Genomic DNA, 57671 nt, shown 5'->3' with positions numbered 1-57671 from the left:
CCGCATCTCACGGGCGATAACGCTGCCTGCGCGACGGATGACATCACGGTCGAAGGTGGCGGCCATGCCCAAGCCCGTGGGAAAGACGGTGGTGCCGATGGCCATGTGGCCGTGAGGAGCCTCCTCGGCGAGGAAGAGAGGAATGCCGAGACGCGTATGCTCCACAACATAGCGTTGCAGGGCATTGCCACAGAGGGCAGCAAGACGAGGGTTGAGACCGTTGCCCAGGGTCTTGCGCGTCCACGGGTCGGCGCGGTAAGTGGCCCACAACATGCCGATATGACTGTCAGCGACGGCTTGCTTGAACGATGCCGACGGCTCTACCTTCCGGCGGTTGAGAATGTCATAATAGTCCCAGGCAAGCACACAGCGCAGCTGTCCGATCTTCTCTTGCAGCGTCATGCGGCCCAAGAGATCGCTCACACGATCCGATACAGGCAGTGAGGCATCGCGATAAGGCAGTACACCCCTGGCCTGCACAGCGCAGAGGCCAACGAAAAGAGAAAGGGTGAGAAAAAGAGTTTTTCTATACACAATATTTGATTATTTTGAGTTTTAGTTGCAGAAGCGCAAGCGTAAGCATAGGTTTCGGTTCGCAAACTTACACAAAATATCCAAGACGACATGCCGGTTGTCCTAAAAAAATGCGCCCATACCGTATTTTTTCTGGCGAAAAACGGCTCCGATGATATTCCCTCAAGACTGTTTTTGGCGACAATCACGCAAATTAATTTTCGGTTTCAAAGGAAAAGGTATGGAAAGAATTTGTAATTTTGCATTTCAAAGAAGAGCGTGATGCAGTTAAGATTATTCCATTATAAGATACTCATTATTTCCGCCCTATTGCTTTTAACGGCACTGGTATGGCTTGTCGTTCGGGCCATGCCTGCTTCCGAGACCGACCTTCGCCGCAGCGCGTGCCTTGTCGACGGACGTGTCGACGTGTGCCTTGTCAGCGGGAGGGACACAGTGGCACTCAACAGCGATTCCGTCCGGCAACAGGGCGTATGGATCAACCGTCACTGGTGGTGGGCGAGCTGTGACGGCCGCGTGCTCACCATCGGCCCCACGTCGACGCTGCATGCCGACTCGGTGCCGGCAGTGTGCGATTCCCTCGTCAGCCTCTTAGCCCGCAAAGAAACCGAGCGCAAGGAGCTCATCTATTATCTCCGCTCCCACGGCATTGTCGACGAGGGCTACACACAGATCGCCGCCTACGCCAGCCGTCAGAGCCGGATGACCGACTCGTTGAAACAAGTCGTCGGTGAGCTGCGCCACATCTGCCGGACCGACAGCGCCGGACATCTCCATCCGGCCAGGCAGAGCCGGCTGATGCTCCGCGCCACCTACCACGTGAGTTGGTACAACGGCAGCAACCGCCGGCACAGCGTAGCATGCGCACCGGTAGTGGTGCCACTCTCCGGCAAGGCACAGACATTCATCATCCATACCCGCCGGTTGACAAAGCCCTGGGGCGTCTACGCCGTGCGAAACGTGCCCTGGGGAGCCACCGAGCACCGCAAGATCGTCACCGTACGGCTCTGTCCGGAGGACACCACACTGCGCTATCACGCTGTCATCGCCGCCGGCAACTATTGGCAGGGCCACGAGCACGACGTGCCAAGCCTCTTTGCCGTCGATGGCGCGCCGGTCTTCACCAAGCACGGACGCTTCATCGGAATCATCCATGGAAAGGAGGTGCTGCAATGAACCGCCTATTCGCTAAAGAAAGAAAAATACAAGAGAGAGAGCATCGCAATGAGCATAATAGTAATCATAACTCTCAACCCTCAACTCTCAACCCTCAACGGACCATATTCCTCAGCATTATCATTCTGTGCCTCACGGCTTGCACCATCCACACCAATGAGATCCACACCGTGCGTGGCAAGGGTGGCATCGTCTACCATGGACAGCTCGTCAAGGGCAAGCGCGAGGGCCTCGGCGTGCTCAGCTTAGGCGACAGCATACTCTACAGCGGACGCTGGCACAACGGCATGCGGCAGGGACGCGGCACCGTGAGAGATAGCGAGGGGCGACTTGTCATCGGACAATGGGATCACGACACCCTCGTCACGGCAATGCGACGCGACTCGGCAGGCATCTACCACGGCGAGATGGACCGTCAGTTCCGCGCACACGGCTACGGCCATTACATCGACACCCTCAACACCTATTATGAAGGACAATGGAAAGACGGGCACCGCACGGGCTTTGGCTTCTCGTCGCAGCACCGCTACTTCCGCGTAGGCGAGTGGTTGCGCGACACCTACAGGGGAGAGCGCCTCAACTATACCTCGGAGCGCGTCTACGGCATCGACCTGTCCAAGCACCAGCATGTACAAGGACGCAAGCGGTACTCCGTCGACTGGGACCGCCTGCGCATCACCCACCTCGGCTCACTGTCGAAGAAGAACGTGAGCGGACACGTCGACTACGAGGTCTCGTTCATCTTCATCAAGTCTACCGAGGGCGCGTCACTCCTGAATCCTTACTATGCTTCCGACTATGCGGCGGCACGCAGCCACGGCTACCCCGTGGGCTCTTACCACTATTTCACGCATCGCACCTCCGGTGCACAGCAGGCCTGGCACTTCCTGAGCCACAGCCACTTCAAGAAAGGAGACCTGCCGCCAGTACTCGACTTGGAGCCACTGCCCTCACAGGTGATAAAGATGGGCGGAGCAAGAGCTATGTGGAGCCGTGTGAGAAACTGGTTGCAGATTGTTGAGAAGGAGACAGGCATGCGACCTATCCTCTACATCAGTCAGACCTTCATAAACCGGTGGCTCGACTATGCGCCCGACATCAAGCAGACCTATCCCGTGTGGATAGCGCGCTACGGCGAGTACAAGCCGGACGTGAAGCTGTGGATATGGCAGCTCGCGCCTGACGGAAAGGTGCGCGGCATTGCACCGCACACCGATATCAATGTCTTCAACGGCTACAGAAACGAGTTCCGGCGGTGGCTCGCAAGAGTGACGAAAAAATAACAGCCTGCACACGAAACCCGACACAGGCCTCCCTCAAATTTATATGCTTACGCCGCCATAGTGCGTCGACGGGAAAATGCTATCGCGTCTACAGTGTAAAGGCATTGCGATTCAAGTGTAATGGCATTGCGATTCAAGTGTAAAGGCGATGCGATTCAAGTGTAATGGCATTGCGATTCAAGTGTAATGGACGTGCGATTCAAGTGTAATCATGTTGCCATCTCACTGAAAAGGCAAGTACAATCCAGACGATACCGTGTGGAAATTCTTCCGAAGAGGAGTCGTGACGCTTACAGTGCAGGGTAGGGCCCTGTGCCCTACCACAAATGATGTCCCGACCGATGATAAAGCGGTCGAACGTTATTTTAGGTGGCCCACAGGGGGCCCTGTGCCCTACCACAAATGATGTCCCAACCGATGATAAAGCGGTCGAACGTTATTTTAGGTGGCCCACAGGGGGCCCTGTGCCCTACCACAAATGATGTCCCGACCGATGATAAAGCGGTCGAACATTATTTTAGGTGGCCCACAGGGGGCCACCCTGCTGGGATGTTGGCACTTTTTGCCAAATGGGAAAAGACATGTCGCGAATTTTAACGGCGGCGAAAGGGTCCGCAAGAACCCTTTCGCCGCCGTTTCCTTTTTTGCATAGACAGTGATGACCGCTGCCGTAATCTCTCTTCTCAAAGAGCACCCTTTGCTTCAGATACGCTCTATCTGTCTCACGCCTTTCACCGCCTTGAGCTTCTTGACAAGCTGGTTGAGACGCGCGGTATCCTCGACCTGAATGGTGAGGTTGCCCGAGAAGAGGCCGTCATGAGAGTCGATATTGATAGACCGCATGACGATCTTCTCGTCTTTGGAGATGATGTTGGTAATGTTCGACACGATGCCGATGTCGTCGTGTCCCACCACGTGCAGGGTGATGGCGTATTTCGACGAGCCTTTACCGGCCCACCGTGCCTTGACGATGCGGTAGCCAAAACGTCGCCGCATCTCTGGTGCATTGGGGCAGTCGGAGCGGTGGATCTTGATGCCGCCACCGGCCGTCACGAAGCCGAAGATCGGATCGCCATAGATAGGATGGCAGCAAGGTGCAAGCTGGTAATCGATGCCCCTGAGGTTCTGGTCGATGGTGAGCACGTCGTCGCTCTCGCGCGTCAGCTCCTCCTCCGGACTCTCATAGTTGAACAGCTCGGCTGATACCGTCTCCTTATCCTTGTTCTCGGTGTGGTCGCGCGTCTCTATGTATCTGGCGATGATGTCGTTGGGATCGAGCTTGCCGTCAGCCACCTGCTTGTAGAAGTCAGACACCTCCTTGAATCCCATCTTCTTCACCAAGTGTGCCATGACGCTCTCCTCCACTTCGATATGCCGGTTCTTGAAGCGCCGTTCCAGAAGCTCCTTGGCATAGAGCCCGTCTTTCTGCTGTGTCTCCTTGAGGGCCAGACGAATCTTCGACTTGGCCTTGGGTGTGACGGCAATGGTAAGCCAGTCGCGCTTGGGCTTCTGGCTGCTCTGGGTGAGCACCTCCACGGTGTCGCCGGAGCGCAGCTCCTGCCGCATGGGGACAGCCTTGCCGTTGACGCGGCCGCCCACGCAGGTGTTACCGATATTGGAGTGGATGCGGTAGGCGAAGTCAAGCACCGTGGACCGCGCAGGAAACTTGAACAGGTCGCCGCGTGGCGTGAAGACATAGATGTCGTCGGGCTGCAGCGACATCTTGAACTGGTCCATCACCTGCAGGTTGTCGCCTGCCTCTAATGCCGTACGGATGTTGGCAAGCCACTCGTCCATCTGCCCTCCGCTCTTGATGCCTTTGTAGCGCCAGTGGGCAGCGAGACCGTGCTCGGCGATGTCGTCCATGCGCTCGGTGCGGATCTGCACCTCCACCCATTTGTTCTCAGGACCTAACACGGTGATGTGCAGGCTCTCGTAGCCATTCGACTTCGGCACCGACAGCCAGTCACGCAGCCGCTTGGGGTTGGGCTGATACATGTCGGTGACAATAGAGTAGACCTGCCAGCACTGCTGCTTCTCCTTCTCCAAGGGCGCGTCGAGGATGATGCGGATGGCGAAGAGGTCGTAGATACCCTCGAAACCGCACTGTTGCTTCTTCATCTTCTGCCAGATGGAATGGATTGACTTCGTGCGGCCTTTCATGTGGAACCTCAGCCCTGCCCGCTCCAGACGCTCATGGATAGGCCCGATGAAGCGGTCAATGTAGGCGTCACGGCTCGCCTTAGTGGCGTTGAGCTTGTCCTTGATCATGTAGTAGGCGTCATGCTCTAAGTATTTGAGTGAGAGGTCTTCCAACTCTGACTTCAGGGTGTAGAGGCCGAGCTTGTGAGCCAGAGGGGCATAGAGATACGATGCTTCCTCAGCCACCTCGTGCTGTGCCGCCCTGTCGGGCGTGTCGCGGATGAGGCGCATCACGCACACACGGTCGGCGATCATGATGAGGATGACACGCATGTCCTCGGCAAACGACAGCAGCAGGTTGCGGAAGTTATCGCTCTCGATGACCGGATTCTTGTCGTAGAGATGCTGTAACTTATAGAGTCCATGCACGATATGCTCCACGGTCTCGCCGTATTTACACTGTATCTCTCCGAAGTCGTCGAAGCGGCATCCCCAGAGCAGTGTGGCGATGACAGAATCACGGTTTAGTCCTATCTCGTCCACACAGATGTGCGCCGTCTCCAAAGCGGTGACGATGGGGTTCAGGCCAAAGACATCACGCCTGACGCGGCCATCGGCTATGGCGGCGCCGAGACTTGTCTGGAGCATCATCCTATCGGATTGCGTCATGGCGTCACCCACCTTCTCTATAAGGTAGCGGCGAAGTTGCCACGCCTCATGGAGCTCTTCACGGGAAAAAACAAAAGGCATCTCTTCCATCTCTATCTGATTAAATAATGTCCGGCCGACGGGTCACTTCCTGCAGTGCAGGGTAGGGCCCTGTGCCCTACCTCAAATAACGTTCGACCGATAACACAATGATTGAGGACATGATCTGTGGTGGCCCACAGGGGGCCACCCTGCACATATGTCCGGCCGACGGGTCACTTCCTGCAGTGCAGGGTAGGGCCCTGTGCCCTACCTCAAATAACGTTCGACCGATAACACAATGATTGGGACATGATTTGTGGTGGCCCACAGGGGGCCACCCTGCACATATGTCCGGCCGACGATATGTTCGGTCGACGATATGTTCGGCCGACGATATGTCCGGCCGACGATATGTTCGGCCGACGACGTCCCTGCACATTGTCCTTACTCGGCCAGACACCCGTCCAGCTCCGCCTCGATGGCCTTGCGGTCGAGTCTCTGTCCGATGAACACGATCTTCTGCATGCGGTCACCCACCACGGGATCCCAGTCCTTCTTCACGTCAGGGTTCTTCTCAAGGAAATCCTGAAGCTCACCGGCGGGCATCGTGGCATACCACTGACCCGCGTTGGTAATATTAAACTGCTTACCCGACTGCTCGAAGAGATAACAAGTCTCTTTTTCGTCGGCGAAATAGCACATGCCCTTGGCACGGATCACGCCCTTGGGCCACTTCGTGGAGACAAACTCATCGAAGTCACCTAAGTTCATCGGTTGGCGGCGTTTCCACACGAAGGTCTCGATGCCGTACTCTAACGCCTCGCCACTCTCCGCGTTCTCCAACTCATCGTCATCGTCTTCCATGGCCTCAATCCAGCGCGCCGACGTGGCCACCTTGTCAAAATTGAACAAGTGGGTGTTGAGAATCTTGTCGAAGTCCACGTCGCCGTAGTTGCATTCGTAAATCTCAGCCTTGGGCTGGATGGCCTTGATGACGGCCCTGAGGTGCTTCAGCTCGTCGGGCGAGATCTCCGCGGCCTTGTTGATCAGGATGATGTTGCAGAACTCTATCTGCTGGATGACGAGGCTCGCTAAGTCGTCCTCGCCCATGTCGGGCTTCTTCAGGGCGTCGCCCAGACCGAACTCGTCGCGCATGCGCAGGGCGTCGACCACGGTGACGATGGCGTCGAGACGGGCCACGCCGTTCTTCATGATCTCCCCCGGAATCATCTGCGGATAGGTGGAGATGGTCTGCGCGATGGGCGCAGGCTCGCAGATGCCCGAAGCCTCAATGACGATATAGTCGAACTTCTTCTGGTTGATGATGTCGTTGAGCTGTTGCACGAGGTCCATCTTCAGCGTACAGCAGATACATCCATTCTGCAGTGCCACAAGAGAGTCGTCGCCCTGGCCCACTACGCCGCCGCCCTGGATGAGCGAGGCGTCGATGTTCACCTCTCCGATATCGTTGACGATGACGGCGAAACGGATGCCTTTCTCATTCTTCAGTATCCGGTTGAGAAGCGTGGTCTTGCCGCTGCCTAAATAACCCGTGAGCAGCAAAACGGGAGTTTCCTTATTCTCCATTTTATGATTCACTTATCGTTGTATGTGATGCAAAAGTACAAAATAAGTGCCAAAGATGGTGATAAACGCCGTAAGTTTCATTATTTTTAGGTAATGTGGCCGCCACCTGTTCGATCACCGGACGAATCGTCACAGTGCAGGGTGGCCCCCCCGTGGGCCACCACGAAGAATGTCCCAACCCTTGTTCCATCGGCCGAACATTGTTTGAGGTGGCCCACAGGGGGCCACCCTGCACCACCACCCTTGAATGCGTGTTCACGAAAGCATTAAAAAAGCATAAAACAGGCTGTCATGACGTCCCGTTTCCTTTGTCTTTCAGTGGAAAGGCATTACTTTTGCAGGTAACAAGATAAACAATTGTTTTAACACACATAAATCATTTACACAATGAAGATTTCAAAGATTCACGCACGTGAGATTCTGGATTCCCGTGGCAATCCTACAGTAGAGGTTGAAGTAACACTGGAGAACGGCGTTATGGGCCGTGCCAGTGTCCCGTCAGGTGCCAGCACCGGTGAGAACGAGGCCCTCGAGCTTCGCGACGGCGACAAGAAGCGCTTCGGCGGAAAGGGAGTGCTGAAAGCTGTGGCCAACGTCAACGACGTCATCGCACCCGCTCTCGTGGGCTGGGATGTCTTCGACCAGCGCGGCCTCGACTACAAGATGCTGGAGCTCGACGGCACTCCTACCAAGAGCACGCTCGGCGCCAACGCTATCTTAGGCGTGTCTCTCGCTGCTGCTCACACGGCTGCCGAGGCACTGCACATGCCTCTGTACCGCTACATCGGCGGCTGCAACAGCTATACACTCCCCGTGCCGATGATGAACATCATCAACGGCGGCGCTCACTCTTCCGCTCCCATCGCCTTCCAGGAATTCATGATCCAGCCACGCTCTGCCAAGAGCGAGAAGGAGGCTATCCGCTGCGGCGCTGAGGTCTTCCACGCATTAGGCAAGCTGCTCAAGGGCCGCGGCCTCTCCACAGCCGTAGGCGACGAGGGCGGCTACGCTCCCGCACTCAACGGCATCGACGACGCTCTCGAGAGTATCTGCCAGGCTGTCAAGGACGCCGGCTATGAGCCAGGCAAGGACGTCACCATCGCAATGGACTGCGCTTCCTCTGAGTTCGCTTATCAGAAGAACGGCAAGTGGTTCTACAACTACAAGCAGCTCACCAACGGCATGCCGAAGGATCCTAACGGCAAGGAGCTCGATGACGAGGGCCAGATCGCTTACCTCGAGGAGCTCTGCAACAAGTATCCTATCGCTTCCATCGAGGACGGACTCGACGAGAACGACTGGGAAGGCTGGCAGAAACTCACCGCAAAGCTCGGCGACCGCATACAGCTCGTGGGCGATGACCTCTTCGTCACCAACACGAAGTTCCTGGAGAAGGGCATCAAGATGCACGTGGCCAACGCCATCCTCATCAAGGTCAACCAGATCGGTTCACTCACCGAGACCCTCGAAGCCATTGAGATGGCCCACCGTCACGGTTACAACACCGTCACCTCTCACCGTTCGGGAGAGACAGAAGACACCACCATCTCCGACATTGCCGTGGCTACCAACAGCGGACAGATCAAGACCGGTTCGATGAGCCGCACCGACCGTATGGCAAAGTACAACCAGCTCATCCGCATCGAGGAAGAACTGGGCTCGGAGGCTCGTTACGGTTATCACCGTTTGGACCGCAACCTCTAATCCTCAGACATTGAGAATTCATCCATAGACGATCCCGTACCGGCATGCCGATGCGGGATCGTCGTGTGCAGGGTGGCCCCCCGTGGGCCACCTAATATTATGTTCGACATTATTAGAATGATGAAATGATAGAAAAAGCTTATCCTGTGGGCCACCTAATATTATGTTCGACCGATTTATTATATCGGTTGGGGCATTGCTTGTGGTGGCCCACAGGGGGCCACCCTGCACGGAACGGACTGCTTTCCGTCGTGGTGCAAATGAAAAAAACGGGAGAAAACATACACATATTGGCGTTTTTACACTAACTTTGCCAATAGAAACACCTTATCGCGACGGCATCTTCCCGACATCTCCGCCGGTGAACGGCCCCGCAACCATGAAATTATATACTATTATATACTATTTATTATGAGAAAACTGCCACTTTCAATGAACGTCAGACACCTGTTCGCAATGGCCTTGTGCGCGCTGAGCCTGAACGCGACGGCGCAGCAGCACGTCGAAGTCAAGGTCGCCGGCGGCCTGCTTTCCGGCATCGACTCCTCAGGAGTCAAGGTCTTCAAAGGCGTACCCTTTGCCGCGCCACCCGTGGGCCCGCTGCGCTGGCGGGAGCCTCAGCCCGTGACCCCATGGCAGGGCGTGCGCCCGGCCACCGAGTTCGGTCCCAATCCCATGCAGGAACGACTCTTCGGCGACATGAATTTCGGCACGTCGAAGATGAGTGAGGACTGTCTCTACCTCAACATCTGGACCCCCGCGCGGACAATGAACGAGCGGCTGCCCGTACTCATCTATTTCAATGGCGGCGGCTGGATGGCCGGGAGCGGCAGTGAGCCACGCTATGCCGGACAGGCCATGGCACGCAAGGGCGTCATCGCCATCACGGCCAACTACCGCGAGGGCATCTTCGGATTCTTCACCCTGCCCGCCCTGTCAAAGGAGAGCGCGTGGCACGGCAGCGGCAACTACGGACTCATGGACCAGGCAGCGGCCATCCAGTGGGTGAAGGACAACATCACGGCCTTTGGCGGCGACCCCTCGCAGATCACCATCGCGGGCGAGTCGGCCGGCTCATTCTCGATAAGTGCACTCATGGCCTCGCCCCTGAGCAAGGACCTCTTCGCCCGCGCCATCGGTTCCAGCGGCTCCGTCCTCGGCTTTAGCGACCTGCCGACACTCAAGGAAGCGGAAGCCAACGGCACACAGATGATGAAGAAAGCCGGCGTCAAGTCACTCAAAGAGCTGCGCGCCATGCCGGCAGAGGAGCTCATGCGCCGCGTCCACATGACCGGCATGCCCATGCCGTGTATCGACGGACGATTCTTCACCGAACAGCCCGCGCGTGTCTTCGCCGAAGGACGACAGGCCCGCGTGCCACTGCTCTTAGGCGGCAACAATCAGGAGATGACACTCAACGTCAACACCATAGAGAAGGCCAAAGACATGGCACGCAAGGCCTACGGAGCCGCCACCGACGACATCTTCCCCCTCTACGGCATCCACACCGACGCTGACCTGCAGGGGCGCCCAGGCATAGACCTGGCCTCCGACCTGTTCCTTGACTTCGCCACCTGGCGCTGGGGCTACGAGCACGCCCTCACCGGCACGCAGCCCGTCTACCGCTACCGCTATTGTCACCCGCGGCCGGCCATGGCCGTGAAAGGCAAGGTGGCCGGCCTGGCCGGCGGCGTGGAAGATGCCAAAGACGGACAGGCAGCCACACCGCGCGACAAAGGCGCCGTGCACGCTGCCGACATCGAGTACGCCATGGGCACGCTGCCCACCAACCGCGTCTACGACTGGCAGCCGGAAGACTACTGGATATCGGACATCTTTTCCAACTATTACGCTAACTTCATCCGCACGGGCAATCCCAATGGCCTCGGCCTCACACCGTGGCCTGCCATCAACGACGCCGTCAAAGGCCATGCCGTGGAGCCCATCCTGCAGATCGACATCAACACGCGCGTGGAGAGAGAAGCACAGCGTGAGGCACGCAACAGGCTGATCCGCGAAAAGGTGTGTCCGCAGCAGAAGTAGCGGCTGCGTCCCTACCCCATCATTATCCATTTCCGTGTACGCCGTAATCGCATCGCCTTTACGGTGCAGACGCATCGCGTGTACGGTGCAATCGCATCGCGTGTACGGCGTAATCGCGTCGCGTGTACGATGAAAACCATGCAGGGTCAGTTTTGTGCCCGGCCCCCAGAAAAATGTCCCAACCATTGATTCATCGGTTGGGACATCGTTTCATTGGTCAAACATCATTTGAGGTGGCCCCCGTGGGCCATAACATTTCGCACAGTGCAGGGTAGGGCCCTGTGCCCTACCTCAAACAATGTCCCAACCGATGAAACAATGTTCGACCGATGAAACAATGTTCGACCGATGAAACAATGTTCGACCGATTTTTTAAACATGGTTGGGACATTTTTTGAGGTGGCCCACGGGGGGCCACCCTGCACTATATATGTCTTTCTGTCAAAAAAACATGTTCTTCTATCATTTACGCTTCTTTTTTTTGTCATTGTCATTGAAATGAAGTACTTTTGCAGAAAACCAATGACAGATGGCGCTTAGAGATGACACCGACATCGTGGACATGCTGCGGGAAGGACAGGAAGAAGGCTACCGGTACCTGTTCCAGCGCCATTACGCTCCCCTGTGCGCCATTGCCTATGAATATGTTCGTGACGACTTTGTGGCCGAGACCATCGTTGCCGACGTATTCTTTCATGTCTGGCAGATCCGCCAGCGTCTCATCGTGCACACTTCCCTAAGGAATTATCTGGCCGTCGGCGTGCGCCGTCACTGCCTCGACTGATTGAGAGAACAACAGCGACGGCGACTGGTGCCCGCCACAGAAGCCACGGCCGAGCAGGCTGCCGACGACAGCTATCCCCTGGCGCGACTGCTCGACGGAGAGTTGGAAGAGGTGGTCAGGAAGGCCGTCGACACCCTGCCCTGCGACTTCCGCCGTGTCTTCGCCATGAGCCGCTACGACGGAAAGAAGAACAACGAGATAGCCCAAGAGCTCGGCATCTCGGTCAATACTGTGAAGTATCACCTTAAGAATGCCCTGCGACTGCTGCGCGCCAACCTGCAACAATACTTGGAGGCACTCTTCTTTTTATTCATCTCGCAACAATAATCTTTTTTTTTCACTATCCACCCGCGCGCGCTTTTACGTCCTCTTGATGTAAAAGCTCCATGATGAAGAACACACACAAAGAAATCACCGAACTTATCTTCCGCTGTCTGATCGGCGGAGCCCCGCCGTCAGACTGGGAGGCCCTACGCCGCTGGATCTCGTTATCAGCCGACAACGCCCGTCACTTCCGGCAACTACAGGACTTGTGGACTTCTTCCGAGGCCGTCGGGTCGTTGTCGCGCTTCGATGGCACAGCGGCGTTTGAGAACTTCCGCTCGCGTGTGGCGGCTGATGGTGGCTTCTGTCCCGACGAAGAGTTGACTGCGGCCGAGAGTGTCGCCGTGGATCCTGCTGCGGACAGCGATCCGGCACTCCCCCCGCGGCGGTCGTGGCTGAGCATGCCCGTGTGGATGCGCTGGGCGGCCGTCATTCTCATCATCGCCGGCGGCTGCTGGCAGTTCTACCGCCACGGTCAGCAGAGCGTGGAGCGGCAGTTGGCACGCATCAGTGTGGAAGCACCCGACGGCTCTCGCACCGTCACCACCCTGCCCGACGGCACCCGCATCACGCTCAACGCCGGCAGCCGCATCACCTATTCACAAAGCTTCGGCCTCAACGACCGCGACGTCGTCCTCAGCGGCGAGGCTTACTTTGAGGTGGCACATCACACCGGCAAGCCTTTCAGCGTCACCACGCCCAGCATGAGCGTCAGGGACATCGGCACGAAGTTCAGTCTGGCCGACTATCCCAATGCCGACGAGGCCGAGGTGGCACTCATCGAGGGCAGCGTGGAACTGGGCAACCGCATCGCCAGCGGCAGTGTCGTGATGCGGAAAGGACAACACGCCGTCATCTCAAAGCACGACGGACACCTCACCATCACCGACGACGCCACCAACAACGACGTGGCGTGGACACAACACGAACTGGTGCTCGACGGAAAGTCCATCTACGCCATCGCACATGAGCTGGAGCGCGACTACAGCGTCACCGTCACCGTGAAGAACGGACAACTCGCCACACTCCATTTCTATGGCCGCTTCGACACACGCCTGCAGTCGCTCACCGACGTGCTCAACGCCCTCAAGACCACCGGAAAGCTCAACTACAACCTGACCGGAAGAAAGGTGACACTCTACTAAAACAACATACCAACAACTATTTCAATTCCTAACAAACACCTATTATGAACAAGAAAAAAGTCTTTCTTGCGGCATTGATCTTATCCGGTAACTTAGGGATCTTTGCCCAAAGCCTGACCCTGCGGCTCAGTCACGTCACGGTCAGCAAAGCCATGACAGAGCTGAGAAAGCAGTCAGGCTACTCCTTCGTCTTCGAAGGCGGCGATGTCGATACCCGCCGCCGCGTGACTGTCGATGCGAAGAGCGTGCGTCAGGCCGCCGACCAGATCCTCGCGTCACAGGACGTGAGCTACACCATTCAGGGCAAGAGCATCATCGTCACCGGCCGCCGTGCCCAAGCCTCCGAATCGCCTCAGCGTACCGAACGTCGCGAGACCGGTACCCGCACCATCCGTGGCCGCGTCACCGACGAAAACGGCGAGCCCGTCATTGGGGCCAGCGTGCGCGACTCTCAGAATCTTTCGAATGGGACCGTTACCGATGTCGACGGAAATTACAAAATCAATTTAAATGACGACAGCAACATCATAGTCTCATATATTGGCTTCGACAGTCAAACTCTGCATATCGATGGTTCCAGTAATCTCAATGTGCGTCTCCGTGAAACCCAAAAAGATCTGAATGAAATTGTAGTCATCGGATATGGTACACAACGTAAGAGTGACCTCACGGGCTCTGTGGTATCGATTAGTGAGGGAAAATTCTCTGAGGGTGTCAATACAAATGCCTTCCAGATGATAAACGGCAAAGCAGCTGGCGTAAATGTCAGTCAAGTGAGCTCAGAACCAGGAGCATCGACAAAAATTCAAATTCGGGGAGCAGGCTCCATTAATAGTAGCAATGCTGCTCTCGTCGTCGTTGATGGTCTTCCTGGCGTCGATCCGTCCTCCCTTAATCCAAATGATGTAAAGTCTATTGAAATACTAAAGGACGCGTCAGCCGCCGCCATATATGGTACACGCGCCGCCAACGGTGTAGTACTCATTACCACTAAGAATGGTAATACCAACCAACCATTACGAGTTACATTCGCAGCAGAAGTAGCATTACAGTCTGTGGCAAAGAAGATAGATATGCTCAACGCCAAGGAGTACATGCAAACTCTTAACACTTTACGCGCAGAAGCAAAGAATCCTGAAGGTCCTATATTCACCCAAGAGCAGATAGAGGCTGCTGGAAATGGAACTAACTGGCAGGACGAGATATTCCGCAGTGACGCACCAGTACAGACCTATCGTGTTGGATTCTCAGGAGGAGGGACAAAACATAACTTTTATGTCGGTCTAAGCGTGATGGACCATAAAGGTCTCGTTAAAAAAACCGATTTGACAAAGTATAATGTACGCGCCAACTTCAATGCTAACCCAACAAATTTCTTACGAATTAAGTTCAACATCAACTACACCCGCAATGATGGCAATTCCATCTATATCGGCAATGGAGTCAACGAGAATGCCGGCGTCATCAATTCAGCTATACAATTTGATCCCACAATGCCGACAGGAATAGATCCAACGACAGGCCGTTATTATGCCAATCCCTACATTTCACTCGACAATCCTTTAGCATTACTCAACGGTATTGACCAAGACAAGCACTCAAATAATCTCTATGGCACTTTAGCTCTTGAGCTGGAACCTATGAAAGACCTTGTGCTCACTGGCAGAATTGGAGCCGACCTCAACTCGTACATGAATAATTTTTACCGGTCACGCATTACGAAGCTCGGGCAGGCCAATGGTGGTATAGCAGAGAAAAACAGTGGAGAAGACACGCAGTGGCTCGCAGAGTTTATGTTGAATTATAAACATACCTTTGCACAAGTGCATAACTTCTCAGCTATGGTGGGCACTACTTTTGAACAGTTCAAACAAGACTATATAACGGGTGATGCCACAGGATTTCTTTCGGATGTATTGAAATATAACAACATGCATAGCGGTGACAACGACAATGGCGACGACGTGTATTCATCCAATAGCCGTAACAGGCTTAATGGCTTTCTTGGCCGCATCAACTACTCTTTTTTAGACCGCTACCTTCTCACAGCCTCCTTCCGCTACGATGGCTCATCACGCTTCTCCAATGACAACAAATATGCTTTTTTCCCTTCTGTTGCGGCAGCTTGGCGCATCTCAGAAGAGCCATGGATGAAAAATATAAACGTCCTCAATCAACTGAAGTTGCGTCTTGGATACGGACAACTTGGCAACCAAGGCATAGACAACTATGCAACACGCCAAACACTCGTTGCAGGTGGATCGGCCGTATTCGGCGACAAGCTTGAACAGGGAGTGGTAGCAGCAAGGCTCCCCAATAGAAACTTGAAATGGGAGACAACGGAAGAATACAATATTGGTTTTGACTTTGGCTTCCTGAAGAACCGCATATCGGGAAGTATCGACTACTATGTACGTAATACCAGAGACCAACTCTTCAACAAGCCATTACCTTCTTCCATTGGCTTCAGTAATATCATGGTCAATGCAGGCAAGGTCAGGAACTCGGGTATAGACTTGGTACTTAATTCGGTTAATATAGACAACAAAGACCTGCAATGGGAAACAGCTCTCAATGTCTCATATCTGAAGAATAAAGTTATCAAACTTCCCGACTATATACCACAACTCATCACCGGCTCAATGGCGTCATTTGTCTCTGACTTTAACATAACACGTGTCGGTGATCCTATCTATTCCTTCTATGGTTACAAAGTCGACGGAATCTTCCAGCAAGATGATGACGTGGCTAAGTCAGGGCAACCCAATGCCAAGCCTGGCGATCTGAAATTCCACGACGAGTCAGGAGACGGGAAGATTACATCCGATGACCGTACGATTCTTGGCAAGCCTTTTCCTGATGTAACATTCGGTCTTACCAATACACTTCGCTGGAAAGGATTTACGCTGTCGGTGTTCTTACAAGGTGTTTTTGGAATCAGTATGCTTGATATCAATGTTATGGAATCATTCTATCCTACCAATGAATACCGCAACAGAATAGCAAAATACTACCGACATCGCTGGACGGCCGATAACCCCAGCAACGAATACCCCAGCGGCGTGAATTCCACAGACTATGGCGGGCAGTTTTGTGTAAATTCTAAGACCGTAGTCGATGCTTCTTTCCTCAGAGTGAAAAACATCAGCTTGAGTTACGACATCCCGTTAAGAAGCCACAAGATTTTCCAAGGCTTACAAGCTTATGCCGCTATTGACAACCTCGTTACATTTACCAGTTACGACGGCTATGACCCAGATGCCAGTGCGACAGGAGCCAACGCTGTATCAAAAGTGGCCTACAACAGCTATCCCTTAGCACGCACTGTCAGATTGGGAGTAAACCTAACATTTTAAACATCAAGGATACTATGAAATACTATAAAGCAAAGAACCTGCCGATCATCCTTATGGCGCTTATCATGCTGACCGGCTGCAATAATTTCCTGGAAGAAAAAGTATATACAGAGTATGATCCTTCCGCCCTGCTCTCTGATGAGTCAGGGGTCAGCGCACTGCTTGCCGGAGCTTATGCGAGGTCGCGTATTGTTCAGTATGACAGTCGTAACTACACATACCTGTTCAATGAATTCTGTACTGACGTTGCTTTTGAGAGCGGGGGCGGCCTTGAGCGCAACGCCTCGCCATTCATTAACTTTACGTGGGACGTGAGCGATCCGCTGCTTAACAGCTTCTGGGTAAAAATGTATGCAGCCATATCAAGTGCTAACTCTGTACTCAATGTGACATCCGGACTCAGTGGCTTGTCTGAGGAAAAGATTAATTCCATCCGTGGAGAAGCAAAGTTCATTCGTGCGGCTTCATATTATTTCCTCTATAATTTGTTTGGCACAGTGCCAATCATTGAAATACCTCAAGATGCTTCACCTGACTCTATTGAGCAAATCGGCAAGAATACCCCGCGTGCCACACAACAGGAGATGGTAAACTACATGGTAGAAGATCTCACCTTTGCTTCCCAAAATCTGCCTGTTGAAGAGAATCCTATAGGCAAGGCGACAAAAGGCAGTGCACTGGCTGTACTGACAAAGTTATACATGCATGAAAAAGATTGGAAAAATGCAGCTGCTACTGCGAAGCAAATCATGGATTTACATTATTACTCGTTGTATGACAACTATGCTGACATGTTCTCCATCGAAGGCGAGAACAACAAGGAGTACATTTATCGTGCACCGTGCATAGCGCAAAATGGTTATTCGAATAACTATATGGCTCACACTTTCCCACCAAGCTACCCCGTACAAAGCAACTGGGACAACTTTGGCGCACAGTTCCGTACATACACAACTTTCTATGATACTTTTAGTGCTAATGATGCCCGTCTGAAATGCTTCGTTACCCACTACACCAACCAATCTGGGCAAGAAGTTGAACTGTTGCGTGATGCAAATGGCAAGCCGCTGAATAATGTACGGAGCTTCAAGTACCGCCCTGACCCGAATGCTAAAGGGGAAAACATGGGCAATGACATCGTTTATATCCGGTTGGCAGATATTTTACTTTGCCGCGCAGAGGCACTGAATGAAATGAATGGTCCCAATAATGAAAGCATACAACTGATCAACCAGATTAGGCAACGGGCAAAGACTGATGAAGTGCAACTCTCTGATTTTACCTCAAAGGAATCCTTACGCGACTTCATCTTAGCTGAACGCGGGCGTGAGTTCTTCTCCGAGGGTCTGCGACGTGAAGATCTCATCCGGCATGGAAAGTTCATCTCAAATGCAAAGAAAAGAGGGAAAAAAGCAGAAGAGTACCAGGTAATCTATCCGATACCTCTCAGGCAACTTGAAGCTAATAAACAATTGAAGCAAAATCCAGGGTACGATAATGCAAAGTAATAAATAATGAATACAACTAATAATATTCCATTGATATGTGCATCGCTGTTAATGCCCATAGGAGCAGTAGCAGCGTCGCAAAACAATCGTCCGTCTGAAAATTGCACAAGACCCAATATCATTCTTTTCATGGTCGATGATATGGGTTGGCAGGACACTTCCGTTCCCTTTTGGACGGAACGTACACGCCAAAACCGCATCTATGAGACGCCAAATATGGAGCGACTGGCAGCCCAAGGCATGATATTCACGCAAGCCTATGCTTCCCCTATATCGTCTCCAAGCAGATGTAGCTTGATGACAGGAGCAAATGCAGCGCGTCATAGAGTAACCAACTGGACTCTTGAGAAAGATAAGACAACGGACGGGGAGGACAATGCCTGCACCCTTCCACAATGGAACTACAACGGCATTTGCCAGACACCCGGCACGGACCATACGTTTGTAGCCACCTCTTTTGTAGAACTGCTGCGACGGGCCGGGTACCATACCATTCATTGCGGCAAAGCACATTGGGGAGCCATTGACACGCCGGGGGAGAACCCAATACACTTCGGCTTTGAAGTGAATATCGCTGGACACGCTGCCGGCGGACCAGCGACTTATTTAAGTGAACGCAACTACGGCCATACACGTGACGGCAAACCAACATCAAAATTTGCCATACCTGGCCTCAATGAATATTGGGGTACCGGTACTTTCTTGACCGAAGCACTTACCAGGCAGGCTCTCAATGCACTCGACAAAGCCAAGGCTTATGGCAGTCCTTTCTACCTATATATGTCACACTATGCCGTACACATACCCGTCGACCGCGACCCACGCTATTTTGCCAAGTATGTGCGCAAGGGCCTTTCCGATAAGGAGGCGGCGTATGCTTCACTCGTGGAAGGCATGGACCACAGCCTGGGAGAAATTCTTGATTGGCTTGACAAAAACGGAGAGACAGACAACACGGTCTTCATCTTCATGAGCGACAATGGCGGTTACGCAACAGGAAAACAGTGGCGTGATGAACCTCTATACACTCAGAACGCACCGCTGCGATGTGGCAAGGGATCATTACTTGAGGGAGGTATACGAGAACCTATGATTGTACGTTGGCCGAAACTAATAAAAAGTGGCACACGTTGTAATGACTACTTAATCATTGAGGACTTCTATCCCACAATACTCGAAATAGCTGGTATTCGCGATTATAAGGTACCACAGACCATTGACGGAGTGAGCTTCATGCCCATGCTAAAGGGCTGTAGAAATACATCTATAGACCGCGCACTGATATGGAACTTCCCTAATGTATGGGGAGAAAGTGGGCCGGGTATTGATCTGGACTGTGCCATTCGAAAAGGCGAGTATAAACTCATTTATTACTATAAAACAGGACGGAAGGAACTTTACAATATCAAGTCTGACATAGGCGAGCAGCACGACTTATCTTCTTCCCAAACCAATTTAGTAGCGAAATTGTCAAAAGAGTTAGGTACCTATCTACGCCATGTAGATGCTCAACGACCTACATTCCGAACGACAGGGAAGCCTTGTCCTTGGCCTGATGAAGTGAAGTAATCTGTGGGGGATACCTGCCTTGCCACATTATTTTCCCCCATTTATTTGCCCGTTTCCATGAAATGATGTATTTTTGCAGCATGAAACGGGATAAATGACACAGAGGGAAGACAAGGAAAAACAGAAGGTCAGCCATGAAACCATGGGTAAGTTCTTCTATGACTTGGAAAAAGCTGTCTTCATCATCACGGTGGCCTTTCATGCTTGGCTACACACGAAGAGTGGTAACCGATGGGTAGATAATTTATAATAAAACCACATATTATGGGACTTTTAACAGGAAAGACGGCGCTCATCACGGGAGCCGCACGCGGCATTGGCAAGGCCATTGCCATGAAGTTTGCCAAGGAAGGCGCCAACATCGCCTTCACTGACTTGTTTATCGATGAGGAGCACGGCGGCCTGGCCACCGAGCGTGAGATCCAGGCTCTCGGTGTGAAAGCCAAGGGCTACGCCAGCAACGCCGCCGACTTCGCGCAGACGGCTGACGTGGTGGCAAAGGTGAAAGAGGAGTTTGGAACCATCGACATCCTCGTCAACAACGCCGGCATCACCAAAGACGGCCTCATGCTCCGCATGACCGAGCAGCAGTGGGACGCTGTCATCGCCGTGAACCTGAAGTCGGCCTTCAACTTCATCCACGCCTGCGTGCCAGTGATGATGCGCCAGCGCGGTGGCTCCATCATCAACATGTCGAGCGTGGTCGGCGTGCACGGCAATGCCGGGCAATGCAACTATGCCGCCTCCAAGGCCGGACTCATCGCCCTGGCCAAGAGCATCTCGCAGGAGATGGGCTCCAAGGGCATCCGCGCCAATGCCATCGCGCCGGGATTCATCGACACAGCCATGACCGAAGCGCTGCCCGAGGACATCCGCAAGGCTTGGATCAAGAACATCCCCCTGCGCCGCGCAGGAACAGTGGACGACATTGCCAATACAGCCCTCTACCTCGCTTCTGACCTCTCGAGCTACATCTCCGGTCAGGTCATCCAAGTCGACGGCGGCATGAATATGTAATGAAGCCGCTTTACGAAGACAACCACATCATCATCGTCTACAAGGAGAGTGGGGAGATCGTGCAGGGCGACAAGACCGGCGACCGCCCGCTCTCGGAGACGGTGAAGGACTATATCAAGGCGAAGTACCACAAACAGGGCAACGTGTTTCTTGGCGTGGCACATCGCCTTGACCGTCCTGTGGCGGGGCTTGTAGTCTTCGCCCGCACGTCGAAGGCACTGTCGCGACTGAACGACATGTTCCGCAAGGGCGAGGTGCACAAGACCTACTGGGCCATCACGCACGACCTGCCGCCTGAGCCTGAGAGCACGCTGACCCACTGGCTCACGCGCAATGAGAAACAAAACAAGAGCTATGCCTCGGACCATGAGGTACAGGGAAGCAAGAAAGCCGTGCTGCACTACCGCGTCATTGCCCACTCCGACAACTACCATCTTCTTGAGATACGGCTTATGACGGGCCGCCATCACCAGATCCGCTGCCAGCTTGCTGCCATGGGCTGTCCTATCAAAGGCGACCTGAAATACGGCGCGCGCCGTTCCAATGCCGACGGCAGCATCTCGCTTCTCTCGCACGAAATGGAGCTGACGCATCCCATCTCTAAGAAGACCATCCATGTCGTCTCGCCGTTACCCGACGACAAGTTGTGGAAAAACTTAGGGGGAGGATAAGACCACTTCCACGCGTATCCTCACCCAAAGCCCAATGCCTATCTCTGCGCATGAATTTCACATCCCAGATGCGATACAATCCTCAGACATGTACCGACGAGAAGTACTATCGCCTGAAAGAATCCGACCGCGACACAAACGGCAGGGTATGCAGCCGTATACCTCTAAACGTGAGATTCACCACTTTATCAACCTATTTCAGAAACTGGTATTGCCCATTTTCAGCATTTCTATCGTCTTGTTGATGTAGTCCTTGTATTCTTTCAGGGTCATGACGTCGCCCTCGGTAGGTTCTGTGAAGGTACCAGTCACAGACTCGGTGAGTCGGTTAGCAGATTTTCCTGATCGATATAGCTGCTGATGCCGAGCCTAGTATAATAGTTGTCATTCAGACGACAAAGCACGAATCGATACTACACGTATCCCTGTTCACAGGGAAGATAAGGGCTAGCTTGCTAGAACCAACTTTCAGTTCACCTTTCCAATTTCCGATGACTGGTTGGGTGAATAAACTTAGTTGAAACAGGCAAACAAGTAGCAACAAGAAAACGTTTTTCTTCACAATATGATGTTATTTACAGAACTTCTGACCGCATATATTACATTGATAGTATTGGCGGGCTTGTTTGGGTAAGACCATCAATACTCCACACAATAGCACAAAGGGAGAAATGATTAAACTATATAGTCTCATCGTTGACAAGACTTCTACAAAATTAGGCAGAATAATTCCGATACACCCCATGGCAATAAAGAAAGCACCGATGAAAATAGAAAATTTTGATCGTTTGTCTTCATCAACGTACAAGGCTCTGACCTTTTCACTTCCACAATAAGGACAACAAGGCAACATCTCGAATCGAGATTTGTTAATCTCCTTAAGAATGGATCGGCTTTGTTCAAGATCTTTTTGGAATACCTTCACCTCGATCCCGGGATTAGGACCATAAGCTCCATATACGGGGTCGTTGAGTTCGTCGTGAAGTGATGAGACTATACCTTTACTTGCTAATCTCGACACAATCTCATCAGCTAAAATGCTATTATCACATCTCGTTAAAGTAACGATATCTTCGTTTTTATTCATACTAAAATTAAGAGTAATGGTTAAATGACAAGAAGAGAACTTTTGGATACCCGTTGAAAAGTATTTCCAATTTATATCTTTTTAATTATATATTAAATTGTTCGTGGACTTTAAAAGCTTATTCATAGGTTGATTCGCTTAGTATTATGAATGAGAACTTGATAACGTATTTATATTTCTATATGCTATTTGCGATAAGGTTCTAGAAGTGGGGTTGCTATGTATTGTGTCGCATATCGGCAAACACCTGGAATCTCTACGACCATTCGCTGTTGATAAGCACTTTTTCCATTGTTATATGAGTATTGAAGTATGTACATAAGAAAAGGACACCCCTGCTTTAACCATTACAGTCTCTGGGAACGGATCAAAGGTAAATTTAATCCTAGAAGGAATAACCGCCTTGTCGGTCTGTGCATCTAACGATGTCTTCATATTGGTTCTTGGTCGTGTGCTCCACACGGAAGCAATTTAGTGACTCATAACCAACTGCAAAAATAAGAAATTGTTTTTTTAAAAAAAGAAAAAAATATATTTTAACTAAAGCTTAACATATTACGCGAATATTTGCAACTGAGCCGAACAACGAGCTGTTCTCTGCATCATGGGATTTTCTGATTATTGACGAAGCGCATGAGGGAATTCAGACAGAACTGGGCAAGGCGGTCATTGAGGAACTGACGAAACCAGGCACAAAGGTTCTTCAGCTCTCCGGGACGCCCTTCAATCTTCTTGACGAGCACTCCGAAGACGAAATCTTCACCTGGGATTATGTGATGGAGCAGCGGGCAAAGGCTGATATGACCTGAACACCAAGGTCGTCTATCCTCATTCGTTCCGGCACCGCTATCTATGCCAAGAACTTTCTGGAGAAGTTCAACGACATATCGCTGCTGGCCGATCTGATGGGGCATGAGAGCATCGAAACCACCCGCATCTATCTGCACCGCACAGCCACTGAGCACAGCAAGAGATAGTTGACAAAATAATCACATGGTAAAGCAAACGATCCTTCACTTCCTCTCATATTTAGTTATCTTTAACAGCTCTTTTCGTGTGAGCTCGCGTCTTTTGTATTATTTTTGTAAACTGAAAGGAAAACCAAAATAAAATCTTACAAAAACATACCATCATTATGAAAAAATCATTTCTTTTCTCCCTCCTCATGCTGTGGGTCATGGCAGCCGGCGCGGCACCGAAAGCCGATTACGGGCAGGTGGTGCCTGTGCCCGACAAGATCGTTTACAATGCCAAGGGCGGCAACTACGTGCTCTCGGCCACCACGGTCATCGCCTACCCTGCCCATGACGCCGCCATGGAGCGCGACGCCGCTTTCCTGGCACAGTATGTGAAGGACATGACACGCCTCGACCTGCCCACCGTGCCCGTGAAGAGCAAGGGCAAGGGCGGCATCACGCTCACCCTTGACCGTAAGGCCCGGCTCGCCCCCGAGGCCTACGTCATCACCGTGGACCACCGCGGCGTCACCGTCACCGGAGCCACCCCCGCCGGCGTCTTCTACGGCATCCAGACCCTGCGCAAGGCGCTGCCCGTGCTCAGTGAGGCGCAGAGCGTGGAGCTGCCCGCCGCACGCCTCGAAGCCCAGCCACGCTTCGGCTACCGCGGACTCATGCTCGACTGCTCGCGGCATTTCTTCCCCGTGAAGTTCGTTAAGCAGTACATCGACCTGCTGGCGCTGCACGGCATGAACCGTTTCCACTGGCATCTCTCCGACGACCAGGGCTGGCGGTTCCCCGTGCCGGGCTATCCGCGCCTGACCGAGGTAGGCTCCAAACGCGCGCAGACCGTGATGGGGCACAACAGCGAGGTGCTCGACGGCACTCCTTACGGCGGATACTATACCGACGAGGAGATCCGCGACATCGTGAAGTATGCTGCCGACCGATACATCACCATCGTACCCGAGGTGGACATGCCCGGACACATGATGGCGGCACTGGCGGCCTATCCGGAGCTCGGATGCACCGGCGGACCCTACAAGACCGGTGAGTACTGGGGCGTGTACCCCGACATCCTCTGCGCGGGCAACGAGAAGACCTACGCCTTCGTCAAGGCTGTCCTCGACCACGTGTGCGACCTCTTCCCCTCCAAATACATCCACATCGGCGGCGACGAGAGCCCCCGCGTGCGCTGGGAGCACTGCCCCCGTTGCCAGACCATGATAGCCCGGCAGGGTCTCAAGGACCGCGACGGACACGCGAAGGAGGCGCTGCTGCAGGGTTATTTCGCACACCGCGTGCAGCAATATCTCGAGATCAAAGGCCGCCACATCATCGGATGGGACGAGCTCCTGGAGTGTGACGTCGACACCTCGGCCACCATCATGTCGTGGCGCGGAGCCGAGCCCGGAGCAAAAGGTGCCACAATGGGTCACGACATCATCATGTCTCCCAGCAACGCGCTCTACTTCGACTACTATCAGTCGAAAGACCAGGGCTCTGAGCCGCCAGCCATCGGCGGGTTCTCCGACGTGGCCAACGTCTACAACATGGAGCCCGTTCCCGCTGAGCTCACCCCGCAGGCCAAGGCACACATCAAGGGCGTGCAGGCCAACCTCTGGACGGAATACATATCCAACCCCAACCAGGCCGAATACATGATTCTGCCGCGCATGGCCGCGCTGGCCGAGGTGCAGTGGCTGCAGCCCGCCGAGAAGGACTTCGGTGCCTTCCGCAAGCGCGTCAGCTCTCTCCGCCACATCTACGACCTCTACGGCTATACCTACGCCCATCATCTCTGGCCCGAGGAGTTCCGCAAAGGAGCCCGGCAGTACTGAGGTCCGGCCGCAGCAAGCGGCGCCAACCCCTACCCCATTACACATTATGGGGAAACATCTCACCCCGTTACAGTGCAGGGGCCGTGCCCTGTGCCGGCCCACAAATAATGCCCGACCGATAAAAACAATGGTTGGGACATGATTTGTGGTGGCCCACAGGGGGCCACCCTGCACTGTACCCAAAACAATGTCCGACCCAATAAAAAAAACGTGGTTGAGTACATCGGTTACAACCAGCCCACAAACAATGCCCGACCGACGGGCCACTTCCCGCAGTGCAGGGTAGGGCCCTGTGCCCTACCTTAAACAATGTTCGACCGATGAAAACAATGGTTGGGACATGATTTGTGGTGGCCCACGGGGGGCCACCCTGCACTATCTCAGCACCTTCAGGACGGACTGCGGCGGCAGGGCATCGGAGGTCTTCTCGGTGTATTCGGCGAGCTTAAGTGTTGCGGCGAGCGGGGTGTGCGCCACATTGTCGCCCACGAGGAAGGTGTAGACACCCGCCTCGGCAAGCCAACGGCAGCCCTTGGTGTCGTAGGACGCCAGGTCGCGCACGGGAACGCTGATGGTAAGCGTCTCGCTCTCGCCGGGCTGCAGCAGGCGTGTCTTGGCAAAGCCCTTGAGCTCCTTGCGTGGTTTCTCCAGCACGCCCTTCGGCGCCGCTACATAGAGCTGTGCCACCTGCTTGCCAGCCACGCGGCCCGTGTTCTTGACACTGACGCTGACCACCACGTTGCTGCCCACGCGCTTGGCGGTGAGACGGCTGAAGCCGAACGTGGTGTAGCTCAGGCCGAAGCCGAAAGGATAGGCGGGCTTACGGCCGAAGGTGTCGTAATAGCGGTAGCCCACGTAGATATCCTCGCTGTGGTTGGTGTAGTTGACGCCTTTGAGGTTTCCGGCGGCAAACTTATCGGTGAGGGCGTAGTAGTCGGGCTGCGCGGGGAAATCGGCGGTCGAGGCGTCGTCGCTGATGGCCACGGGCCATGTGACGGTAAGATGCCCGCTGGGATTGACCTTTCCCGTGAGCACGTCGGCGACGCTGTTGCCGCCCTCCTCACCGGGCTGCCAGGCCACAAGAATGGCATCGGCTCTGTCGCGCCACGAGGCTGTCTCGATGGACGCGCCGCTGTTGATGATGACGATGACAGGCTTGCCGACACGGTGGAAGTGGTCGCTGACGCGGTTGATCATGTCGCGCTCACGGTCACTCAGGGCAAACTCGGAGGCCGGACGGTCCATGCCCTCGCCGGCCTGACGGGCTATCGTGATGATGGCGGCGTCGGCCAGCGGCTCCTCGTGCGCGATGAGACGGTCGGTGATGTCTATCTCGTCGAGCTTAGGCTGGCCCTGGTCGAGAAACCACATCTCAGGATTCTTGTCGGCCTTGAGCTTAGCGGCAGCATAGCTGACATATTTGCGGTAGATGTCGGTGAGCATGGGCGTGGTGGCTATGCCGGCATTCTTGAGTCCCTGCACCATGTCGACGACGTAAGGCACATTGACACAGCCCGAACCGAGGCCGCCACTGAAGAAGTCGTAGCTGTTGACGCCGAAGAGCGCCACCGTCTTGAGCGCGCTCACGGGCAGCACGCCGTCGTTTTTAAGCAGCACCATGCCCTCGGCCGAAGCCTGCCGCGTGATCTGCGCGTGCGCATGGAGGTCGGGCTTGTTGCTGTAAGCGTACTTGCGGAAGGCGGGCGACTTGACGATGTACTCCAGCATCTCTCGGACGTTGCGGTCGAGGTCTTCCTGCTTGATGGTGCCGTTGTTCACGCCGTCCATGATGTCCTTCACCTGATCAGGGTATCCGGGCATGAGGAGGTTGTCGCCGGCATGGATTTCCGACGCTGTCGTCAGTCCGTCGCGCTTGCCAATCCAGTCGGTCATCACGATGCCCTTATATCCCCAGTCCTGCCGCAGCACCTTGGTGAGCAGGTCGTAGTTGCCCTGGTCGAAGGTGCCGTTGATCTTGTTGTAAGCCGCCATGAGGGTCCATGGCTGCGCCTCACGCACGGCGCGCTCGAAGCCGCGGAGATAGATCTCGCGCAGGGCACGCTGCGACACACGCTCGTCAACACGCGTCCGGTCGCCCTCCTGCGAGTTGACAGCGAAGTGCTTCGGACTCGTGCCCACTCCCTGGCTCTGGATGCCGCGTATCATAGCCGCGCCGATGACGCCGGTGAGCAGCGGGTCCTCGCTGTAGTACTCGAAGTTGCGCCCGCCCAAGGGGTTGCGCTGGATGTTGAGCCCCGGCCCGAGGATGACGTCGCAGCCGTACTCTAAGGTCTCTTTGCCCATGGCCTGCCCCACGCTGTAGACCAGCTGCGGGTTCCATGTGGCGGCCAGACAAGTGCCCACGGGGAAGCCTGTGGCGTAGAACGTGGCCGTGGAGCCCTCGCGGCGGGCGTCGATGTGAACGCCGGCGGGACCGTCGGTGAGCACTGTGGCCGGGATGCCAAGGCGTGGAATGGCCACCGTTTGTCCGGCGGCGCCGGCGACGAGACGTGACTGGTGACCGAGCATGGCGCCTGATCCCACAAAACTTGCGTGGCCGTCGCCAACGAGTAACTGTGCCTTCTCTTCCAAAGTCATGGCGCGGAGCACCGCGTCGATGTTGTCGGCACGCAGCTGCGGCGCTGTCTGTGCCGTGCCTGCCGCGGCGATAGTGAACGCCGCCGCAAGGGTTCTGATACGATTGTGTAGCATGATGATTGTTGTTATGATCCATTGCAAAATTAAGAAAAAGAAATGATACCTGCCCTACTCCACCGACACAATCATGCGAAAAAGGAAAAATAGTATTAGCTTTGGATAATTTTTGCATAGGCATTGTCAAGGAATGCACCTACTCTTTGCAGGCATTAGCAAAGAGACGAAACTATGATGCAAGAGCAACGTTACGGTCATTTCGACGACGCGCACCGCGAATATGTCATCACCCCACCCCACTCAACCCATCACCCTACCCCATTCAACCCATCACCCCACCCCATTCAACCCATCACCCCCCATTCACCCATTCCCTTTCCTTGCCTGCATCCTTGCCCGATACATCTCTTCCCTGATGCCGCCGTTTTTGAGAAACTGGGCCTTCATCCACTCGATGAGACCGCGCAAGAGCACATCCTCCTGATGGATGAGCGTGATGGCGATATTGGCGATTGTCTCGTCAGACCGCACCCGAATAGCCTCACGGTACACCTTCGAGTCAAGATGCCGCTTGCAGAAAGCACGCGTCTGCCGGCAGCGCGCGTCGTCGAATGGCCACTGCTCCAGCCCGCGAACGCGCAGGTAGTCCTCATAGTCGAGCAGCAGCTCATGCAGACTGGCGCGGTTCACATTCGTGAGCTTGATAGCCATCTCCTTCGATGTCACGCCGTCAATATAGCCTTCTGCAAGATTCTGCTTGCCCGAGCGCGCCGCCTGGACCATCTGGTCGACGGTGCGGTCGCCGCGATCCAGATAACGGTGAGCGAAATAATAGGTGATGTCATAGATGCACTCCGCTTTCTTGAAAGCGTGGAGCGTGTGGTAGTCACCATCCTGGTTGAGAAAAGAGGAAGAGGTCATAGCCGATTGTTTTCTGCAAAAATAATGCTTTTTGCCTGATGCCACAAGTCTTCTTTCAAAAAAGGCACACAAAAATTTGCGGGTAACAAAAATAGTATGTACCTTTGCATCCGCGGTTCTGAGAATAGGGGCATAGCCCAGTTGGTTTAGAGCGCTGCAGTCACATTGCAGAGGTCATCGGTTCGAGCCCGATTGTCCCTACCCTTTTCAAGCCAAAAGCGCCGGTACAGTTCTGCTGTACCGGCGCTTTTTTTATCCATTGCCTGCCCCTTTCCGTGCGACAACACAGAGAGCACAGAGCCCACTCCACCGGATTGGGCACGCGGAAATGCAGGCGCACGCAACCCGAAAGAGCCCACCCACCCCATCAAAAGATGTTCTGCGAGAAGATGGCCTTGCGCACGTCGTCTTCGTGGTCGTAGATGAAACGCGCCACGATGCTCGAGAGAATAGACGAGGTTGTCAGCGACAACGGATACTTCAACCGGTCGAGAATGTTCTTCAGCGCAGGATCTATATAAATTGTCGCCGGTCGCCCGCCGCCGGTCTTGTACTGCTTCGCCAGGTCGAGGAAGAGGTCCCACGAGTCAGCCGAATCATCCTTCTGGATGTGATATTCCCTCATGGTGTTCTCTTTCTGCGGGCGTCCGCGCTGTTGTTTCTCGTCCTGCTGCGGGCGCTGCCGCTCGCCGCCGATGGGTCTGTTGGCACGCTCGGAAAGGTAAGGCTCAGCCACGCCTTCCGCCTCCTGCACGGGCTCCGCGGCCCTGTGCGCGCCGTCTTGTCCGCCTTGTGGGGTTTCCTGCTGCTGTGCCGTCTGTGCGTCCTCGTCAGCATGCTCAGGCTCCTTGGCCGACTTTCGCCGCGTCTGCGTGGCCTCCGCAGTTTTCTGGGTCTGCGCGTTACCGTCCTGTAAATCTCTCACCAGGTCAGCAAGGCTTCCTGGCAAAGTCACTCTCGTCTTGTTTGATTTTCCAGCCATGACAGATATGTTTTCTAAAGATTTATATTCAATATTAATTTAAATAAATATATAAACATGTATGTATATATGTATATAGATACTTATATATTTATGCTTTCTTATCCTATATTCATTCGGCGTATCATGAAGTCGAACGCGAGTTTGACGGCATCGCGCTGGGAGGGGGTGATCTCCAGGGTGTTGATGCGCTTGAGCGAGGCCCGTGCGGTGATGCGCGGCGTGACGCTGCCGAGTTGCTTAAAGATAGCGTCGGTCTGCTTCCACATCCTCAACTCGTCAGCGGTGCCGATGCGCACGTCGATGCGATTGGGAACGAAGAAAAGCTTAGCCGACATCTGCGGCGAGGCGGCACGCAGGGCATTGACCACCTGGACAAAGGTTCCGGTGGAGTCAAGCGTCTTTTCCTCATACTCGTAAGGGCAGACAATGAAGTCGGCATTGGTGAACATCGGCACCAGACCGTCCTCTGACACGTTACCCGGTGAGTCGAAGAGCACGAAACCGTCGGTCTCCGAGGCTGAATCCATCAACTGCTGCATCACCTCGGGAGCCTGCACGTCAAAATCCTGCACCTCATAGGGCGGCTCCATAGTAGGGTAGAGCTCCATATCCTTTTTCCTCTGCATCTTGATGGTCTTCTGCAAGTCTGTGTCAATGACGCACACCTCCTGCTTCTTCCAGGAAAGGTAATTGGCAAAAAGGATACAGAGCGTAGATTTTCCCACTCCTCCTTTCTGGTTGGCGAAAACGATCTTCCTATTCTTCATGAGCAAATGATCTACATCTATATAATTGTTTACACATGCAAATTTAGGCATTATTATTTATATAAACAAGCAAACAAGAAAGTTTTTATTGAAAAAAGTAAAAAAACATGGATATAAGCCTTTATATGATTATTCATACGTTTATTTCTATAGCTCTAAATATATAAAAACATTAAAGTAAATATTCACACAACGTTATATTCATTACATTCTTTATTCCTTCATTTTTATATTTATATATGTAATTATTCATATATAACCATTAAGACATATTTACTTGTTTATATTCACATATATAAAGAGGTACAGATATATAAATATCCAAAAGGGCAAAACGCTGTAAAATTGCGAAAGAGCAATACCGATGAATTGGGGCTCAATGAAAAGGAGGCCTCCCAGAGAACATGCTCAAAACTCCTGTTAGGATGAAAAACAGAGAGCAAAAAAAACGAGGAGACAAAGGAAGTATATTTAAATCAATATATTTGTATATATTAATATATAAAGGGTTATTAATTGATTCATAAGCGTTTAGAAGAAAAACGAGACTGGAGAAGAAAGGTAAAAAAGAGTGGGAGCAAAGCGATCAAATCGGGCGAAATAGACAAAGAGACAAAAGCGTGAAATCTCTCAAACCAATGAAATCAGCAGAAATAAAGATATATATAATTTATCATATAAAGATGTATAAATTATTAGATATAAATATATCTACATTGTAAAATACGTAAAATTAAAGAGTTGAATATATTTAGACATACATAAATATATAAATGGATGTTTTTTGGCCATTTACAACGATGTGTCTTTGCTTATATATTTATATTTAGAGCTAAATAATATAATCGTTTAATATATGTAGATTTATTTATATGTTTATTTGAACAGATAAAGCGGCAATAAATGAAGAGAAGAAGGGGAACAAAGGTATAAAATCACGATTAAATGTTTATATATAACATTATATATACATTCTAACATATATACCTTTATATACATATATAGATAAAAATGCACAGAAACGGGGAAACGGAGCCAAAATGGTCGCGAAAGGAGGCGCAAAATCAGAGGAGTATAGGGGGATGACGACAAAAATGGAAATGACAGCGACCTAATTTTGGCATAAAGCATTGTAAAAGAATGAATTACAAGAGAAAAAGATGCATAGGAATGAACGCAATCCAGCAAAGGAAAAAGAAGGGAGACATACGGGAACAAAAGAGAGAAACACTCCGTATACACTGTAAAGGCAATGCGAAAACGCCGTAAAGGCAATACGAGAACAGTGGAAAGGCAATGCGAGAACAGTGGAAAGGCAATGCGTTTACATTGTAAAGGCGACAAAAGGGCGCAGAAAAGGCAGAAACAAGCACCCCGTAAAGGAAGGGCAGCGGCACAAGTGATACGAAGCATTCAAAAAAAGAAGAGAGATAAAGAAAAATTTCGAGAGATAGTTTTCAATAATAAGGTATCAGTAGTTTCATATGATTAGTAGGGGTGTGTAATTCGTTGATTTACAGATGGTAAAATGGCTAACTGGCGACATTTCGGGAACCTGGTGCGACAAATAGGGAATATAGGTACGACAAATAGGGAGCATTGCCGCGACAAATAGGGAGTTTATAAATGTTAATGGCGACAAATGGGGAGATTGGTTGCGACAAATAGGGAAATAGTTGTCTGTTTACTGAGTTTTAATTGACGGAAATACGGCTTTTCGCACCCATTTTAATGCTTCCATGATTTCTGCTGCTTTTTAGTTGTCGTTAATTTATAAGCTTGTAGTTGGTTGGTTATATGTTGATTATGTATCATCGTCGACAAATAGGGAAGAAGTTTCCAAGGCGTTGAAAGCCTTATTGCGACAAAAAGGGAGCTTGCTGAAATTCATTGACATCTATCCGCCGGTGCGGCCTCTGTGCGCAAGGATAGGCCTGCGTGTAGGGACAGATCTGCGCGCAAGGATGGAGCTGAGCGGTAGGCGTGGTATGCAGAAACAGAAAGGCGCGCGGTAGGGGGACTGGATGTCCGCTCTGCCGCGCGTCTTCGTATCTAATCTTCAGGCCGGAGGAGTTATGCTCCTGCGAGGCCACGAGAATTGATGAGCGCCTCGCCGTAGTTGTCCATCGCGTTGGCATAGAACTCGGTGAAACGCTTTGCTGCTTCCTTGATGTTCATCAAAATCTTTTTCATTTTTGTTATCCTTTCTACAATTAATAATATTACATGTGGGCACGCTTGCCCGCTCTTTCTTTTTTGTTATCTTTCTGAATACGGTGCAAAGTTAGTGCTTTTCCATCTTTGTTCGGCCGTTTTGTCACTTTCAGATGGCAAAAACGGGGTTATTCTTGACCGTTGTCAATGCAGATAATCTATATCAAGGCCGTTTTGTGCCACCGCTGACAGCGTGTCACTGCTCTTGTCACTGCCCATCCGCGCTTGTGCCGTGCCGTTTAATGCCGTACCTTTGCATTGTCGAAAGGAAAGCGCGCTTGATAACCTACGACAATCCTGGGACATGTCGGCCGCACGGCCGGAGGCCCCTATGTTTAACCTTTAACAATCAAAAAAACAATGAGTGTACGTTACAAGAAGTATCAAATCAAGATGAAGAGTTCTAAGAACAATGGCAAGTGGTATGGCCGCGCCGTGAGTTTGGGTCATGTGAAGACGAAGGACCTGGCCACTGAGATCAGCCACTCCACCACGGTGACGCGTGCCGACGTCATGGCGGTGCTCATCGAGCTCTCGGAGAGCCTGCGCCGCCATCTGCAGAACTCGATGACGGTGGATCTCGAGGGACTGGGCTCTTTCCGCGTGGGCATGAAGACTTCCGTGGCCGACAAGCCGGAGGATTTCAAGACGACGAACATCAAGGGCTACAACATTATCTATAAGCCCGAGCGTAAGTTCGTGCTGAGTGCCTCGAAGAGCACCAACGGCCATCGTCACGGCAACTATGTCAAGACGTTGCTTGACGGCATCACTGCCGAGGCACTGTCTGCCACGGGTACTGCTGCTGCCGCAGGGAGTCCCGGTGGCACCCCGGCGTCCGGTGGAGGCACCACCCATCATTAACTGACCGGCCGGCGGCGGATCCGTATGGCCGCCCCGGCTTTCAAAACCTATCATTTAACCATTAAAAGAGGAGAATATCATGAAAAAGGAAACTTGGAAAATGATCATCAACATGCTGATTTCCATTCTCACGGCCGTGGCCACCACGCTGGGCCTGACATCGTGCGGGCTCTGACGCGCTGAGGAAGTCTATGGGGCGGGTGAAGGACACGGGCGTGTCCTTCGCCTGTTGCCGTGGATGGCACTAATCCCCGACGAATGGTATGAAATGCACGAATGTACAGGCAGGTGCTCGAAACGTGACAACGCTTATACCGCATTGCAGCATCACGGTTGATTCTGCAAAATGACGGAGCTGTCACTTGAGGATGTTGTACACGTTAATAAATGTAATAATGAATAATAATATCTTTCGAAATCGCGAATTTGCGAAATGTGGTTTCAATCTTAGTTGGCAACAGTTAAATTTTCGGCTATTTTCTTGCACCCTACCTCAAACCTTCTTACTTTTGCCAATGAAATCGCAGCGCGCGTAAACATTGCGCCGGCTGCGAGCAGCCAACGCAGGCGTCTTCCGGAAGAGACCTTGACTAAAACGATAAAAATATGAATTGTAGTTTAAATGAAAATCGAATGAGAATGTTGAGTGACAAGAACAATGATTCTGAACCTACTGTGTGTATCCGCGGTGAGGAGCTGAGACGCACCCGCCGCGAGATGGCCGAGTTTTTTGGCCAGTATCTTTACCGACCTGACGATGGCACGGGTTTTCCGGAGTGGGCGGAGGAGCCGTCGGAGCTCATCGAGGTAGCGTGGTATCTCGCCCACTGGCAGGTCTACCTTCTGCCTGGGGCGCACAAAGCCATGTGTTTCCGCGAGATAGCGGAGCGGCTGTGCCGTGCCTTCCATGTGCCGATGCCAGCCGACATCTATAGTGTGGCGTCCCGTCGGCGTGCCCGCCATGTCTCGGTGGTGGACTATTACGCCAAGGTGCGCCGTGAGGCTCATGTCACCTACGACACGCTGTGTCTGATGTGGTACCGGCCCATGCAGTGGCCCCGGCTCCGCGGCGCAGACTATAAGTATTACTTCAACTGAGGGGGCGTGTGACCATGGAAGCATACTATTCTGAGAGTCTGGCTCCAAGGCGTGGGACATCGGGTACATCATGCTGGGATGCGGCCCGTACGGTGTCCGACCTGTTGTCGCGGCCTTCGGGCAGCGTGAGCTGGGTGGGCAGCCGACGGTGTTTAGTAGAGCTCGTGGCGGCGGCGGCCGAGGAGCGCGTGCTCACCGACGGCTGTGGTGGCACGCTCTCGCGCGAGGCGCTGGGGCGGCGCGTGTTCAAAGCGGTGGGGTGGAATCCGCCCCGACAGTTGACCACCACGGTCTTCCGCATCCGCAACCGTGTCATGCGGCAGCCGCCCCTGGAGCTGAGGGTCAAGGAGGCCTTGAAGATGAGATATTGAGAAACACATGAATGATTAAACAAAAAAAGCTATGCAGACAACAAATCAAGTATTCAAGCCGGCGCAGTTGCCGGAGACTAACATTCAGTTGACACCATCCATGACGAGTGCTTCGGCATCCGCAGTCAAGGCCTCTGCCTTCGTCTGTCCGGACCCGCATACGACGTGGCTCTCACCGCATTTCCGGCTGATCGAGTTCGTGCGGTCGGGCGTGGCTGTGGACCGCGGCCTTGACAACACGCCTGGAGCCGATGCCATTGAGGCCCTGCGTGCGCTCTGTGAGAACATCCTTGAGCCGATGCGCCATCATTTCGGCGCCATCTACATCACGTCGGGCTACCGCTCGCGCCGTGTCAACAACGCCGTGGGCGGCACCGGCGGGTCGCAGCACTGTTGTGGTGAAGCTGCCGACATCCTGCTCTCCACCTTCGACGACTGGCGCGCCCCCGTGCAGTTCATCCGCCGTCTCGACTTCGACCAGCTCATCGTTGAGCCCCTCCATGAGCCTCTGCCGCGCTGGCTCCACGTGAGCTATTCCACACGCCATCGCAACCGCCATGAGCTGGTCACGGGTGACTTCCGGTTGTGAGTGTCTTGTCCCTTTTCTGTCAATGGCAGAAAAGGTACTTTCCCGTTCTCAGGGCAGTCGTCCTCAAGGCAGTTCCGGTGCTTTCCCGTTCTCAGGGCAGTCGTTCTCGAGGCAGTTCCGGTGCTTTCCCGTTCTCAGGGCAGTCGTTCTCAAGGCACGGAGGAATGGGAGAGGGTACCAGTCTGCATGTCCTGAGAGAGGTCAATCGTACATTTATATATCATTTTTAAGTGAAAAAGTTGTGGGTCTATAAATTATTTATTAACTTTGCCAAAGAGAAATAAGCCCGTGTGAATCCGCATATCACTGATAATCAGTGACATGAGCTTTCCATGGGGAATATTGTTGTACCTGTTCCCCATCTGTTGCAGTGCAGTGCAGGGTAGGGCCCTGTGCCCTACCACAAACAATGACCCAACCATTGATTCATCGGTCGAACATTATTTTAGGTGGCCCACGGGGGGCCACCCTGCACCCTACCACAAACAACGTCCTAACCATTAATTACGGGGGCTAAACAATCATGAGGTACGAACATCAATACGGGCAGGAGCGCAAGCAGATGAGATGGGCCGACTTTGACTATTCATCGCAGGGCGTGTACTTCATCACGATCGTTACCCACAGTCGATGGTGTTTGTTTGGTAATGTTGTCAATGGAGAGATGGCATCTAATGACGCCGGACGGATGGTGATGGATGAATACCAACATCTTGAACAATCTATGTCGGGTGTGGAATGTATGGATGCGGTGGTTATGCCCAATCATTTTCATGCGTTGGTATACCTGTCTCATGATGGTGGCTGTTCCTTGTCGGACGTGTTATGGCAGTTGAAGAGCAAGACGACAAACCGCTATATTCACGGTGTCCGAGAGTTAGGTTGGCCCCGTTTTGACAAGCAGTTGTGGCAGACGAGTTATTGGGATGACATTGTATGGAATGGTCGGATGTTTCAGTTTATCCAGAGATATATTGCGTTGAATCCCGAACGGTGGGACCGTGACCTCATCAATGATGACCATGTCGCTGTCGCTGATGATATTCGTGGATGTCTTGACCGTTTGCGCAGGATATAAGCCTCCAGTTACATCATTGGTTTGCATCATCGGGGTTATATTAATGGTTTGCATCATCCGTTTGCATCATCGGTTTGCGCCATCCGTTTGCAGTGCAGGGTAGGGCCCTGTGCCCTACCACAGACAATGACCCAACCATTGATTTATCGGTCGAACATTATTTTAGGTGGCCCACAGGGGGCCACCCTGCACAGGGCCGACAAAGAGATAGAAAGGAAAGCTTCCAGAAATGGTTCAAGGTTGGTGTGGTAGTTTCGGATGACAAAGATTGTAGGATGACATTGATCTATGAAATTGTTCGGGCAATAGGTGTTATATTTCGTCGTCTATCCAATAAATTAATATATGAACTGTACAAACGACTCTGCGAAATATATTGATGATGTCCATCATGTATTGCTGAACATGATGAAGGACATTCATGAATTGTTAGAGAAACATCACATCCTTCAGAGATTATACAATCAGGTGTAGATGGTTTCGTGACAGAGTATAAGAACCCGAAGGCTATGGTGGATAAAATCAATTATCTTATCGAGCATCCAGATGTCAGAAAAGAAATGGGGAAAAAGGCCCGAGTGAATATCCAGCGTTTCAACATTGATGAGATAATGGGAAGATGGATAATGCTGTTTCATCAGTTAATTGGGTAGAAAATTCATGGCTCAACAATCGCGCGTATATAAAAGTCTTCTGAATGCCAGGGTTAGCCTGATCTACTATCTTTTATTTATAGTTCTCTCTTTCTTTTCACGAAAGATCTTTTTAGATAGTCTTGGCGCAGACTTCATGGGCTTGGGCGGTACGCTCTCCAATATCCTCGGTTTCCTAAGTCTGGCAGAAATGGGCGTGGGAACAGCTGTTGCCTATAATCTTTATAGGCCCATTGAACAGGGTAACAGGAAGAAGATAGAAGAGCTTGTTTCTGTTTTTGGTTATCTATACAGGAGAATAGGAATATTGATTTTGATAGCAGGCTGTGCTCTGAGTCTGTTCATTCCCTTTATTTTCAAGAAGACAATATTTGACTTCAGTCTGATTTACTTTGCGTTCTTTTGCATTTTAAGCTCGTCTTTATTAGGTTATTTCATCAACTATCGCCAGATCCTGTTAACGGCAGATCAAAAAGGATATGTTGTCTCTGTCTATCTGCAAGGGGCTGGTGTTGTCAAGACCTTACTTCAAATGTTTTTTGCCTACAAATGGGGGAACTACTATGTATGGATTGTCTTGGAGCTCTTATTTTCCTTTTTAGGGTGTGTAGTTCTTAACTATAAGATACGACAGACCTATCCATGGCTGCATGCCTCGGTGGCTGAAGGTAAGAAGGTGTTCTCGCAGTACCGGTACCTGATAAGCTTCACCAAGCAAGTGTTTGTGCATAAAATCAAGGATTTCCTGTTGAACCAGAGTGATCAAATCTTGATCTTTGCTTTTGTCTCTTTAAAGATGGTAGCTTATTATGGCAATTATACCTTAGTGATAACACGAGTCTCTTCAATGTTTGAATCTGCTTTGGGCAGCTTCACGGCGGGAGTAGGAAATCTTGTGGCGGAGGGAAACAACAGAAGATCACAGGAGGTGTTTTGGGAAATCGTGTCCCTTCGTTTCTTTATTGCTGGTTTTCTTATTTTCTCTGTGTACAACCTCATAGAGCCTTTCATCATGTTGTGGTTGGGCAAGCAGTATGTTATGGATCATACCATTCTCATCTTATTGTTGGTCACCGTGTTCATCTCTCAGACGCGTGGAGCTGTAGACATGTTCAATACCGCTTTTGGCCATTACGCAGATACTTGGTCTGCCTGGGCAGAGCTGATCTTGAATGTTGGCGTGACGCTTTCTACAGCCCCTTTCTTAGGTATCGCGGGAATTTTGTTAGGTAAGATAGTAAGTACGTTTATCATTATTATTGTCTGGAAACCATACTATCTCTTCAAGGTTGGTTTCCGAAGAAAGATGTCCGCTTACTGGATGCAGGAGATCAGATATTATCTTACTTTTGTACTTGCCATATCCTTGTCTACAATGCTGTTCAATGTTATTCCGATAGATGCCAGCACTTCTTTTTTAAAGTGGACATTGAAAGGAGTCATAACGGTTCCCATGTTCATCGTTGTGTATATTACTATGCTCTATGCTTCTACTCAGGGAACGAGAGACTTGGTGCATCGGGTGGTAGGATTGATTACTAAAAAGTTCTCAAAATGAAATTATCCATAATAACAATTAATTTTAATAATAAGGGAGGCTTATCCAAGACTATCCATAGTGTGTTGGAGCAATCTTTTTCTGATTTTGAATATATCATTATTGATGGGGGATCTACAGATGGTAGTGTAGAATTAATTAAGAAATACAAGGATCGGATCGATTATTGGGTAAGCGAACGAGATAACGGTATTTATAATGCAATGAATAAAGGTGTGAGAGTAGCAAAGGGAGAATACTGTTTATTTCTTAATTCTGCAGACACATTGTTTCGTGCAAATGTTTTAGCAGAAGTCTTTTCAACAAATCCTTCAGCAGATATCGTATGTGGTACTATCTGTAGAGATGGTATCCCAGATGAGTATGTAGAGAATGTGTCATTCTCTAATTTTCTTACTCATACAATTGCGCATCAAGCTGCGTTTATTAGAACTTCTCTGTTAAGGAATAATCCATACGATGAGAATTTGAAGCTTGTGTCAGATTGGAAGTTTTTTTTCCAAGAATTGATTCTTAATGGTGTATCCTTTCAGAGGATTCATTTAATAATTTCCAATTTTGACAACTCTGGTGCAAGTATGTCCAACCTCTCTCTTGTGAAACAAGAACATGATCAAGAACTTCATAAGATGATCCCATCTATTATTTTAGATGAGGTGTATAAGTTCTTTGGTATTTCTGATGATTATTATAAACTGTTTGTTTCAATAGGAGAGTCACCACATAAATGGAGGCTTTATAACATTATCGTTATAATATTAAAAGTACTCCTGTGGAATAAAAAATGGATAAAAGAGTTTAGATTGCATAGGTGAAGAATGAAAGCTGATATTTTGATCTGTACGATTGACTCTGGTATTCAAAATGTTACAAGTGTTTTGCTTCCAGAGAATAAAAATATTCGATATATTGTATCATGGCAAAGAAGTGATAGCAAAGAATATATTATTCCATCTTCACTTAATAGACCTGATGTTAAAGTTATTCAACTTTGTGGTCGTGGTTTAAGTAAAAATCGTAATAATGCTATAAGATACTCTACAAATGATATTTGTATTATAGCTGATGATGATCTGCGGTATGATTTAGACAAAGTCACAGAGCTTCTAAATTATTATGAACAGCACCCAGAAGTTGATTTGATTTGTTATCAAGGAATATGGGGAAAACAATATCCAGATAAAGCGTTTAATTTAAGAAAGAAACCAAAAAAATATTCTATTTCTTCAGCAGAGATTTCATTTCGAAGGAAGAAAATCCAAGGTTCTATTAAATACAATGAATTAATGGGCTTAGGATCAGAATTTTCTGGTGCTGGAGAGGATGATCTGTTCATATTGGATTGTTTGTATAATAATTTAAACTGTTTATATCTTCCTATAAAAGTTTTCAGTCATGATCATCTTTCTACGGGCGTTAGAAATGGCGGATCACCTAGAGTCGTATTCGCACGAGGTGTTTTGGAAAGAATATATCATCCATATCTCTTTATCTTTTATTATATCTGGTTTGCTCGATCAATAAAGATTAATCATAATGTCGGATTTGTACCCACATTAATCAGCTTGTGGAAAGGAGGATCTTTTGCCAAGAAAAATAATATGCTAAAGTACAGTATTGATAAATTATTCGATAAAAATTAAAACTATGAATATCCAAGATGTTAAAATAGCCGTTATCGGCTTAGGATATGTTGGGCTTCCATTAGCCCGTCTTTTTTCAACTAAATTTCAAACGGTTGGATATGACTTAAATAAGGTTCGCGTAGATGCACTTATGGAAGGTCATGATAATACGCTTGAAGTTAGCGATGAACTGTTGCGTGATGCTATTGACAAATTTGGATTTAAGTGTTCATCGAATCTTGAAGATATCAGGGATGCCAATTTCTATGTAGTCGCTGTGCCCACACCTGTGGATGCAAATAATCAGCCGGACCTTCGTCCTCTTTGGGGCGCATCGGAAACAGTCGGTAAGGTCATTTCAAAGAGTGATATTGTCGTTTATGAATCCACAGTTTATCCTGGCGTCACAGAGGAAGAGTGTCTTCCTGTAGTTGAGCGTGTCTCAGGTCTTGTCTTCAATAAAGATTTCTTTGCCGGTTATTCTCCTGAGCGCATTAACCCCGGTGACAAGCTCCACACGGTGGAGAAGATCAGAAAGGTGACCTCGGGCTCTACACCTGAGGTTGCTGATTTGGTTGATGAAGTTTACAACACTGTTCTTATTAATGGCACTTACAAGGCCTCATCAATCAAGGTGGCAGAGGCCTCGAAAATCATTGAGAACTCGCAGCGTGATGTCAACATTGCCTTTATGAACGAGTTGGCAAAAATTTTCAATGCCATGGGCATAGATACCCACGATGTCATTGACGCAGCTTCCAGTAAGTGGAACTTCATTAAACTGAGTCCTGGTTTGGTTGGTGGACACTGCATCAGTGTTGATCCCTATTATCTCATTGAGAAGGCTCAAGTTTATGGTGTTTTGCCTCGTGTGATGTTTGCAGCTCGCCGGCTGAACGATGGTATGGGAGCTTATGTGGCTGATCAGACTATCAGGATGATGAACAAAAAAGGAGTACTCGTAAAAAATGCCAATATTCTGATTCTTGGCATCACTTTTAAGGAAAATTGTCCTGACATCAGAAACACGAAAGTAGTGGATATTTACGCTACACTCAAAGAGTATACTGACAATATTACGGTTTATGATCCATGGGCTAACCATGACCGAGTTGAGAAAGAGTATGGTATCCAGCTGACAGACATGAGCCTTGATGAATTAAAAGGACATTTTGATGCGGTTATTCTTGCTGTTGCCCATCATGAGTTTGAACCTTATGACAAACGGGATTTTTTGACAGACAGGTCAATAGGTGTGGTCTATGATGTGAAAGGTGTTGTAAAGAGAGAGGAAGTTGATGCAAGACTATAAATATCAACTGTCTGTTATTATTCCGATGTATAATGCAGAAAAGTATATCGGTGCTTGTTTGGACTCTATCCTTTCATCGGGGCTACAGCGTGATACCTACGAGATGATTGTTGTGAATGATGGTAGCACGGACAAGGGTCCTGAGATCGTGCAGGACTACGCAGCAAGGTACGACCATATCACCTATCTTACGCAGGAGAATCAAGGACAGTCTACTGCCCGAAATTTTGGTATCTGTCAATGTCATGGTGAATATGTTTGGTGTGTGGATGCTGATGATAAGGTCAACGATGAGGCAGCACGCGTCCCCTTTTTGTTGAAAGCTTATCCCGATATAGATATCCTTGCCGTTCAGTTACAAGATACGGCTGAGGATGGCACGCTTCTATGCAAGAGCTGTGAACAGCCAAGCATGGCGCATGATAAGGCTATTTCTGGCAGGGATGCTGTCTTGCAGGGGTACAATCCCTCTTCCGTTTGTGCACTCGTGGTACGGAGAGGGTTGATGATGGACAAGGATCTTTTCTTTCATGTTGGAATCACACATCAGGACGTGGAACTTTCGTACCGGTTGATGGCTTATGCCAATAGAGTGGTCTTCACAAATCTTGCCCCGTATGTCTATCTCTACCATTTCGGATCAACGAGTAAATCACTGGATCCACAAAAGAAAATTAAATATCTAAGTGATGACTGTGTGATCATTGAATCTTTCCGCAAACTGTCCGATAACTTCAGATCTTCCGATCCACAGCTGTCAGCAGTCATAGATGATCGTGTGCGAGCCATTCATTTTGGTATGGCCTATAATTTATGGGGAAACCGGCGGCAATGGAAATCAGCGGGTATCAACAAAGGGGTAATTCAGAGAATGAAAGAGAGAGGGTTATTCCCGTTGCCACATCGATTGGGCAGTTGGAAAAAAGATCTGATAAGCTACTTGCTCAACTGCTCTTGGCTATATGCGTGAATGACAAAAGAAGACGACTATGCGACAGATGTCTTTTCAGGCATGCGTGGATTATATCCGCAGCGACTATTACCGTATCACAGGACGCCGTGACGATTGCTTGCTAAGAATGTTCTTGGCAGGTATCCAGGATATAGGTTTTCGCTTTCTTTTCTGGTTCCGGCTCGCTAAATGTAGGAATGTGATAGTGGGAACGATGGCACGGTTGTTATACCTGTTTTTAGGTCAGTTACATCACATCGCTATACAACGCGATTGCCGGATTGGATATGGGATGAGGATTGTTCATGGTGGTCCTGTTGTTGTCAACAGTTCGGCAGTGATAGGTGATAATGTGGATCTCTTTCAGTTCAGCACTATCGGGAGCTCTTTTTGCCATGCAGCCCATATAGGCAATAATGTTTATATTGGTCCCAATGTATGTATCGTTGAGGATGTGACAATCGGGGACGGTGTCACTATTGGTGCCGGTGCTGTAGTGGTAAAGGATGTGGAGCCGGGATTGACGGTTGCGGGCAATCCTGCAAAAGTTATCTCGCACAAGGAGCCCGGAAGGCTGATATGGAGGCAGTGGAACAAGGATTGGAATAAGAAATAGAGAATGAAGATACCTAAAATATCGGTAATCGTACCTGTGTTTAAGGGCGAGGAGTATCTCGGAGCATGTCTGGACAGTATTCTGGCGCAGTCCTTTCGGGATTTTGAGTTGATTGTCTTGGATGATGGCAGTCCTGACCACTCGGGTGACATCTGTGACGAGTATGCTCGGCGGGATAATCGTATCCGTGTCATACATAAACAGAATGAGGGCATCAATCGCACCCGCTTGCGTGGCGTGAGAGAAGCGCGCGCGGAATGGGTGACCTTCTCAGACGATGATGACACGATGGAACCGGATGCCCTTGAAAAGCTTTATGCCCTTGGGGGGAGGGATACAGATATGGTCGTGGGCTTCACAGTGCTGCCCGAGACGCGGTTGCCGGAAGATGCTACGATAGAAGACTGCCGCCGTGCGCAGATTTCCGGATATGGCATTCCTCCTATGCCTTGGGCAAAACTCTATCGCCGGAGCTTGTTGACGGATGATGTCTTTGATTTCCCTCGCGAGATAGACGGTGAGGAAGATATGATTATGAATATCCGGCTCATCTTCAAGACCAAGGTCCCGCCCCGTTTTCTCTATAAACGTATCTATCATTTTCGCCGCAACACGGCGAGCGTCTCGCATACGAAGAGCAGCTCACTGGTGCATGAAGCCGCATTCTACCGTGCACTGTATGACTCTATTCCCAAAGAAGAGCAGTCCCGCTATCTCCCGCAGATTGTTGGGCTGAAGCTCAACGGCTTGTTTCCCATTGCCTATACTGCTCCGGCTACGGTAGCTGACAAGCGCGATGACTATCTTGTGACCTTGACGCGTGAGGTCAGGGAAAGCCATTACAGACTCAGTATAAAAGAGCGCATAGTCCTGTACAGCAAGAATCGGCTATGCCTGAAGGTCGTGGGCTTTCTGGAACTGCTTCGTCGGTTCGTCAACTACCGGATTCGTTGTCTTAGAAAAGAATAACGGAAGAAAAGTTTAGCGTGGACAAGGATGATTCTACTACAGTGGATGTCCTAATAGATAGAGTGTCAAGTTTGTGTATAACTTTGTAGCCACTTTAAGGGTCTAATTTATAGCTCTTTATGCATTATAATATATTACCAATAAGTAAATATATATTAACTTTATATTCTCGCTTATTTCATTGGGAATCAGTACCTTTACAGTGTAAATAAGATATACAACTGTAAAGATATGACTGTAAGAAAAAGCGGAAAAGATAAAGAGATCGCCAAACTGAAACGCGAGCTTGACAAGGCTAATTACGACTTAGCGAAGAAGAAGGAGGAATTGAAATCGACCAGATCTGAGCTAAGAAGCCTTAAGTCGGAGAAGAATAAAAAAAAAGAGAGGACAATAAGACTGACAGAGGAACAAAGCAGATTACTTTCCGAACTGCTTGGGGATACAAGTATAACGAACTCGTGATTAAACTTGCGGTTCTTCTGAGATCTCGCTTGCCAATCTGTGGCTCACGATCTATAGTTATAATACTGGAGATCCTCAACGAGTGCTTTAAGGGAGAACTGTTTGACAGCATTCCATGCAATCAAGTCATAGAAGATTGGTGCGAAAAGGCAGGGCTGGATATGCATACAAAAGTCAAGGATCAATTCATAGACCAAGAATACATCACCATCACGGATGAGAGTATTTCTGTGGGCAAGCAAAAGTTGCTGCTTCAATTAGCCGTTCCGGCTGATAGGACAGGAAAGCCATTATCCCACTCTGACGTGGACATCGTCGGAATGAGTGTCAGTCCGTCGTGGACAGGGGATAGTGTGAAAGCCGAGATGGAAAAGACTTCGAAAAGCATAGGCAGGAAACCATTGTATTCAATTTCTGACAACGGATACAATCTATGTAACGCCTGCCGGGATGCAGGAATTCCACATCACAGAGATATCAGTCACACTTTTGGCACTATATTAAATAAGTATTTCTCGGACTCCGCTGATTTCAAGGAATTTACAACAGTTATGGAGAAAAAACGTCTCACTTACCAGTTAACGGACAAGGCAATAGTACTGCCTCCCAAACAACGGGCAATAGCCAGATTCATGAATACATTCATTTGGGTGAAGTGGGCGCACAAACTTCTCGATGGATATGACCGGCTCACGGATGAGCAGAAGGAAGCTGCACGCTTTATGCTGGATAATAAAGACCTTATAGAAGAGCTAAACAGCATCCGAAAATGCATGGAATATGTTGAAATGAGATGCAAGAATGACGGACTGAGCAAAGAGTTGGCAAGGTTCCTCATTTGGCGGATAACCGTAGACCTAATCACCCCAAAGGACGGCACTAAAAGGATGAGGAATGTCGGCATTGACATGTTTGTATATCTTCAAGAGGAATGCAGACTGCTTCAATCGGAAACGGATGTACACATTATCTCATCAGATATTATAGAATCTTGTTTCGGGGTCTTCAAGGCGATGAAGTCTCCAGATAAACTCTGCGGAGTGACCAAGCATGCGCTGATCTTACCATTGGCAATAAGCTTCATCTCGGAAAAGCGAAGAGAGTCATTTGATTTTATTGCAGCCATGGAGAATGTCCACTATAAAGATTTGGACGAATGGGCCGGTTTCAATTTATATGGGAATCCGACTCAGGAGAGAAAAGATCTCACCCGAAAAATTGGATAGTATTATGAACACAAACTTGACACCCTACCTAATAGATGATAAACGAATAGGTCGAGCATTATTTTAGGTAGCCCACGGGGGGCTACCCTGCACTGTGATGACAAGAGGAGTGCAGGGTAGGGCCCAGTGCCCTACCACAGGAGATGTCCTAACAGATGATAAACGAATAGGTTGAGCATTATTTTAGGTAGCCCACAGGGGGCTACCCTGCACTGGGGAAGAACATTGGCAAAATGAGTTTTCGATCCTAACGAGTCATGGAGGGATCGTGAAGATTCACTGTAAAAAATGAAGTTAAGGTCAGGAAAGCATAGAAATATTTGGAAGTAAACTATAAATTACTTATTTTTGCAACAAAGAAAAGATAAAAAATATGACCCAGTTGGTTGTTAATATAGAAAATGACAGTCTGATACCAAGCCTTAAGAAAATTCTCAAGTCTATAGCAGGTGTCGTCAGTGTTCAGTCCATGAAAGAAGTCCCCTCTGTGACCATGTATGATGAAGAGTCTGGAAAGCATTTGAATGACAAGTCAATACGAGTCATTACTGATATGGAGTCCGGTAAAGGATTATCAAAAGAATTTGATAATATCAGTGATTTCATGGAGGATTTGCAGGCATGAAATATAGGATTAGGCGTACGACTCAGTTCAAAAAATCATTCAAGCTTGCAGTTAGGCGAGGTAAGAGCATTGAGTTGTTCACGAAGGTTATAACCTTCCTGGCAGAAGAAGGCAAATTGCCTAAGGAATTCAAGCCTCATCTGCTTAGAGGTACTTTTAAGGATATTTGGGAGTGCCATTTAGATCCGGATTGGCTTTTGTTGTGGAAACAAGATGATATTGATCTTATCTTGATATTAACTGATACAGGAACTCACTCTGATATCTTCAAGACATAGCCGGTCCGCTGGCCTTCCTCGGGGAATACTCCAACTGTTGGGGAAAGCTGTCGAGCATTATTTTGGGTAGCCCACGGGGGGCTACCCTGCACTGTGATGACAAGAGGAGTGCAGGGTAGGGCCCTGTGCCCTACCACAAAGGATGCCTTAACCGATGATAGACGAATAGGTCGAGCATTATTTTAGGTAGCCCACGGGGGGCTACCCTGCACTGGGAAGCATAAAGATGAAGATAGCGATGGTCACGGTGATGACACCGTGGAAAGAAAACTTTAAGGGCACTTCGGCACTGCCCTATCACCTGCTTATCCACCGTCCGGAAGGTGTGGAGGTGGAGATATGGTCGTTCAACAACAATGAGTTACCACAGGAAAAGATCAGGATCACGGAGCAAGAGCTCGGGGTAAAGATCCATGTTATTGCGAGACCGTATTGGTGGAACATGCTCTTCCGCTGGCATCTGCTCTTTCTGCGCGTGTTCTTCCCCAAGCCTATCCACAGTTATCTGCATGCGGACCGTGACGCATTGATTGCCATTAGAGCCTTTGCGCCAGACAGAGTGTGGGTCTATGGAGAGGAGCTTATTGAGGTGGACCGACAGTTGCAGGATTATCCCCGCATGCATACCTTCCCTGACTCAGAGGGGCTTTACTATTATCGGATGCTTGGCCGTCGTTTTGTGGCAGATCACTGGAAGGCGTACCTCCGCTGTGTGGTGATGTACCGTAAGTTCCGTCGGTTGGAACGTGGTTTTCCAACAACGGGTATCTGGTATCATCTTGTAGGAGATGCTGACGCGGCTTTCCTGCGTGAGGAGAGCCCCGGCATTGATGCTCGGTTTCTGCGTCATCCCCACTATGAGATTGTACCGCAGGAGGAACGTCATTTCCATACGCCCATCCGCCTGCTCATTGCCGGGCAGTACAACTATTATATGCGTGAGTCGGCCGATGCACTCATCCCCGCCCTTGCCTCGGCTGCTGACTTGTCGGCGCACTTTGAGCTCACCTTCCTTGGACGTGGATGGGAGCGGCATGCCGAAGTACTGCGGGCAGCTGGTTGGAAGGTCACTGTCATCACGTTTGCGCCCGACTATGTTGCTGAGGTGCAACGGCATGATATTCAGCTCACACCTATCGCCATTGGCACGGGCACGAAAGGCAAGGTCCTCGACGCTATGGCCAATGGACTGTTAGTGATGGGCACACCCTTTGCTTTGGAGAATATCGCCGTGGAGCACGGTTGCAGTTGTCTGTCTTTCAGCACTGCGGCGGAGGCGGTCGGCATGCTGCGCGATGTTCCTGCAGATGTGGCACGTTATGAGCAGATGGCGGAAGAGGGACGCCGGCGAGTGCTCAAGGCACATTCGAGGCGCACGGTGGCCAAATGCCTATTCAGGTAACGGCGATCATTGCCATAGTGCAGGGTGGCCCCCCGTGGGCCACCATAAATAATGTTCTAACCTTAAATGTTGTCCCCAACCTTGATTTAATCATCGATCGAACACCCTTTTAGGTAGGCCACAGGGGCCTACCCTGCACAGGACACCATGGGATTGTCCCCATTCGTGGAAACTATTCTGGTGACCAAGCGGTGGGATACGGAGCTTTTCTGTAACTTTGTAGCTGATTAACGATAGAAATAAATATTTATGTGGATATATCTTCTTCTTTTCATCATTCCCGTTGTGTGGTACCTCTCCGGCTTAGCCGGCGACGATAGCCGCGTGTTGGCGGTCTTCATGGCCGGACTGGCACTCTTCGTGGGGTTGAGTGATATGCTCGGCGGCTACGACCGTTATATCTATGGGGAGATCTTCGACTCCTTTGCTAATGTCACCACATGGGGTGGCAGCTATGCCGCGTCCGGTGTCTTCCGTATGATCTCGCCCGTGGAAGTTGGGTGGGGTGGACTGAACATTGTCCTCTCCTGGTTCACGGCCAACCGCTATATCTTTATCCTGGCTGTTACACTCATCACCTACACTTGCCTGTTCGTCAGCCTGCGGCGTTATGCGGTCAACTATCCCTTTGTCTTGATTCTTTTCCTTGGCCTGTGGTTCTTTTTTACGTTCACGTATCTGCGTCAAGTGCTTGCTGCCTCAGTGGCTTGGCTGGCCATACCTTATATCATCAAGCGGAAGTTCTGGAAGTTTCTTCCTCTTGCTCTTATCACGATGTCGCTTCATAAGTCGGGCATCATCTTCTTCCCGATGTATTTCTTTGCCGCCCACCGTTACCAGAAGCGAACTTTGTTCATCGTAGTTATCGTCACGGTCCTCATCGGCCTGACACCACTTCCCAATTACCTTTTCCAGACCTATGGCGACGTGACCAATGTTGTGCATAGTGATTACAGTTCCATGGGCTCCATGCGTGTGGAATATCTGTTAGAGGCTGTATTCTTCCTTTTCTTCCTCTTCAGGTTGTACGACACTTTCGATCAGGACCGTACGACAGTGGTGATGGTGAACTTGGCATTCATGTTTTGTCTGACATTGGTCTTCTTTATCCGTAGCGACAACGGCGGTCGTCTGGCATGGTATTATATTATAGGTATCATCTGTTTGTTCTCGGCTATAGGTTCTCCAGAAAACAAGGTGTCTTTTAGGGCCTTTGGGCCATTACTGGTCATTGTGTCTTTTGCTCTCTTTTTCCGTATTGTGGTAGCATGGGGAGCGTTAGTCAATCCTTATAAGTCTTTTTTGACGAACGGTGTGAGACCGAATGATAGAATATGCAAACAATATGAATATGATACGAGGTATAGTCAAGATAAGATGTATCGTATTCCTTTTAGACTGAAAGTTAACATACGCCAGTAATTTTATTGCGTAATGATAACGATCCTTACCCCTACCTACAACCGAGCTTCGTTGCTGCCACGGCTCTATGCGTCGTTGTGTCGGCAGACTTGCCAGGATTTTGAATGGATTGTCGTGGACGATGGGTCGACGGACAACACCCCGCAGTTGTTCAGTGCAGAGGAGGGCCCCGTGCCCATCCTCAAACAATGTTCGATCCATCTCTCAGCGATTGGAACATTGCCAGAGGTAGGCCACAGGGGCCTACCCTGCACTGACTGTTTGGAAGAGATGAGGAGGGGGCATTTCCCGCAGGAGGGCACAGCGCCGGCCCCTGTACTGACGTATATCCGCAAGCCGAATGGTGGCAAGCATACGGCGGTGAACCTCGGGGTGCAGTATGCCAATGGCGAACTGACCCTCATTCTGGACAGTGATGATGAGTTGCCACCTGACAGCGTGGAGATTATCGCAGAGGAATGGCGACAGGTAAGGGATTATCCTATGATGGCAGGGGTCGCCGGACTGGATGTGGACAGACATGAGCTCACGGTGATCGGATCGGGGCTGCCTAAAGCGTCTGTCGACTGTAACGCCATGGAGATCCGTTACCGATGGAAGGTGACTGGTGATCTGAAAGAGGTGTTCCGCACGTCTGTGTTGCGCGCTTTTCCTTTCCCTGAGACGGCGGGCGAGCGGTTCTGTCCCGAGCAGTTAGTGTGGTTTCGCATCGCCCAACAATACCAGTTGCATTATTTCAACCGTCCGGTCTATATTGCTGACTATCAGACGGACGGGCTTTCGGCCGGTATTACCCGTGCACGTATGGGCAGCCCGCGGGGCGCGATGCTGACCTATACAGAGCTTACTGCATACCGAGTGCCGGTTCTCGTCAAGTTTAAGGCGGCCGTCAACTATTGGCGTTTCTGGTACTGCCGTCGTGCCGACACTGTGATTCCGCCTATCGCGTGGTGGTGGCATGGCCTGCGTCCGTTGGGCTGGCTGATGCACAGACACGACGTCTCCACAAGTGCAGGGTGCCCCCCCTGTGGGACACCACAAGCAATGCTCCAACCGATGTAATAAATCGGTCGAACATAATATTAGGTGGCCCACGGGGGGCCACCCTGCACTGAATAATCAGTTATTATGCGTATTCTTCAGGTTATCACTTCGCTCTGTACCGGTGGCGCTGAGACGCTCGTGGTGAATCTCATTCCGCGTCTACGGGCCATGGGTCATGAGGTCGACGTGTGTGTCTTCGACGGTGAGGACACGCCGCTCATGGTACGGCTGCACCGTGAGAATCCGGGTATCCGCGTGTGGGACCTTGGCAGGAGCGTCTATAACCCCCTGCTCGTGCTGAGACTCGTCCCTATCATGCGACGTTACGATATTGTGCATACCCATAACTCATCGCCCCAGCTCTTTGTAGCCATTGCCTCGCTGTTTTGTCATGTCGGGCTCTGCACTACGGAGCACAACACGTCCAACCGCAAGCGCCAGTGGAAGTGGTATGCGCCGGTGGAGAGCTGGATGTATGGGCGCTACGATCACATCATCTGCATCTCGAAGATTGCCGAGGAGAAGCTGCGGGAATACATGGGTGGTAAGTGGCTTGATCCGGGCTCATCGTGCTATCACCGCATCACGACTATCAACAATGGAATCGATGTGCATGCATTTCACGATGCTGCGCCCCTGACGCCAGCCGAGACCTGCCGACAAAATGGTGATTTCATCGTGACTATGGTGGCAGGATTCCGTGAGGCGAAAGACCAGGACACGCTGGTACGCGCCCTGAAGCTGTTGCCCGATAACGTGAAGCTGTGGCTGGTGGGCTCCGGCGTGCGCATGGACACGGTGAGAGCTCTGGCCGAGAGGTTAGGCGTGGTGTCCCGTGTGCGGTTCTGGGGCATGCGCACCGATGTGGCTCGCATCCTTCGGAGCTCTGATGTCATCTGCATGTCGAGCCACTGGGAGGGTCTCTCGCTGAGCAATGTAGAGGGCATGTCGGTCGGTAAGCCGTTCCTCGCCTCGCGGGTCAACGGGCTGCGCGAAGTGACCGAGGGCTACGGCATCCTGTTCACCGAAGGCGACGACAAGGCCCTGGCCGACATCATCGCCCGTCTCGCCGCCGACAACGATTTCTACCGCCAGGTGGCTGACAGATGCTGGGAACGGGCTCAACGGTTTGATATACAACGAACAGTGGAACAGTACGAACATGTTTATCGTGATGTTTTTAGGCTATTTTAAGCGTGCATGATAGGGGTTATACCGAATAGAATAGGTATCTTTGCATAGATAGGCAGTTTTCGGTAGCGTAGGTGCTTCTTCTGCTTACGCAGCCCGATTTGATATTTTCAGAAAGAAGTTGTCGCTATGGTATATTATCCGGTAGGCATCCAGACATTAACTTCTCTTCGTCGGAAAGGACCATCAGCGAGTGGAAAACAGCGGAATAATGGGAATAATCGATAAAAAATTAATGGACAAGAAGAAACTCATCCGTCTCACCACGGCCGACATCAGTCTTGAGGGCCTGTTGGAGGGTCAGTTGCGCTTCCTCAGCCAGTACTATGATGTCGTGGGCGTGGCATCCGACACGGGCGTGCTCAACAAGGTGGCGGAACGCGAGGGCATCCGCGTGGTCAACGTGCCGATGCGGCGAGAGATAAGTCCACTCCAAGACCTGCGGTCACTGCGGGACCTCTACCGCCTCTTCTGCCGTGAGCGTCCGTGGTGTGTGCATGCCAATACGCCCAAGGGATCGCTCTTGGCAATGATGGCGGCATGGGCGGCACGCGTGCCCCACCGCGTCTATACCGTCACGGGGTTACGCTATCAGGGTGTGCACGGTCTGATGCGTGGTCTGCTCAAGGCAATGGAGCGTGTCACCTGTTGTTGTGCCACCAATGTCATCCCTGAGGGTAACGGTGTGCTTCACTCGTTGAAGACGGACCATATCACCCGAAAACCGCTGCGCGTGCTACATTTCGGTAATATCAATGGGAAGGATACACGGCATCTCTCCCGACGACAGACCGTTGCTGATTATATTCAGGCTCCCTATGACAAGGTCACCGATGAGGATATCGATGACCTGCGGCGGTCGTGGCGACAGAAACTGGGCTTCTCTGACGACGACTTCGTGTTTGTCTTTATCGGGAGAATGACAAACGATAAAGGTATGAGGGAGCTGGCACAGGCCATGAAGCACTTGACGGAAAGACAAATTGTTGAGGAGACAGAAAGACAGAAAGAACAGATTGGGGACGAGACAGAAAGACAGAAAGAACAGATTGGGGACGAGACAGAAAGACAGAAAGAACAGATTGTTGAGGAGACAGAAAGACAAAAAGAACAAATTGTTGAGGAGACAGAAAGACGTTTAGGTGAGGTGGAAAGACGGAAAGGGCAGATAGGGGTTGGTAAAGAAGTTATGGGCTCCGTTCGTCTCCTTCTCGTCGGCCAGATGGAGGAGGGCGATGCGATCCCCGACGACGTGCGCCAGTTCTTTCTCCACGATGAAGCAGTGAGGTATGTAGGGCTCAAGCATGACGTGCGGCCTCTCCTCTTAGTGGCCGATGCCCTTGTCTTTCCTTCTTACCGCGAGGGCTTTCCCAATGTGCCGATGGAAGCGGGAGCTATGGGACTGGCCTCCATCGTGACGGATGTCAACGGATCAAATGAGATCATCAAAGATGGACTTAATGGGAGAATTATCCCTTCGCCACTTGACAAGAAAGGTCACCTGCACGACATCACGCTGGCCTTGACGGAGGCCATGCAATGGTTTGTCCTCCATCCTGCCGAGGTGAGGCGCATGGCCGATAACGCACCGCGGATGATCCATGAGCGCTATGAACAACGTGATGTGTGGCAAGCGTTGCTCGAATACTATGATAGTCTTTCCCCTAACCCTTCCACAAAAGGGGTGAAGAGCCGTACCCGCTGATCGTACAGCATCGTTGCATTAGCAGTGCAGGGTAGGGCCCAGTGCCCTACCACAAATCATGTCCCAACCACTGAAAACAACATTGCGACAGGGGGGATTCATCGGTCGAACATTATTATAGGTGGCCCACAGGGGGCCACCCTGCACTGAGAGGCCATCCGGCTCGACATACTCCCCCATCTTGGTTGCATCGGCCATCCACGACATCCCCCCGCCATCCGGTTACAGTGCAGGGTAGGGCCCAGTGCCCTACCACAAATCATGTCCCAACCACTGAAAACAACATTGCGACCAGGGGGATTCATCGGTCGAACGTTATTATAGGTGGCCCACAGGGGGCCACCCTGCACTGGGACGATAGTAAAATGGTTACGGATGGATCTTCCATAATTTAAGAAACCTGTGTCAACAAACAAGTAATATCATGCTTTATCAACTTGCACATTTCCTCCGCGACCATCTTCCGTTGGTCTGGAATGGTGCCGACTGGCTCAACGGTCAGTTGTTTGCCATTCGCTACGGACATAGGCTAAGAGCCGTCACTGCTGACTGGGGGAAAGAGTTGCCTTATGCGATAGTGCCTTTGCATGACTGTGCAACGGTGGATGTCGTTGCGTTCTTTGCCCGTCAGCCAGAGGAAGCTTTTCGTTTCTTCCACCCTCATGGCTTCGATAATCGGAGCATTCGTCAGTTACAGCGCAATCCTGCTTTCTTAGCTTACATGATTCAAAGCACGGGTGAGATCGGACAAAAAGATTATATCGGTTATTTCTTCCTTCGCAGTTTCTTTTGGGGTAAGTGCTTCCGTGGTCGCATGGTCGACATCCGTTGGCGTGGCCGTGGACTGGGTACACAATTGAACCGATGGATGAACCATCTCGGCTTTGGGCTTGGTATGCGCATCTTCGAGACGGTATCAAGGGAGAATATGGCTTCTTACAAGAGTGCGATGGCGGCAAGCAGATGTAAGGTGATAAAAGAGTTGAAAGATAATGATCTTTATTTAGAGATTTTACAATGATACAATCTGTGTCATCCGTGGCAATCTGAAATACGACTTGGAATGAAGATGCTAAAGTATATTTTTGACCGCACGGTTTCTCTCATTGGCCTTGTTTGTCTGAGTCCTGTGCTTTTGGTTGTTGCGATCCTCATCAAGACCCAGATGCCGGATGGGCCGGTTATCTTCAGACAGAAGCGGGTGGGACAGTACGGAAGGCTGTTCACCATCTATAAGTTCCGGTCGATGTCAGCAGTCCCCATGGAGCGGCAGACTGTCGCCGCAGCAGAGCAATACCGAGTTACGCCTTTGGGCGAGAAGCTTAGACGGTATAAACTCGACGAACTCCCAGAGCTATGGAATGTGCTCAAGGGCGACATGAGCTTTGTGGGACCGCGCCCTGATGTACCGGGTTATGCCGATGTGCTGGGAGGCGAGGACCGAGAGATACTAAAGCTAAAACCGGGTATCACTGGCCCCGCAAGCTTGAAATACCGCGATGAGGAATATATCCTTGAGCAGATAGGCAAGGAGAAAGGTATGCAAGCTATCGAGGAATACAACGACAACGTTATTTATCCTGACAAGATTCGTATCAATCGCTACTATCTCCATCACTACTCTTTCCTCAAGGATCTGCAGATGATTGTCTGTACGGTCTTAGGTCGGAAGATGCTGTATGGTGGCCAGCTGATATAATGTTTTTTTTCGGTGTAGTGCAGGGTAGGGCCCTGTGCCCTACCACAGACAATGTCCCAACCGCTGATTCATTGGTCGCACATTATTATAGGTGGCCCACGGGGGGCCACCGTGCACAGGGACGACATCCTGTTGTGCGGTGCTGTTGCAGAAAACGGTCGGGTATATGACAGCGGCAAGGAAAAACTCACGGTTTTCCTTGCCGCTGTTGTTTTTATTGTTTATCTTTGCGAAAAATACCGCGCTATGAAATATCCGATAGGAATACAGAGCTTTGAAGATATCCGTCAAGGCGGATATGTTTATATTGATAAGACGGGTTTGATATATAAACTTGCTGATGAGGGGAAATATTATTTTCTTTCCCGTCCGCGTCGTTTCGGTAAGTCGCTACTCATCAGTACGATGGAGGCTTACTTCTCCGGACGGAGGGATCTGTTCCATGGGCTGTCGATAGAGCAGTTGGAACAGGAGTGGAACACCTATCTCGTGCTTCATCTTGATCTCAATACAGGCCAATACCAGACGGTGGAGTCACTGCTGGACAAGATCAATGCCTTCCTTGTTCCCCTTGAGGAGGAATACGGACATGGCCCAGGACTTCGTGAAGCTGGGCAGCGCTTTGAATATGTCATCAAGGCGGCCGCAGAGAAAAGCGGTAAGCGTATCGTGCTGCTTGTGGATGAGTACGACAAGCCCATGCTGTCCACCATCGGCAATGAGAGACTGCAGGAAGAGTACCGTATCATCCTGAAATCGTTCTACGGCGTAGTGAAGTCGTGCGATCGCTACTTCAAGTTCGCATTCTTCACCGGTGTGACGAAATTCGGCAAGGTGAGTGTGTTCTCGGATCTGAACAACCTCATTGATATCTCAATGAATCAGTATTATCAGACTATCTGCGGCATCACGGAGGAAGAGTTGAAGAGCTGTTTCGAAGAGAGTATCCGCAGGTTGGGTGAGGATCACGACGAGACTTACGAGGAGGCATGCGCCCATCTGAAGAAACGTTACGACGGTTATCATTTTCGTCAGAATGGAGTAGGTATTTACAATCCATTCTCCGTGCTCTCCACGTTCAACGCAGGCGAGTACGGCAGCTATTGGTTTGAGACGGGCACTCCGTCCTTCTTGGTCGATTTGCTCAAGCGTGATGACTTCTATCTTCCTGACTTGACGGAGCAGCAGGTGTCAGCCGACTTTCTCAACTCCATCGACTCCCTGAGTGTGAGTCCCATTCCTATCATCTACCAGAGCGGTTACCTCACGGTGAAGGACTATGACAAGCGCTTCGGCCTGTATATCCTCGGCTATCCCAACGAGGAGGTTGAGGAGGGGTGGGCCAACTACTTGCTTCCCTTCTATACACATGTGGAGGGCGGTGGTGGACCGATGTTCATTGGTCATTTCGTAAACGAATTGGAGAAGGGCAATCCGGATGCTTTCATGCGTCGCATGTCGACGCTGTTCAGTGGCGTGAGTTATGAGATAGTGGGCGATGCGGAGAAGTATTTCCAGAATGCTTTCTACCTCATCACGTTGCTGTTGGGGTTCTATGTTGAGGTGGAGCGCACCCTCTCCGATGGCCGTGTCGACATGATCGCCAAGACGAAAGATTATATCTACATCTTCGAGTTCAAGTACGACAAGTCTGCCGACGAGGCGTTGCGGCAGATCGAAGAAAAGGGTTATGCCCAGCCTTTCGCCATGGACCGGCGCAGGCTGTTCAAGGTCGGCGTGAACTTCAACAGAGAGCGGCGCTGCATCGATGGCTGGAAGGTGGTGTAGTGCAGGGTAGGGCCCCGTGCCCTACCACAGACACCGTCCCAACCGCTGATTCATCGGTCGCACATTATTATAGGTGGCCCACGGGGGGCCACCCTGCACAGGGACGACATCCTGTTGTGCGGTGCTGTTGCAGAAAACGGTCGGGTATATGACAGCGGCAAGGAAAAACTCACGGTTTTCCT

The 57671-nt window shown here is 50.7% G+C and carries 50 protein-coding genes, 1 tRNA gene and 2 pseudogenes (1 of these 53 cut by a window edge); 45 read left to right on the top strand and 8 right to left on the bottom strand.

Translation table 11 applies throughout. The features are described 5' to 3' along the window. A protein-coding gene (locus PREMU_RS11350) for a glycoside hydrolase family 3 N-terminal domain-containing protein (protein ID WP_007575468.1) crosses the window boundary here: on the bottom strand, window positions 1-534 show its start. The gene continues 1803 nt to the left of window position 1, outside the view; only the first 534 of its 2337 coding nucleotides appear in the window; the start codon lies at window positions 532-534; its stop codon lies off the left edge, out of view. A gap of 261 nt (window positions 535-795) precedes the next feature. Here PREMU_RS11350 and PREMU_RS11345 point away from each other — a divergent pair, with 261 nt between their 5' ends. Beyond that, on the top strand, window positions 796-1710 hold the full coding sequence (locus PREMU_RS11345) for a hypothetical protein (protein WP_007575466.1): 915 nt from the start codon (window positions 796-798) through the stop codon (window positions 1708-1710). Then, window positions 1707-2993, top strand: coding sequence for a GH25 family lysozyme (locus PREMU_RS11340; protein WP_007575464.1), 1287 nt, complete (start codon window positions 1707-1709; stop codon window positions 2991-2993). Before PREMU_RS11345 ends, PREMU_RS11340 begins: the two co-directional genes overlap by 4 nt. A gap of 702 nt (window positions 2994-3695) precedes the next feature. Here PREMU_RS11340 and PREMU_RS11335 read toward each other — a convergent pair. Continuing rightward, window positions 3696-5894 (bottom strand): RelA/SpoT family protein, encoded by a 2199-nt coding sequence (locus tag PREMU_RS11335; protein WP_007575463.1) that lies wholly within the window; start codon window positions 5892-5894, stop codon window positions 3696-3698. 375 nt (window positions 5895-6269) lie between these two features. Further along, window positions 6270-7412: a CobW family GTP-binding protein gene (locus PREMU_RS11330; RefSeq protein WP_007575462.1), complete on the bottom strand. Its 1143-nt coding sequence runs from the start codon at window positions 7410-7412 to the stop codon at window positions 6270-6272. Window positions 7413-7799: 387 nt separating this feature from the next. Here PREMU_RS11330 and eno point away from each other — a divergent pair, with 387 nt between their 5' ends. The 11 genes from eno (at window position 7800) to PREMU_RS11285 (ending at window position 21533) form a co-directional block, all read left to right on the top strand. Then, on the top strand, window positions 7800-9116 hold the full coding sequence (gene eno, locus PREMU_RS11325) for a phosphopyruvate hydratase (RefSeq protein WP_007575461.1): 1317 nt from the start codon (window positions 7800-7802) through the stop codon (window positions 9114-9116). Window positions 9117-9527: 411 nt separating this feature from the next. Beyond that, entirely contained in the window at window positions 9528-11159 is a 1632-nt protein-coding gene (locus PREMU_RS11320; RefSeq protein WP_419185123.1) for a carboxylesterase/lipase family protein, read from the top strand. 529 nt (window positions 11160-11688) lie between these two features. After that, a complete protein-coding gene (locus tag PREMU_RS14255) occupies window positions 11689-11943 on the top strand; it encodes a sigma factor (protein ID WP_050796426.1) in 255 nt (84 codons plus the stop codon). Further along, a complete protein-coding gene (locus PREMU_RS14250) occupies window positions 11944-12270 on the top strand; it encodes a sigma-70 family RNA polymerase sigma factor (protein ID WP_050796425.1) in 327 nt (108 codons plus the stop codon). 59 nt (window positions 12271-12329) lie between these two features. Continuing rightward, complete coding sequence (locus tag PREMU_RS11310; RefSeq protein WP_007575458.1) at window positions 12330-13412, top strand: FecR family protein; 1083 nt, start codon at window positions 12330-12332, stop codon at window positions 13410-13412. 44 nt (window positions 13413-13456) lie between these two features. Continuing rightward, on the top strand, window positions 13457-16768 hold the full coding sequence (locus PREMU_RS11305) for a TonB-dependent receptor (RefSeq protein WP_007575457.1): 3312 nt from the start codon (window positions 13457-13459) through the stop codon (window positions 16766-16768). A gap of 14 nt (window positions 16769-16782) precedes the next feature. Beyond that, window positions 16783-18276: a RagB/SusD family nutrient uptake outer membrane protein gene (locus PREMU_RS11300; RefSeq protein ID WP_007575456.1), complete on the top strand. Its 1494-nt coding sequence runs from the start codon at window positions 16783-16785 to the stop codon at window positions 18274-18276. Between the two features lie 51 nt (window positions 18277-18327). Then, a complete protein-coding gene (locus PREMU_RS11295) occupies window positions 18328-19845 on the top strand; it encodes a sulfatase (RefSeq protein WP_174262893.1) in 1518 nt (505 codons plus the stop codon). A 94-nt stretch (window positions 19846-19939) separates the two neighbouring features. Next, window positions 19940-20095 carry a hypothetical protein gene (locus PREMU_RS15120; RefSeq protein ID WP_007575454.1) on the top strand — a complete coding sequence of 52 codons (156 nt, stop codon included), beginning with the start codon at window positions 19940-19942 and terminating at the stop codon, window positions 20093-20095. Between the two features lie 14 nt (window positions 20096-20109). Then, window positions 20110-20862 (top strand): 3-oxoacyl-[acyl-carrier-protein] reductase, encoded by a 753-nt coding sequence (gene fabG / locus PREMU_RS11290; protein WP_007575453.1) that lies wholly within the window; start codon window positions 20110-20112, stop codon window positions 20860-20862. After that, window positions 20862-21533, top strand: a complete 672-nt coding sequence (locus tag PREMU_RS11285; RefSeq protein ID WP_007575452.1) for an RluA family pseudouridine synthase — start codon at window positions 20862-20864, stop codon at window positions 21531-21533. Before fabG ends, PREMU_RS11285 begins: the two co-directional genes overlap by 1 nt. Before the next feature lie 571 nt (window positions 21534-22104). Here PREMU_RS11285 and PREMU_RS14245 read toward each other — a convergent pair. Further along, window positions 22105-22620, bottom strand: a complete 516-nt coding sequence (locus PREMU_RS14245) for a putative signal transducing protein (RefSeq protein ID WP_007575451.1) — start codon at window positions 22618-22620, stop codon at window positions 22105-22107. A 575-nt stretch (window positions 22621-23195) separates the two neighbouring features. Here PREMU_RS14245 and PREMU_RS15740 point away from each other — a divergent pair. The 3 genes and pseudogenes from PREMU_RS15740 to PREMU_RS11270 form a co-directional block, all read left to right on the top strand. Further along, window positions 23196-23420, top strand: a pseudogene (locus PREMU_RS15740) (hypothetical protein); the annotation flags it as partial. Continuing rightward, a pseudogene (locus PREMU_RS14645) lies at window positions 23420-23620 on the top strand (tyrosine-type recombinase/integrase); the annotation flags it as partial. The pseudogenes PREMU_RS15740 and PREMU_RS14645, both read left to right, overlap by 1 nt. Before the next feature lie 135 nt (window positions 23621-23755). Further along, complete coding sequence (locus tag PREMU_RS11270) at window positions 23756-25417, top strand: beta-N-acetylhexosaminidase (RefSeq protein WP_007575450.1); 1662 nt, start codon at window positions 23756-23758, stop codon at window positions 25415-25417. A gap of 375 nt (window positions 25418-25792) precedes the next feature. Here PREMU_RS11270 and PREMU_RS11265 read toward each other — a convergent pair whose 3' ends face one another. Then, entirely contained in the window at window positions 25793-28129 is a 2337-nt protein-coding gene (locus PREMU_RS11265; protein WP_007575448.1) for a beta-glucosidase family protein, read from the bottom strand. A 306-nt stretch (window positions 28130-28435) separates the two neighbouring features. Further along, window positions 28436-28993, bottom strand: coding sequence for a four helix bundle suffix domain-containing protein (locus PREMU_RS11260; RefSeq protein WP_007575447.1), 558 nt, complete (start codon window positions 28991-28993; stop codon window positions 28436-28438). Between the two features lie 126 nt (window positions 28994-29119). On the opposite strand from PREMU_RS11260, the gene PREMU_RS11255 reads away from it, so the two are divergent. Next, a tRNA-Val gene (locus PREMU_RS11255) sits at window positions 29120-29194 on the top strand. Between the two features lie 166 nt (window positions 29195-29360). On the opposite strand, the gene PREMU_RS14240 is transcribed toward PREMU_RS11255, so the two are convergent. Both PREMU_RS14240 and PREMU_RS11245 read right to left on the bottom strand, forming a co-directional pair. Then, entirely contained in the window at window positions 29361-29975 is a 615-nt protein-coding gene (locus PREMU_RS14240; RefSeq protein ID WP_007575446.1) for a hypothetical protein, read from the bottom strand. A 101-nt stretch (window positions 29976-30076) separates the two neighbouring features. After that, window positions 30077-30745, bottom strand: a complete 669-nt coding sequence (locus tag PREMU_RS11245; protein ID WP_040558994.1) for a ParA family protein — start codon at window positions 30743-30745, stop codon at window positions 30077-30079. A 1877-nt stretch (window positions 30746-32622) separates the two neighbouring features. Between PREMU_RS11245 and PREMU_RS15110 the strand changes: the two genes are divergently transcribed. From PREMU_RS15110 to PREMU_RS11125, 28 genes are all read left to right on the top strand, one after another. After that, entirely contained in the window at window positions 32623-32760 is a 138-nt protein-coding gene (locus tag PREMU_RS15110; protein WP_156804003.1) for a hypothetical protein, read from the top strand. A 559-nt stretch (window positions 32761-33319) separates the two neighbouring features. Further along, window positions 33320-33823, top strand: a complete 504-nt coding sequence (locus PREMU_RS11235) for an HU family DNA-binding protein (RefSeq protein WP_007575438.1) — start codon at window positions 33320-33322, stop codon at window positions 33821-33823. Between the two features lie 79 nt (window positions 33824-33902). Further along, window positions 33903-33998, top strand: coding sequence for a smalltalk protein (locus PREMU_RS15105; protein ID WP_007575436.1), 96 nt, complete (start codon window positions 33903-33905; stop codon window positions 33996-33998). Window positions 33999-34456: 458 nt separating this feature from the next. Beyond that, window positions 34457-34921 carry a hypothetical protein gene (locus tag PREMU_RS11230; protein ID WP_007575434.1) on the top strand — a complete coding sequence of 155 codons (465 nt, stop codon included), beginning with the start codon at window positions 34457-34459 and terminating at the stop codon, window positions 34919-34921. Between the two features lie 14 nt (window positions 34922-34935). Then, window positions 34936-35292, top strand: a complete 357-nt coding sequence (locus PREMU_RS14235; RefSeq protein ID WP_007575432.1) for a hypothetical protein — start codon at window positions 34936-34938, stop codon at window positions 35290-35292. A gap of 31 nt (window positions 35293-35323) precedes the next feature. Then, window positions 35324-35881 carry a D-Ala-D-Ala carboxypeptidase family metallohydrolase gene (locus tag PREMU_RS11220; protein ID WP_007575430.1) on the top strand — a complete coding sequence of 186 codons (558 nt, stop codon included), beginning with the start codon at window positions 35324-35326 and terminating at the stop codon, window positions 35879-35881. A gap of 523 nt (window positions 35882-36404) precedes the next feature. Then, window positions 36405-36959 (top strand): transposase, encoded by a 555-nt coding sequence (locus PREMU_RS11215; RefSeq protein ID WP_007575428.1) that lies wholly within the window; start codon window positions 36405-36407, stop codon window positions 36957-36959. A gap of 345 nt (window positions 36960-37304) precedes the next feature. Further along, window positions 37305-37433, top strand: coding sequence for a hypothetical protein (locus PREMU_RS15865; RefSeq protein WP_262502462.1), 129 nt, complete (start codon window positions 37305-37307; stop codon window positions 37431-37433). Between the two features lie 8 nt (window positions 37434-37441). Next, window positions 37442-37612 carry a hypothetical protein gene (locus PREMU_RS16020; protein WP_373313162.1) on the top strand — a complete coding sequence of 57 codons (171 nt, stop codon included), beginning with the start codon at window positions 37442-37444 and terminating at the stop codon, window positions 37610-37612. Window positions 37613-37619: 7 nt separating this feature from the next. Continuing rightward, window positions 37620-39170 carry a lipopolysaccharide biosynthesis protein gene (locus tag PREMU_RS11210; RefSeq protein WP_007575426.1) on the top strand — a complete coding sequence of 517 codons (1551 nt, stop codon included), beginning with the start codon at window positions 37620-37622 and terminating at the stop codon, window positions 39168-39170. Next, entirely contained in the window at window positions 39167-39985 is an 819-nt protein-coding gene (locus tag PREMU_RS11205) for a glycosyltransferase family 2 protein (RefSeq protein WP_007575424.1), read from the top strand. Before PREMU_RS11210 ends, PREMU_RS11205 begins: the two co-directional genes overlap by 4 nt. A 3-nt stretch (window positions 39986-39988) precedes the next feature. Continuing rightward, the gene (locus PREMU_RS11200) at window positions 39989-40813 is read left to right on the top strand and encodes a glycosyltransferase (RefSeq protein ID WP_007575423.1); all 825 of its coding nucleotides are present in this window, start codon (window positions 39989-39991) and stop codon (window positions 40811-40813) included. A gap of 4 nt (window positions 40814-40817) precedes the next feature. Beyond that, window positions 40818-42107 (top strand): nucleotide sugar dehydrogenase, encoded by a 1290-nt coding sequence (locus PREMU_RS11195; RefSeq protein WP_007575421.1) that lies wholly within the window; start codon window positions 40818-40820, stop codon window positions 42105-42107. After that, window positions 42094-43077 carry a glycosyltransferase gene (locus PREMU_RS11190; protein ID WP_007575419.1) on the top strand — a complete coding sequence of 328 codons (984 nt, stop codon included), beginning with the start codon at window positions 42094-42096 and terminating at the stop codon, window positions 43075-43077. Before PREMU_RS11195 ends, PREMU_RS11190 begins: the two co-directional genes overlap by 14 nt. A gap of 19 nt (window positions 43078-43096) precedes the next feature. Next, complete coding sequence (locus PREMU_RS11185; protein WP_007575418.1) at window positions 43097-43675, top strand: serine O-acetyltransferase; 579 nt, start codon at window positions 43097-43099, stop codon at window positions 43673-43675. Between the two features lie 3 nt (window positions 43676-43678). Then, a complete protein-coding gene (locus PREMU_RS11180; protein WP_007575415.1) occupies window positions 43679-44644 on the top strand; it encodes a glycosyltransferase family 2 protein in 966 nt (321 codons plus the stop codon). 231 nt (window positions 44645-44875) lie between these two features. After that, the gene (locus PREMU_RS11175) at window positions 44876-45109 is read left to right on the top strand and encodes a hypothetical protein (protein ID WP_007575414.1); all 234 of its coding nucleotides are present in this window, start codon (window positions 44876-44878) and stop codon (window positions 45107-45109) included. Continuing rightward, on the top strand, window positions 45106-46335 hold the full coding sequence (locus PREMU_RS11170; RefSeq protein WP_040558350.1) for a hypothetical protein: 1230 nt from the start codon (window positions 45106-45108) through the stop codon (window positions 46333-46335). The genes PREMU_RS11175 and PREMU_RS11170 overlap by 4 nt, the downstream gene beginning before the upstream one ends. A 373-nt stretch (window positions 46336-46708) precedes the next feature. Beyond that, window positions 46709-46960, top strand: coding sequence for a hypothetical protein (locus PREMU_RS14230; protein ID WP_007575410.1), 252 nt, complete (start codon window positions 46709-46711; stop codon window positions 46958-46960). After that, entirely contained in the window at window positions 46957-47238 is a 282-nt protein-coding gene (locus PREMU_RS11165; protein WP_007575408.1) for a type II toxin-antitoxin system YafQ family toxin, read from the top strand. Before PREMU_RS14230 ends, PREMU_RS11165 begins: the two co-directional genes overlap by 4 nt. 226 nt (window positions 47239-47464) lie before the next feature. Further along, window positions 47465-48640 carry a glycosyltransferase family protein gene (locus PREMU_RS11160; protein WP_040558348.1) on the top strand — a complete coding sequence of 392 codons (1176 nt, stop codon included), beginning with the start codon at window positions 47465-47467 and terminating at the stop codon, window positions 48638-48640. Window positions 48641-48889: 249 nt separating this feature from the next. Beyond that, window positions 48890-50062 carry an EpsG family protein gene (locus PREMU_RS11155; protein WP_007575403.1) on the top strand — a complete coding sequence of 391 codons (1173 nt, stop codon included), beginning with the start codon at window positions 48890-48892 and terminating at the stop codon, window positions 50060-50062. Between the two features lie 12 nt (window positions 50063-50074). Then, window positions 50075-51124, top strand: a complete 1050-nt coding sequence (locus PREMU_RS11150; RefSeq protein WP_007575401.1) for a glycosyltransferase family 2 protein — start codon at window positions 50075-50077, stop codon at window positions 51122-51124. A gap of 66 nt (window positions 51125-51190) precedes the next feature. Next, window positions 51191-52300, top strand: a complete 1110-nt coding sequence (locus tag PREMU_RS11145; protein WP_007575399.1) for a glycosyltransferase — start codon at window positions 51191-51193, stop codon at window positions 52298-52300. A gap of 232 nt (window positions 52301-52532) precedes the next feature. Next, entirely contained in the window at window positions 52533-54002 is a 1470-nt protein-coding gene (locus tag PREMU_RS15735; protein ID WP_007575398.1) for a glycosyltransferase, read from the top strand. Between the two features lie 424 nt (window positions 54003-54426). Further along, window positions 54427-55023, top strand: coding sequence for a hypothetical protein (locus PREMU_RS11135; RefSeq protein WP_007575397.1), 597 nt, complete (start codon window positions 54427-54429; stop codon window positions 55021-55023). A 42-nt stretch (window positions 55024-55065) separates the two neighbouring features. Beyond that, on the top strand, window positions 55066-55701 hold the full coding sequence (locus PREMU_RS11130) for a sugar transferase (RefSeq protein ID WP_007575396.1): 636 nt from the start codon (window positions 55066-55068) through the stop codon (window positions 55699-55701). A 246-nt stretch (window positions 55702-55947) separates the two neighbouring features. Then, entirely contained in the window at window positions 55948-57489 is a 1542-nt protein-coding gene (locus tag PREMU_RS11125) for an ATP-binding protein (protein WP_040558346.1), read from the top strand. Window positions 57490-57671 lie beyond the last annotated feature (182 nt).

It is taken from the genome of Hallella multisaccharivorax DSM 17128 (assembly GCF_000218235.1).
GTDB lineage: Bacteria > Bacteroidota > Bacteroidia > Bacteroidales > Bacteroidaceae > Prevotella > Prevotella multisaccharivorax.
This window is presented reverse-complemented; position numbering and strand designations above follow the sequence as displayed.

Bases quoted from the DNA above. Each gene is read 5' to 3' on its own strand.
- PREMU_RS11345 (WP_007575466.1), top strand. From the start codon at position 796: ATGCAGTTAAGATTATTCCATTATAAGATACTCATTATTTCCGCCCTA.
- PREMU_RS11340 (WP_007575464.1), top strand. From the start codon at position 1,707: ATGAACCGCCTATTCGCTAAAGAAAGAAAAATACAAGAGAGAGAGCAT.
- PREMU_RS11335 (WP_007575463.1), bottom strand. From the start codon at position 5,894: ATGGAAGAGATGCCTTTTGTTTTTTCCCGTGAAGAGCTCCATGAGGCG.
- PREMU_RS11330 (WP_007575462.1), bottom strand. From the start codon at position 7,412: ATGGAGAATAAGGAAACTCCCGTTTTGCTGCTCACGGGTTATTTAGGC.
- eno (WP_007575461.1), top strand. From the start codon at position 7,800: ATGAAGATTTCAAAGATTCACGCACGTGAGATTCTGGATTCCCGTGGC.
- PREMU_RS11320 (WP_419185123.1), top strand. From the start codon at position 9,528: ATGAGAAAACTGCCACTTTCAATGAACGTCAGACACCTGTTCGCAATG.
- PREMU_RS14255 (WP_050796426.1), top strand. From the start codon at position 11,689: ATGGCGCTTAGAGATGACACCGACATCGTGGACATGCTGCGGGAAGGA.
- PREMU_RS11310 (WP_007575458.1), top strand. From the start codon at position 12,330: ATGATGAAGAACACACACAAAGAAATCACCGAACTTATCTTCCGCTGT.
- PREMU_RS11305 (WP_007575457.1), top strand. From the start codon at position 13,457: ATGAACAAGAAAAAAGTCTTTCTTGCGGCATTGATCTTATCCGGTAAC.
- PREMU_RS11300 (WP_007575456.1), top strand. From the start codon at position 16,783: ATGAAATACTATAAAGCAAAGAACCTGCCGATCATCCTTATGGCGCTT.
- PREMU_RS11295 (WP_174262893.1), top strand. From the start codon at position 18,328: ATGCCCATAGGAGCAGTAGCAGCGTCGCAAAACAATCGTCCGTCTGAA.
- PREMU_RS15120 (WP_007575454.1), top strand. From the start codon at position 19,940: ATGACACAGAGGGAAGACAAGGAAAAACAGAAGGTCAGCCATGAAACC.
- fabG (WP_007575453.1), top strand. From the start codon at position 20,110: ATGGGACTTTTAACAGGAAAGACGGCGCTCATCACGGGAGCCGCACGC.
- PREMU_RS11285 (WP_007575452.1), top strand. From the start codon at position 20,862: ATGAAGCCGCTTTACGAAGACAACCACATCATCATCGTCTACAAGGAG.
- PREMU_RS14245 (WP_007575451.1), bottom strand. From the start codon at position 22,620: ATGAATAAAAACGAAGATATCGTTACTTTAACGAGATGTGATAATAGC.
- PREMU_RS11270 (WP_007575450.1), top strand. From the start codon at position 23,756: ATGAAAAAATCATTTCTTTTCTCCCTCCTCATGCTGTGGGTCATGGCA.
- PREMU_RS11265 (WP_007575448.1), bottom strand. From the start codon at position 28,129: ATGCTACACAATCGTATCAGAACCCTTGCGGCGGCGTTCACTATCGCC.
- PREMU_RS11260 (WP_007575447.1), bottom strand. From the start codon at position 28,993: ATGACCTCTTCCTCTTTTCTCAACCAGGATGGTGACTACCACACGCTC.
- PREMU_RS14240 (WP_007575446.1), bottom strand. From the start codon at position 29,975: ATGGCTGGAAAATCAAACAAGACGAGAGTGACTTTGCCAGGAAGCCTT.
- PREMU_RS11245 (WP_040558994.1), bottom strand. From the start codon at position 30,745: ATGAAGAATAGGAAGATCGTTTTCGCCAACCAGAAAGGAGGAGTGGGA.
- PREMU_RS11235 (WP_007575438.1), top strand. From the start codon at position 33,320: ATGAGTGTACGTTACAAGAAGTATCAAATCAAGATGAAGAGTTCTAAG.
- PREMU_RS15105 (WP_007575436.1), top strand. From the start codon at position 33,903: ATGAAAAAGGAAACTTGGAAAATGATCATCAACATGCTGATTTCCATT.
- PREMU_RS11230 (WP_007575434.1), top strand. From the start codon at position 34,457: ATGAGAATGTTGAGTGACAAGAACAATGATTCTGAACCTACTGTGTGT.
- PREMU_RS14235 (WP_007575432.1), top strand. From the start codon at position 34,936: ATGGAAGCATACTATTCTGAGAGTCTGGCTCCAAGGCGTGGGACATCG.
- PREMU_RS11220 (WP_007575430.1), top strand. From the start codon at position 35,324: ATGCAGACAACAAATCAAGTATTCAAGCCGGCGCAGTTGCCGGAGACT.
- PREMU_RS11215 (WP_007575428.1), top strand. From the start codon at position 36,405: ATGAGGTACGAACATCAATACGGGCAGGAGCGCAAGCAGATGAGATGG.
- PREMU_RS15865 (WP_262502462.1), top strand. From the start codon at position 37,305: ATGAACTGTACAAACGACTCTGCGAAATATATTGATGATGTCCATCAT.
- PREMU_RS11210 (WP_007575426.1), top strand. From the start codon at position 37,620: ATGGCTCAACAATCGCGCGTATATAAAAGTCTTCTGAATGCCAGGGTT.
- PREMU_RS11205 (WP_007575424.1), top strand. From the start codon at position 39,167: ATGAAATTATCCATAATAACAATTAATTTTAATAATAAGGGAGGCTTA.
- PREMU_RS11200 (WP_007575423.1), top strand. From the start codon at position 39,989: ATGAAAGCTGATATTTTGATCTGTACGATTGACTCTGGTATTCAAAAT.
- PREMU_RS11195 (WP_007575421.1), top strand. From the start codon at position 40,818: ATGAATATCCAAGATGTTAAAATAGCCGTTATCGGCTTAGGATATGTT.
- PREMU_RS11190 (WP_007575419.1), top strand. From the start codon at position 42,094: ATGCAAGACTATAAATATCAACTGTCTGTTATTATTCCGATGTATAAT.
- PREMU_RS11185 (WP_007575418.1), top strand. From the start codon at position 43,097: ATGCGACAGATGTCTTTTCAGGCATGCGTGGATTATATCCGCAGCGAC.
- PREMU_RS11180 (WP_007575415.1), top strand. From the start codon at position 43,679: ATGAAGATACCTAAAATATCGGTAATCGTACCTGTGTTTAAGGGCGAG.
- PREMU_RS11175 (WP_007575414.1), top strand. From the start codon at position 44,876: ATGACTGTAAGAAAAAGCGGAAAAGATAAAGAGATCGCCAAACTGAAA.
- PREMU_RS14230 (WP_007575410.1), top strand. From the start codon at position 46,709: ATGACCCAGTTGGTTGTTAATATAGAAAATGACAGTCTGATACCAAGC.
- PREMU_RS11165 (WP_007575408.1), top strand. From the start codon at position 46,957: ATGAAATATAGGATTAGGCGTACGACTCAGTTCAAAAAATCATTCAAG.
- PREMU_RS11160 (WP_040558348.1), top strand. From the start codon at position 47,465: ATGAAGATAGCGATGGTCACGGTGATGACACCGTGGAAAGAAAACTTT.
- PREMU_RS11155 (WP_007575403.1), top strand. From the start codon at position 48,890: ATGTGGATATATCTTCTTCTTTTCATCATTCCCGTTGTGTGGTACCTC.
- PREMU_RS11150 (WP_007575401.1), top strand. From the start codon at position 50,075: ATGATAACGATCCTTACCCCTACCTACAACCGAGCTTCGTTGCTGCCA.
- PREMU_RS11145 (WP_007575399.1), top strand. From the start codon at position 51,191: ATGCGTATTCTTCAGGTTATCACTTCGCTCTGTACCGGTGGCGCTGAG.
- PREMU_RS15735 (WP_007575398.1), top strand. From the start codon at position 52,533: ATGGACAAGAAGAAACTCATCCGTCTCACCACGGCCGACATCAGTCTT.
- PREMU_RS11135 (WP_007575397.1), top strand. From the start codon at position 54,427: ATGCTTTATCAACTTGCACATTTCCTCCGCGACCATCTTCCGTTGGTC.
- PREMU_RS11130 (WP_007575396.1), top strand. From the start codon at position 55,066: ATGAAGATGCTAAAGTATATTTTTGACCGCACGGTTTCTCTCATTGGC.
- PREMU_RS11125 (WP_040558346.1), top strand. From the start codon at position 55,948: ATGAAATATCCGATAGGAATACAGAGCTTTGAAGATATCCGTCAAGGC.